The organism is Streptomyces mangrovisoli, assembly GCF_000974985.2.
Classification (GTDB): domain Bacteria; phylum Actinomycetota; class Actinomycetes; order Streptomycetales; family Streptomycetaceae; genus Streptomyces; species Streptomyces mangrovisoli.
The window spans coordinates 1-57,671 of the sequence record NZ_LAVA02000021.1; the positions used below are offsets into that span (position 1 = coordinate 1).

The 57,671-nt window shown below is 71.5% G+C and carries 41 protein-coding genes, 1 tRNA gene and 1 pseudogene (1 of these 43 running past the window's edge); 20 read left to right on the forward strand and 23 right to left on the reverse strand.

The window, feature by feature from the left end; translation table 11 throughout:
• A partial coding sequence (locus WN71_RS10680; protein ID WP_071369819.1) for a SpoIIE family protein phosphatase occupies positions 1–2,511 on the reverse strand: 2,511 nt, incomplete at its 3' end.
• Between the two features lie 328 nt (positions 2,512–2,839).
• Between WN71_RS10680 and WN71_RS10685 the strand changes: the two genes are divergently transcribed.
• Positions 2,840–4,030 (forward strand): L,D-transpeptidase, encoded by a 1,191-nt coding sequence (locus tag WN71_RS10685; protein ID WP_079177796.1) that lies wholly within the window; start codon positions 2,840–2,842, stop codon positions 4,028–4,030.
• Between the two features lie 11 nt (positions 4,031–4,041).
• Here the strand turns inward: WN71_RS10685 and WN71_RS10690 are convergent, their stop codons facing one another.
• From WN71_RS10690 to WN71_RS10700, 3 genes are all read right to left on the reverse strand, one after another.
• Positions 4,042–4,431: a hypothetical protein gene (locus WN71_RS10690; protein ID WP_046586541.1), complete on the reverse strand. Its 390-nt coding sequence runs from the start codon at positions 4,429–4,431 to the stop codon at positions 4,042–4,044.
• Entirely contained in the window at positions 4,431–6,860 is a 2,430-nt protein-coding gene (locus WN71_RS10695) for an AAA family ATPase (RefSeq protein WP_046586540.1), read from the reverse strand. Before WN71_RS10695 ends, WN71_RS10690 begins: the two co-directional genes overlap by 1 nt.
• Positions 6,861–6,951: 91 nt before the next feature.
• Positions 6,952–7,506: an ATP-binding protein gene (locus WN71_RS10700; protein WP_079177797.1), complete on the reverse strand. Its 555-nt coding sequence runs from the start codon at positions 7,504–7,506 to the stop codon at positions 6,952–6,954.
• A gap of 148 nt (positions 7,507–7,654) precedes the next feature.
• On the opposite strand from WN71_RS10700, the gene WN71_RS10705 reads away from it, so the two are divergent.
• Positions 7,655–8,593: a helix-turn-helix domain-containing protein gene (locus tag WN71_RS10705; RefSeq protein ID WP_079177798.1), complete on the forward strand. Its 939-nt coding sequence runs from the start codon at positions 7,655–7,657 to the stop codon at positions 8,591–8,593.
• Positions 8,590–8,805, forward strand: coding sequence for a DUF397 domain-containing protein (locus WN71_RS10710; RefSeq protein WP_046586539.1), 216 nt, complete (start codon positions 8,590–8,592; stop codon positions 8,803–8,805). Before WN71_RS10705 ends, WN71_RS10710 begins: the two co-directional genes overlap by 4 nt.
• A gap of 79 nt (positions 8,806–8,884) precedes the next feature.
• Here the strand turns inward: WN71_RS10710 and WN71_RS10715 are convergent, their stop codons facing one another.
• From WN71_RS10715 to WN71_RS10735, 5 genes are all read right to left on the reverse strand, one after another.
• Positions 8,885–9,661, reverse strand: coding sequence for a hypothetical protein (locus WN71_RS10715; RefSeq protein ID WP_143074827.1), 777 nt, complete (start codon positions 9,659–9,661; stop codon positions 8,885–8,887).
• A gap of 113 nt (positions 9,662–9,774) precedes the next feature.
• Positions 9,775–13,053: a type I restriction endonuclease subunit R gene (locus tag WN71_RS10720; protein WP_046586535.1), complete on the reverse strand. Its 3,279-nt coding sequence runs from the start codon at positions 13,051–13,053 to the stop codon at positions 9,775–9,777.
• Positions 13,050–14,225, reverse strand: a complete 1,176-nt coding sequence (locus WN71_RS10725) for a restriction endonuclease subunit S domain-containing protein (protein ID WP_143074828.1) — start codon at positions 14,223–14,225, stop codon at positions 13,050–13,052. Before WN71_RS10725 ends, WN71_RS10720 begins: the two co-directional genes overlap by 4 nt.
• On the reverse strand, positions 14,218–15,840 hold the full coding sequence (locus WN71_RS10730) for a class I SAM-dependent DNA methyltransferase (protein ID WP_046586533.1): 1,623 nt from the start codon (positions 15,838–15,840) through the stop codon (positions 14,218–14,220). The genes WN71_RS10725 and WN71_RS10730 overlap by 8 nt, the downstream gene beginning before the upstream one ends.
• Before the next feature lie 33 nt (positions 15,841–15,873).
• The gene (locus WN71_RS10735) at positions 15,874–18,066 is read right to left on the reverse strand and encodes a DNA methyltransferase family protein (protein ID WP_240529627.1); all 2,193 of its coding nucleotides are present in this window, start codon (positions 18,064–18,066) and stop codon (positions 15,874–15,876) included.
• 226 nt (positions 18,067–18,292) lie between these two features.
• On the opposite strand from WN71_RS10735, the gene WN71_RS10740 reads away from it, so the two are divergent.
• Both WN71_RS10740 and WN71_RS10745 read left to right on the forward strand, forming a co-directional pair.
• Positions 18,293–18,916 carry a hypothetical protein gene (locus tag WN71_RS10740; RefSeq protein ID WP_240529628.1) on the forward strand — a complete coding sequence of 208 codons (624 nt, stop codon included), beginning with the start codon at positions 18,293–18,295 and terminating at the stop codon, positions 18,914–18,916.
• Between the two features lie 368 nt (positions 18,917–19,284).
• Positions 19,285–19,962, forward strand: a complete 678-nt coding sequence (locus tag WN71_RS10745; protein ID WP_052743064.1) for a DUF6308 family protein — start codon at positions 19,285–19,287, stop codon at positions 19,960–19,962.
• Positions 19,963–20,056: 94 nt separating this feature from the next.
• On the opposite strand, the gene WN71_RS10750 is transcribed toward WN71_RS10745, so the two are convergent.
• The 4 genes from WN71_RS10750 to sucC all read right to left on the reverse strand — a co-directional run bounded on the left by WN71_RS10750 (position 20,057) and on the right by sucC (position 24,185).
• Positions 20,057–20,141, reverse strand: a tRNA-Leu gene (locus WN71_RS10750).
• A gap of 230 nt (positions 20,142–20,371) precedes the next feature.
• Complete coding sequence (locus WN71_RS10755; protein ID WP_046586531.1) at positions 20,372–21,934, reverse strand: aldehyde dehydrogenase family protein; 1,563 nt, start codon at positions 21,932–21,934, stop codon at positions 20,372–20,374.
• 184 nt (positions 21,935–22,118) lie between these two features.
• Positions 22,119–23,042: a succinate--CoA ligase subunit alpha gene (gene sucD, locus WN71_RS10760; RefSeq protein WP_046586530.1), complete on the reverse strand. Its 924-nt coding sequence runs from the start codon at positions 23,040–23,042 to the stop codon at positions 22,119–22,121.
• 12 nt (positions 23,043–23,054) lie between these two features.
• On the reverse strand, positions 23,055–24,185 hold the full coding sequence (gene sucC, locus WN71_RS10765; protein ID WP_046586529.1) for an ADP-forming succinate--CoA ligase subunit beta: 1,131 nt from the start codon (positions 24,183–24,185) through the stop codon (positions 23,055–23,057).
• 157 nt (positions 24,186–24,342) lie between these two features.
• Between sucC and WN71_RS10770 the strand changes: the two genes are divergently transcribed.
• The 5 genes from WN71_RS10770 to WN71_RS10790 all read left to right on the forward strand — a co-directional run bounded on the left by WN71_RS10770 (position 24,343) and on the right by WN71_RS10790 (position 32,344).
• The gene (locus WN71_RS10770) at positions 24,343–26,037 is read left to right on the forward strand and encodes a thiamine pyrophosphate-binding protein (RefSeq protein WP_046586560.1); all 1,695 of its coding nucleotides are present in this window, start codon (positions 24,343–24,345) and stop codon (positions 26,035–26,037) included.
• A gap of 11 nt (positions 26,038–26,048) precedes the next feature.
• A complete protein-coding gene (gene frc / locus WN71_RS10775) occupies positions 26,049–27,281 on the forward strand; it encodes a formyl-CoA transferase (protein WP_046586526.1) in 1,233 nt (410 codons plus the stop codon).
• Between the two features lie 4 nt (positions 27,282–27,285).
• A complete protein-coding gene (locus WN71_RS10780) occupies positions 27,286–29,430 on the forward strand; it encodes an acetate--CoA ligase family protein (protein ID WP_046586558.1) in 2,145 nt (714 codons plus the stop codon).
• A 123-nt stretch (positions 29,431–29,553) separates the two neighbouring features.
• On the forward strand, positions 29,554–30,930 hold the full coding sequence (locus WN71_RS10785) for an MFS transporter (RefSeq protein ID WP_046586525.1): 1,377 nt from the start codon (positions 29,554–29,556) through the stop codon (positions 30,928–30,930).
• Position 30,931: 1 nt separating this feature from the next.
• Complete coding sequence (locus WN71_RS10790) at positions 30,932–32,344, forward strand: OFA family MFS transporter (RefSeq protein WP_206300058.1); 1,413 nt, start codon at positions 30,932–30,934, stop codon at positions 32,342–32,344.
• Positions 32,345–32,445: 101 nt separating this feature from the next.
• Here the strand turns inward: WN71_RS10790 and WN71_RS10795 are convergent, their stop codons facing one another.
• From WN71_RS10795 to WN71_RS10805, 4 genes and pseudogenes are all read right to left on the reverse strand, one after another.
• Positions 32,446–33,123, reverse strand: a complete 678-nt coding sequence (locus WN71_RS10795) for a GntR family transcriptional regulator (RefSeq protein ID WP_046586523.1) — start codon at positions 33,121–33,123, stop codon at positions 32,446–32,448.
• A gap of 217 nt (positions 33,124–33,340) precedes the next feature.
• Positions 33,341–34,288: a beta-ketoacyl-ACP synthase III gene (locus WN71_RS10800; protein ID WP_046586522.1), complete on the reverse strand. Its 948-nt coding sequence runs from the start codon at positions 34,286–34,288 to the stop codon at positions 33,341–33,343.
• Between the two features lie 136 nt (positions 34,289–34,424).
• The gene (locus WN71_RS43435; protein ID WP_420856489.1) at positions 34,425–34,577 is read right to left on the reverse strand and encodes an MFS transporter small subunit; all 153 of its coding nucleotides are present in this window, start codon (positions 34,575–34,577) and stop codon (positions 34,425–34,427) included.
• A pseudogene (locus WN71_RS10805) lies at positions 34,546–35,877 on the reverse strand (OFA family MFS transporter). Before WN71_RS10805 ends, WN71_RS43435 begins: the two are co-directional and overlap by 32 nt.
• 242 nt (positions 35,878–36,119) lie before the next feature.
• Between WN71_RS10805 and WN71_RS10810 the strand changes: the two are divergent.
• The 5 genes from WN71_RS10810 to fdhD all read left to right on the forward strand — a co-directional run bounded on the left by WN71_RS10810 (position 36,120) and on the right by fdhD (position 42,964).
• Entirely contained in the window at positions 36,120–37,091 is a 972-nt protein-coding gene (locus WN71_RS10810) for a 2-dehydropantoate 2-reductase (RefSeq protein WP_046586520.1), read from the forward strand.
• The gene (locus WN71_RS10815; RefSeq protein ID WP_240529629.1) at positions 37,088–39,118 is read left to right on the forward strand and encodes a molybdopterin oxidoreductase family protein; all 2,031 of its coding nucleotides are present in this window, start codon (positions 37,088–37,090) and stop codon (positions 39,116–39,118) included. The genes WN71_RS10810 and WN71_RS10815 overlap by 4 nt, the downstream gene beginning before the upstream one ends.
• A 4-nt stretch (positions 39,119–39,122) precedes the next feature.
• A complete protein-coding gene (locus tag WN71_RS10820) occupies positions 39,123–41,192 on the forward strand; it encodes an NADH-ubiquinone oxidoreductase-F iron-sulfur binding region domain-containing protein (protein ID WP_046586518.1) in 2,070 nt (689 codons plus the stop codon).
• A 64-nt stretch (positions 41,193–41,256) separates the two neighbouring features.
• Positions 41,257–42,117 carry a 2Fe-2S iron-sulfur cluster-binding protein gene (locus WN71_RS10825; protein ID WP_046586514.1) on the forward strand — a complete coding sequence of 287 codons (861 nt, stop codon included), beginning with the start codon at positions 41,257–41,259 and terminating at the stop codon, positions 42,115–42,117.
• A 7-nt stretch (positions 42,118–42,124) separates the two neighbouring features.
• Positions 42,125–42,964 carry a formate dehydrogenase accessory sulfurtransferase FdhD gene (gene fdhD, locus WN71_RS10830; protein ID WP_046586512.1) on the forward strand — a complete coding sequence of 280 codons (840 nt, stop codon included), beginning with the start codon at positions 42,125–42,127 and terminating at the stop codon, positions 42,962–42,964.
• A 166-nt stretch (positions 42,965–43,130) separates the two neighbouring features.
• On the opposite strand, the gene WN71_RS10835 is transcribed toward fdhD, so the two are convergent.
• Complete coding sequence (locus WN71_RS10835; protein ID WP_046586511.1) at positions 43,131–43,658, reverse strand: isochorismatase family protein; 528 nt, start codon at positions 43,656–43,658, stop codon at positions 43,131–43,133.
• A gap of 340 nt (positions 43,659–43,998) precedes the next feature.
• Here WN71_RS10835 and WN71_RS10840 point away from each other — a divergent pair, with 340 nt between their 5' ends.
• Entirely contained in the window at positions 43,999–45,909 is a 1,911-nt protein-coding gene (locus WN71_RS10840; RefSeq protein WP_046586505.1) for a sialidase family protein, read from the forward strand.
• 72 nt (positions 45,910–45,981) lie between these two features.
• On the opposite strand, the gene WN71_RS10845 is transcribed toward WN71_RS10840, so the two are convergent.
• Positions 45,982–47,007: a bile acid:sodium symporter family protein gene (locus WN71_RS10845; protein WP_046586504.1), complete on the reverse strand. Its 1,026-nt coding sequence runs from the start codon at positions 47,005–47,007 to the stop codon at positions 45,982–45,984.
• A gap of 190 nt (positions 47,008–47,197) precedes the next feature.
• Here WN71_RS10845 and WN71_RS10850 point away from each other — a divergent pair, with 190 nt between their 5' ends.
• The 4 genes from WN71_RS10850 to WN71_RS10865 all read left to right on the forward strand — a co-directional run bounded on the left by WN71_RS10850 (position 47,198) and on the right by WN71_RS10865 (position 52,540).
• Positions 47,198–48,055, forward strand: a complete 858-nt coding sequence (locus WN71_RS10850) for a LysR substrate-binding domain-containing protein (RefSeq protein WP_046586554.1) — start codon at positions 47,198–47,200, stop codon at positions 48,053–48,055.
• Positions 48,056–48,845: 790 nt separating this feature from the next.
• Positions 48,846–50,672: an AMP-dependent synthetase/ligase gene (locus WN71_RS10855; protein ID WP_046586501.1), complete on the forward strand. Its 1,827-nt coding sequence runs from the start codon at positions 48,846–48,848 to the stop codon at positions 50,670–50,672.
• A gap of 144 nt (positions 50,673–50,816) precedes the next feature.
• On the forward strand, positions 50,817–51,653 hold the full coding sequence (locus WN71_RS10860; protein WP_046586498.1) for an aldo/keto reductase: 837 nt from the start codon (positions 50,817–50,819) through the stop codon (positions 51,651–51,653).
• Positions 51,654–51,844: 191 nt separating this feature from the next.
• Entirely contained in the window at positions 51,845–52,540 is a 696-nt protein-coding gene (locus WN71_RS10865; protein ID WP_046586553.1) for a glycoside hydrolase family 75 protein, read from the forward strand.
• 13 nt (positions 52,541–52,553) lie between these two features.
• On the opposite strand, the gene WN71_RS10870 is transcribed toward WN71_RS10865, so the two are convergent.
• The 4 genes from WN71_RS10870 to WN71_RS10885 form a co-directional block, all read right to left on the reverse strand.
• Positions 52,554–53,267 carry an SDR family oxidoreductase gene (locus tag WN71_RS10870; RefSeq protein WP_046586492.1) on the reverse strand — a complete coding sequence of 238 codons (714 nt, stop codon included), beginning with the start codon at positions 53,265–53,267 and terminating at the stop codon, positions 52,554–52,556.
• A gap of 161 nt (positions 53,268–53,428) precedes the next feature.
• A complete protein-coding gene (locus WN71_RS10875; protein ID WP_046586488.1) occupies positions 53,429–54,361 on the reverse strand; it encodes a class I SAM-dependent methyltransferase in 933 nt (310 codons plus the stop codon).
• Between the two features lie 152 nt (positions 54,362–54,513).
• Positions 54,514–56,238: a glycoside hydrolase family 6 protein gene (locus WN71_RS10880; protein ID WP_046586486.1), complete on the reverse strand. Its 1,725-nt coding sequence runs from the start codon at positions 56,236–56,238 to the stop codon at positions 54,514–54,516.
• A gap of 29 nt (positions 56,239–56,267) precedes the next feature.
• Positions 56,268–57,671: the 3' portion of a cellulose binding domain-containing protein gene (locus WN71_RS10885; RefSeq protein ID WP_079177800.1), read on the reverse strand. It continues 78 nt past the right edge of the window; only the last 1,404 of its 1,482 coding nucleotides appear in the window; its start codon lies off the right edge, out of view; it ends in the stop codon at positions 56,268–56,270.

The following is a 57,671-nucleotide window of genomic DNA, read 5'->3' on the forward strand; positions in this document are numbered from 1 at the left end:
GCCGTACCGGATGGCGTTCGTGACCAGCTCGCTGAGGACCAGCTCGGTGGTGAAGGCGGCCTCGCCGAGCCCCCAGGCCTCCAGCCGGCGGGTGGCCTCGGCGCGGATGCGGGAGACGGCGGCGGGATCGTCGGGCACCTCCCACTCCGCGATCTGATCCGGGTCGAGCAGCCGGGTGCGGGCCACGAGCAGGGCGACGTCGTCACTCGCCTTGGTGCGCAGCATCGCGTCGAGCACCGCCCGGCAGGTGTCGTCGGGGGTGGTGGCGTCCGTATGGGCGAGCGCGTCCCGCAGCATGTCGAGCCCGGTGTCGATGTCGCGGCCGCGGGCCTCGACCAGGCCGTCGGTGTACAGGACCAGCCTGCTGCCCGCGGCCAGCACGAGTTCGGCCGTCTCCACGGGCAGCCCCGCCCCCACGCCCAGGGGTGGGGCGACGGGGATGTCGGGGAAGGTCACGGAGCCGTCGGGCGCGACCAGCGCCGGACCGGGATGGCCGGCCCGGGCCACGACACATCGCCCGCTGACCGGGTCGTAGACCGCGTACAGGCAGGTGGCGCCGGTGATGGTCTCGGCCGCCGCGTCCTCGTCGATCCGGGTGATCAGGTCGTCCAGGTGCCCGAGGATCTCGTCCGGCGGCAGATCCAGGGCGGCGAAGTTGTGCACCGCCGTCCTCAGCCGGCCCATCGTCGCGGCCGCGTGCAGCCCGTGTCCTACGACGTCGCCGACGACCAGGGCCACCCGGGCACCCGGCAGCGGGATGACGTCGTACCAGTCGCCGCCCACCCCCGCCTGGGCGGGCAGGTACCGGTGCCCGACCTCCAGCGCGGACAGCTCGGGGAGCACGCCGGGCAGCAGGCTGCGCTGGAGGGTGACGGCCGTGATGTGCTCGCGGGTGTAGCGGCGGGCGTTGTCGATGCACACGGCTGCCCGGGCGGCCAGTTCCTCGGCCGGGGACAGGTCGTCCCGCTCGAACGGGTCCTGCTCCGAGCGCCAGAACTCCACCACCCCGAGCAGCTGTCCGCGGGCCTGGAGCGGCACCGAGATCATGGAGTGGATGCCGTGTTCGAGGATCCTCCGCGTCCGCTCCGGGTCCTGGGCCCGCCAGCCGTCGGCCGTCGCGAGGTTCTCCACCAGCACCGGCCGGCCGGTGGCCACGCCGATGGCCACGGGATGGCCGGGCACGTGCTGCAAACGCGTCCCGACCGGGGAGAGCGGCGCGTCGTCCCGGATGCCGGCCGCCGCGACGCGGTGCATCGCCGTGCTCGCCCCGGTCGGCTCCTCGCCGTGCAGCACGGGCTCCACGAGTTCGACGGTGGCGAAGTCGGCGAAGCGCGGGACCGCGACCTCGGCCAGTTCCTCGGCGGTGCGCTGCACGTCGAGGGTGGTGCCGATGCGGGTGCTGGCGTCGTAGAGCAGTTGCAGGCGCCCGCCCGCCACGTCCGCCCGGCCGGCGAGGGCGCGCAGTTCCGTGGTGTCCCGCAGGGTGGCCACGCTGCCCCCCTTGGGGCCCACCGGCCGCACATTGACCGCGAGCAGGGTGTCCCCGGCCAGGAAGACCTGGTCCGTCGCGGCCCGGCCGGAACCCAGCAGCGCGGCCAGGGCCGGGCTCAGTCCGACCGCGGTGACGGGTCTGCCCTCGGCCTCCGGCGGCAGCGCGAGCAGGCGGCGCGCCTCGTCGTTGGCCAGCAGCAGTGTTCCGTCGCCGTCCAGGATGATCACGCCTTCCCGGACCGCGTGCAGCACGGCGTCGTGGTGCTCGTACATGCGGGTCATCTCCACCGGCCCGAGGCCCGCGGTCTGGCGCCGTAGCCGCGCGCTGACGAGCGCCGACCCGCCCGCGGCCAGCAGGAGCGCGACACCGCCGGCGGTGTAGATCACCGGCAGCTGGCGCTGCACCACGCTGGCCACCTTGTCCACCGTGACCCCGACGGTGACGAGGCCGACGACGGTCCCCTTGGCGTCGAAGACGGCCACGGTCGAGTCGACCGCCTTCCCGAGGCTGCTGTCGAACGTGGTCTGGTGGGGTTTGCCGTTGAGCGCCTCGTCGTAGGAGGTGGAGACGTGCTTGCCGATCAGGTTCGGATCCGGGTGGGTCCACCGGAAGCCGTAGGGGCTCAGCGCCACGACGTAGTCGACGCCGGTCTCCTTGCGCACCGCCTCGGCACGGGGCTGGAGGACCGCGGTGGGGTTGTCGCTCTTCATCGCCGCCGCGGTGCCCGGCGCGTTGGCGAACGTCTGGGCCACCGCCAGTGACCAGTCACCGGCCTGCTTGATCGCCCGGTTGCGGTCCTGGACCACGAGCACCACCACGGCCGTGGCGACGAGCACCAGGACGATCACCAGTTGGAGCAGGAAGACCTGCCCGGCGACGCTGCGCGGGGTCAGCGCCGAGCGCACCCGTCGGCCGATCGGCGGGCGATGGGCCTCCGGGCCGGCTCCCGGCGGCTCGGACTCCGGCGGGACACCGTCCCCCCGCCGACTCGATGGGACATTTCGCCCGAGTTTGCCCATTTCCTCAGTATCAGCGAACGCCTCGGCGGGCGCGGCTCAGGCCGGGCCGATGGCGACGGACCTACGGGGCTGCAACCGCAGGCGGACGGCCACAGGCGGACGGTCGCGAGCCGGCGGCCGTGGGCCGATGACGACAGGCCGAGAGCCGCGGACCGGCGGCCGCGCACCAGGTGAGTCATGCCACAAACCCCTCCCGCAAATGGGACCAATGCACAAAAATGCTTCTTCGTAGCTGATTTTCCCCTTCAGTCGCCAGCTCCGGGGGATGCACCGACCAACGGCATGGGAGAAGAGTTTGTTCACGGCACGCAAGCGACGCACGGTACTGATGGCCACGGCCGGCGCTCTCGCGGTCACGGCGCTGGGCGGTACCAGCTACGCGGCGACCAACGACACCACGGCCCACCCGGAGACCCAGGCACAGACGGACAAGGCGGCCGCTCAGAGCACGTCCGACGCGCGAATAACGATCACGCCCGGACCGGGATCCCACGGCGTCGGCACCGCCGATCCCGTGCGCGTCACCGTCGGCGACGGCAAGCTCACCAAGGTGACCATGACCGCCGTCGCGACCGGTACCGAGGTCCGGGGCACCCTGTCCGCGGACGGCACGTCCTGGAAGGCGAACGGCACGCTGAAGCAGGCCACCCGGTACCAGATCGCCGCGGAGGCGACGGACGCGAAGGGCCGCTCCGCCACCGAGAACGCCACGATCTCCACGGTCTCCCCGGCCAACGACTTCGTCGGGCACCTCTCCCCCGAGAACGGCTCGACCGTCGGCGTGGGCATGCCGGTGAGCTTCACCTTCGACAAGGCGATCGGCGACAAGGCCGCGGTGGCCTCGAAGATCAAGGTCAGCTCCAGCAGCGGCGAGCGGGTCGTCGGCCACTGGCTCAGCAGCAGCCGACTGGACTTCCGCCCCGCGCACTACTGGAAGCCCGGCTCCACCGTCACCGTGAAGATGACCCTCGACGGCGTCGAGAAGACGTCCACGTTCAAGATCGGCCGAAGCCAGATCAGCACCGTGGACGCCAAGACGAAGCAGATGACCGTCAAGCGGAACGGCAAGACGATCCGGACCATCCCCATCTCGTCCGGCAGCCTCGAGCACCCGACGTACAACGGCCAGATGGTCATCTCCGAGAAGTACCGGCAGATCCACATGAACGGTGCGACCGTCGGCCTCACGGAGAAGAACGGCAAGCCCTCCTACGACATCGAGGCCGTGCCGCACGCCATGCGCCTGACCGACTCGGGCACGTTCATCCACGGCAACTACTGGGGCGGCGACTCGGTCTTCGGCAAGGTCAACACCAGCCACGGCTGCGTCGGCCTGAAGGACGTGCGCAACGCCGACGACGGCAAGACGCCCGCCGCGTGGTTCTTCGACAACTCGATGGTCGGTGACGTCGTGGTCGTCAAGAACTCCACGGGCAAGACCACGGTGTCCCCGGGCAACGGCCTCAGCGACTGGAACATGTCGTGGAGCAAGTGGGTCGCGGGCGGCACGGCGAGCTGACGTCACGTCCCTCACGCACGCTCGGCGAGGTCCGTGACGACCGCCTCGACGACCGTCCGCCAGGCGCCTACTTGGGCGTGGCTCGGGCCGAGTTCGTCGTGGTGGTACTTGCAGCTCGTGCTGAGTCCGCTCCACAGGGAGTTGACTCGGTGGGCCAGGTCGGGGCCGGCATAGTGGCGCAGGCAGAGCAGTTTCGCTCGCATGGTGACCTGGCGGAGCCCGGCCGCCTCGGCGGCGAGGGCCGCGTCCACGGCCGCTTCGAGGGCGATGCGCAGGGCGTAGGCCGCGCCACGGGCCTGGCCGGCCGGCGTCAGCGGGCCGCCCAGGTCCGCCACGAGGAGGCTGTCGGCGGTCGCGAGGAGCGCGGCGACGGTGTCGGCGCTCGTGCGGATGGCGCGCATCAGGCGTTCACCCCCGGCTTGCGGATCCGGTCGGCGAGGTCCTCCACCTTCCTGACGAAGGCGACCGGGTCGTGCGGGAGGAAGCCGTCGGGGTGGGCGCCGCGCTGACACTGGTTGATCAGGGCCGTGCTCTCGCCTCCGTACAGGGTGCGCAGACGGCTCCTGACCTCGTCGTCGGGGTGGACGAGACCGTCGTCGAAGAGGGCGAAGGAGGCGAGTGGGATGAGCCGTTCGGTCTCGTCGATGGCGGCCTGCAGGCGGTCGGCGGGCTGCCCGGTGCGGCTCCGACGAATCCAGGCCGCCTCGACGATCGCCATGGTCAGGGCCTCGCGGCACAGGGACGGCAGGACGTTGCGCAGTGCCGTGTCGGGGCAGCCGGTGGTGTGGGCGAGGGCCATGGCATCGTCGATGGCCTCCTTGACCGGGTCCGTCTCGGAGGTGACGTGCACGTTGGACCGCTCGCCGCGCTCCACCTTCAGTACGGTCACGGGCAGGCCCTGGCTGCGGAAGGCGTGCGGAAGTCGGGTGTCGTGGGTGAAGACGACGACCTGCCGCTCGCGGCCGAGTTCGTCGAGCACCTGGGCCAGGCCGTCGACCTTCGCCGGGTCCATGGACTGCACGGGGTCGTCGATGACGACGAAGCCGAACGGGCTGTCGGCCGTGGCCGCGCGGGGCAGGAACAGGGAGAGGGCGAGCGAGTGCAGTTCGCCCTGGCTCATGACGCCGAGCGCCGGGGCCTCGGTGTCGTCGACGGCCACATCCATGATCAGCTTGCGCACGTTGGCCCGCTCGCTGCCATGCAGACTGACGGGCTTCAGGTCGACGCTGCTCTGACGGCGGAGCTTCTCCCAGATCCGCTGCGTGTGGTCGGAGAAGGCGTTGACACGGTCGTCCCGGACCTCCGTCGTCACCTTCTTGACCCAGGTGAGGGCGGCGCCGACCTCCGTCCTGCGCGGCCTGGCGGCCTCGGCCTCGCGGAACAGCTTCGTCCACTCGGCCAGCAGGTCGACGACCCCACGCCAGCGTTCGTCCTTGGCCGCGAGTTCCTCACGCGCCTTCCTGGCCACGACCTCGCACGCATCCGCCAGGGTCACCGCGGCCCCGAGCGCGCGCTCGGCGAGTTCGGCGGGGTCGGTGATCCGCCGGCAGTCGCCCCAGGTCTGCCACGGGGCGGTCAGCACGGCCGGCACCTCCCGCGGCATGAGGACCATGTCGTGCAGGGTCCGCGTCGCCTTACGCAGGCCGGCCTCGGCCTCGCGCACCGCCTCGGCCTCGTGGTGGAGCGCGGCGATCTGCACCTCGGCGCGCGAGGCCCACTCCCGGTCGAGGACCTGTTCCGTGCCACAGACCGGACAGGCCGTGTCGTCGGCGTGGCGGTCGCTGTGGCTCAGGGCCGCCTGGAGCAGCTGGGCCCTGCTGTGGGCGTCGGCGGCCGCGGTGCCCTTCAGGTCGTCGACGTCGGCGAGGGCGTTCCGCAGCGCGTCGACGGCGACGCCGACCTGCTGGAGGTCGGGCCCCTCCGCGGCGGCCTCCAGCCGTGCCTCCCGCAGCCGGCCCTCGTCGGCCGTGGGCACACCGGCGATCAGGGCGTCGAGGACGACGTGGTCGGGTCCGCCCTTCTCGTCCATCGCGACGAGGGCCTTGAGCGCCCGGTCGTCGTGCTCCACATCCTCCAGTGCCGCGTGCAGAAGCGGCTTCTTCTCCTTCTCCGCGTTCACGACGGCGTCGAGTTCCTTCTTCGCGGCCGTCAACCGCCGCACGGCGGCGTTGAGATGGTCGAGTCCGAGGATCGCGGCGATGTTGTCGTACATCTCGGACGGCTTGCCGTTGATCAGGTTGCCCAGGTCGACGTACGACAGGAACGGCCGGTACGCCCGCGTCGCCTGCTCCCAGCCGACCTGTTCCAGCGGGACGGTGCCGTGTCCCGGCCGTCTGAGCAGTGCCTGGGAGTCGGTGAACGCCTCGCCCGTCCAGGTGCGGGTGAGGGTGCTCGGCGAGGGGTCGCCCTCGACGGTCAACTTGGCCTCGACGGTGGTCTGTTCACCCTGGTGCAGGTTGCGCCAGCGCACGGCGCGGTTCGGGTGCTGACCGGCGCAGTGGGCGTTGGTGCCGGTGAACAGGGTTTCGACGGCCTCGGCGATGCTCGACTTGCCGGAGCCGTTGCGTCCGACGACGAGGGTGACTCCCGGCTTCGGCCGCAGGTTCAGCCGCGCCTGCGAACCGACGCCGCGGAAGCCGCGGACCGTGACCTTTCCCAGGTAGACGGGACCGGCGACGGCGTGGGACTCGCCCCCGTCCTGGGAGTCGCCGAGCGCCTCGCGGATACGGTTCCTCACCCCCTCGGTGAGCTTGGGGTCCTGGGCCAACCGCGCCTCGACGAGCTGGGGCAGCGGCAGCGCGTTGCTGCCATGTGCGTGCGTCGCGTCCATCTGGTGCCTCCTGTGGCTTCCGTGTCGACGTACGGGAACCGTAGGAGTGGGGTGGTCACGTGCGGTTGCGAAGACGCGATAACCCTGGTTATCAAGGAAGTTGATTCGCTGAACTCAATTCGCTGAAGGGCTCGTACTCGGCCCACACCGTCTTTCCCGGTCCGTCCGGGCGTGGGTGCCAGCCCCAGCGGGTCGCGAGGTGCGATACGAGGACCAGCCCGCGGCCTGCCTCCTCCTCCCCGGCGGCGCCGCCGGGGAGGGCCGGGCCTCGGGGGCGGCGGGGCTGGCGTTCGGCGCGGGTGTCGGTGACCTCCACGCGCACGGTACGGCCGTCCGGTGCGGTGTGCAGGCGCAGGCGGAAGTCCCGGCCGGGGACGTGTCCGTGCCGCACGGCGTTCGCGGTGAGCTCGGCGACGATCAGCACGATCGAGTCGTGCGCGTCGGTGCCGTAGGGCATGCCCCACGCGTTCAGCCGGACCGCCGCCAGGCGACGCGCGAGGCGGGCCCCGCGGGGCGTGGACGTGAAGCACATCTCGAAGTCGCCCTCGACGAGCGGTGATTCAGCGGCAGTGCGCCGGGGGGCGGAGGGGCCGGTGGTGCGAACAGTGCCCGTGCGGGTCATGGGTTCGGTGGGTTTCGCCGTCATGCCGTCAACGGTCCCGTCGGTCGCGTAGCGTGACCAGCGGTGACGCTGTGACAGGCGCCGGTTGTACGCGCCCCGCCCGCGCGTGTACGCACCGTGAGCCGTTACGGCGTCGCTGACACGGGAGTTGGGTCCAGGAGGCGGTGAGGGCATGGCGGAGGGCATCGGCAGGGTGGGAGGAGCCAGGACGGTCCCCGGAGCACGCCAGGAAGACTCGGACGCACCGGGGGCCGTCAGCCTCGGGGACAGCTGGGAGAACGACGACGGGGCGGGGCGACGCCCCGAGGACGAGGGCGGCAAGGGTGTCGTCATGGCCTTCGGCCAGACCATGAAGACCCTGCGGCTGCGCGCGGGGCTGGAACGGGAGGAGTTCGGCAGGCGGATCGGATACTCGGCGTCCACAGTCGCGTCGTTCGAGCAGGGACGGAGGATCCCGTCGCCCCGGACGATCGAGCGGGCGGACGAGGTGCTGGCCGCGGGCGGCTTGCTGTGCCTATGGAAGGAGCAGGTGGAACGGGCGCAGTATCCGGTGTTCTTCCAGGGGATGGCGGCGTTGGAGAAGGAGGCGATCGAGCTGCTGTCGTACGACACCCTGGTGGTGAAGGGCCTGCTTCAGACCGAGGAGTACATGAGGGCGCTGCTCGGGATGCGCCGCCCTCCTCTGGACCAAGATATCGTCGAACAGCGGGTCGCCGCACGGTTGGCCCGGCAGGAAATCTTCGACCGTAAGCCCGCGCCGCTGTTGAGTTTCGTGATGGACGAGGCAGTACTGCGGCGTCGCTACGGCGGACGGATGGTGCTTCGCGGGCAGTTGGAGCAGCTTCTGCTCATCGGCCAGAAGCCCAGCGTAGAAATCCAGGTCATGCCACTGCACTCGGAAGAAAGCGCCGGCGTGGACGGACCGTTCACCGTGGTCACACAGAAGGGGGGCAAGAGGTTCGTGTACACCGAGGTGCAGGGGACTAGCGCTCTCCAGACCGACCCTGACCAAGCCTCCATGACCGCCGCCCGCTATGGGATCATCCGATCGCAGGCTCTCAGTCCGCGAGAGTCGCTGGAGTTCGTCGAAGGGTTGCTGGGAGAGCTATGAACAACGCTGAGACCTCGACCGCAGTCTCCGGCCTGGCATGGTTCAAGAGCAGCTACAGCGGAGCCGAGGGCGGTGATTGCGTGGAGGTGGCCGACGGCGCGGCAGTCGTCCACGTCCGCGACTCCAAGGCCGCTGCCGGGTCGGTCGTCACCGTCTCGCGTGAGGCGTGGGTGGGGTTCGTCCGACGTGCCTCAGTAAAGACGCACACCTGACACTCGCATTGGTCGTGAGGCTCTGCCGACCGGGGTCTCGATCGGCAGAGCCATCGACTGCTCTCTTCCCAATCTGGACTCACCGGGTTCCAAGCGAGATTTCGAACAACGTGGGATGTTCGTCCACTACACCCAGCGGGTGAGGGCTGTTTTTATACTTCTCAGAAAGCGCCACTTCATAGACCTTGTAAGCCGGTCCTGCCTCCCTGCCAGCAGCATCTATGGCCGCAAGCGTCTCGAGGGCCCCCATGACATTCCCGTTCTCGGCGCTGACCTCAAGCTCAGGACACAGTTCTTCGATGATGTACTCGCAAAGTTCCATGAGGTGCCGCCCTGCGCGGTTCGCCCGGTCTCGGATAGCCTCCGCTCGCGCGTCTTGGAGAGCATCCTCAAGGTCAGCCTCTTCACCTTCTTCGCACCAGATTCGTCGTAGGGACGCCTCCCTCTCGTTGAATCCCTTCTCGGAGTCACGCAGTAGAACTTCCAGGGTGAGAGTAGGGTGCGCCAACTCCTCGGCAGGCAACTCCGGCAACTGCTCAATCACTCCCAGGTCCGGGAGCATCCCACCGTCTCTGAGCGCTTGAAGCATGAGGGCCTGACGAAGAACAGGTAGCAGGCTGTCGCCATCAGTGGCTCCGCGGAGCTCGTATGTGGAGCGCTGGACGGCCTCGAAGTCGCAGTCCGCGATGTATCCATCCAGCTCGAACCTGATCTCAGAAACAGTGGAACAGACTTGCCGGATTTCGTCGAGCAGTTCCTCGAACGCTTCTGAGAGGCGGTCCGCGATCTGCTGAGCCTCATCTGCCTCCCTGACTTGATGCTCAAGCTTCGCAACAAGGTCCATGAGTTCACTCAAGAATCCCCCTAGGGTCAATCAGTTCCTTGACCAATCTGATTACGAGGTGTTCGCCCTCCTGCGACACACCACGAGGACTGTGCTGTCGCCTCGGGCAACCGGCTCTCCGCCGCTCAACCGTCCGACATACCGTTCATGGACCACTCGTTGGCGAAGTGTTCCATCTGGCGGAGGACCAGGTCGATAGCTTCCTTCTGCTGGTCCGGCGGGTACTTGTTGCGGGCCAGGAGCCGCTTGATCGTGCTGCGCAGGCGGGCTCGGACGGACTCGCGGGCGATCCAGTCGGGCTTGAGCTGGCGGCGGACCTCGGCGACCAGCTCTCGGGCGATGCCGGCCAGGACCTCGTCGCCCATGAGCGAGCGGGCGGTGCCGTGGTCGGCGACGGCGTCGTAGAAGGCCAGCTCGCGCCAGTTCAGCGGCGGCTCGAACTTCTCGCCGCGGCGGGCGTCGGCGGCGACCTCCTTCGCCATCTCCACAAGTTTGGCGATGAGTTCGGCGCTGGTGTACTGCTGGCGCATGTAACGCACCATCAGGTCTTGGAGGCGCTCGGAGAACGTGGTCTGCCGGACGATGTTGTGCCGGGTGACCTCGCGCATCTTCCGCTCGACGAGCCGCCGCAGCGCTTCGGCCGCCAGGTGCGGGGTGTCGCTCTGCTGGAGCTGGGCGACGAGCGCGTCACTGAGATGCGTCAGGTCGGCGGTCTCAAGTCCCGCCTCGGCGAACAGGTCCGTCACGCCGCCGGTCTCCACGACCGACGATGTCAACTGGGACAGGTACAGCTCGACGTCCCGGGCCACCGGCAGCCCGCGTGCCTCGCGGTTCATGGCGTCCAGCTTGGCCATGTAGGCGCGGACCTCGACGAAGAACTGGATGTGCCGCTTCCAGGCGGGCCGGTCGGCGAACCGGTCCCCGACATCCTTTGAGCTGCCGGCCAGCGCCCAGAAGCGCTCCAGGCGGTAGGCGTGGTCACGGAAACGGCGACCCAGGGTCTCGCGGGGGTCGTCGAGCTGGTCGGGGTTGTTGCCGGGTGAGAGCGGGTCGAGCAGGTAGTTCGCCGTGCGCAGGGCCGCGTCGACGAAGGCCCTGGGGCCCGGCTTGTCGAGCAACGGCTCCCAGGCGAAGCCGCGCAGGATGCCGGTGAGTACGTCGTACTCGTTGCGCAGTTCGTCCAGGGCGCGCTCGACGTCCTGGCCGAGGGTGCGGTCCTGCTGGTCGGCGTCGGTGTACTCGGCGATGGCCCGCTGGAGGTTCTCCGTGAGCGGGGCGTAGCCGACGAGGAGGCCGTCCTCCTTACCGCGGAACCGCCGGTTGACGCGGGCGAGAGCCTGCATCAGGTTGGCGCCCTTGAGCGGCCGGTCCAGGTACATGGTGTGGATCGGCGGCGCGTCGAAGCCGGTCAGCAGCATGTTGTTGACGATGAGCAGCTCCAGCTCGTCGTCGGGGTTCTTGGCCCGGTTGATGACCGTCTTGCGCACGCTGTCACGCAGGGCGTGGGCCAGCAGCGCCGGTGAGTCCTTGCGCGAGTCCGACGAGAAGACGATCTTCATGACGCCGGTGTCGGGCTGGTCGCTGTGCCACTCGGGCCGCAGCTCGCGCAGGGCGTCGTAGACGCGGACGCAGATCTCGCGGGTCGCGCACACCACCATGGCCTTGCCGGGCGCCCCGCCGGCCTCGGAAGCACCGACGAACGGCTTCATCCGCTCGCGCCGGGCCTCCCAGTGCTCCACGAGGTCGGCGGCCAGGTCCCTTATCCGGGCCGGGGCGCCGTACATGGCGTTCATCGTCGCGACGGCCTGCTCGACGCGGCGGCGTTCGGTGTCGTCGAGGCCGTCGGTGATGCGGTCGGCCTCCTCGTCGATGGTGGTCGGGTCGATGTCACGGTCCAGGACGAGCTGGATGACGCGGCTCTCGTGATAGACCTTCACGGTCGCGCCGTCGTCGGCGGCCCGCTTGAGGTCGTAGACGTCGATGTAGTCGCCGAACACCTCGCGGGTGTTGCGGTCAGCCTCCGAGATCGGCGTTCCGGTGAAGGCGAGCAGCGTGGCGTGCGGCAGCGCGTCGCGCAGGTGGCGGGCGAGACCGTTCAGGTCGTCGTAGTGGCTGCGGTGGGCCTCGTCGACGATCACGACGATGTTCCGCCGGTCGGAGAGCATCGGGTGGTCGACGCCCGACTCCCGCTCCTCCTTCGTCTTGCCGAACTTCTGGAGCGTGGTGAAGAGGATCCCTCCCGTCCTCTTCGCCGCCAGCTCCTCACGGAGTTCGGCGCGGGTGACGACCTGCTTCGGCGTCTCCGGGAGGATCTCGCTCTCCTGGAACGTCGTGTAGAGCTGGTCGTCGAGATCGGTGCGATCGGTGACGACCACGACCGTGGGGTTCAGGAGAGCCGGGTCCCTCATCACCAGGGTGGTGGTGAGGACCATCTCCTCCGACTTGCCGGAACCCTGGGTGTGCCAGACGACGCCGGCCTTACCGTCGCTGGCAGAGGCCGTGCGAACGGCTTCGGCGGCACGCGTGACCGCGTGGTACTGGTGCGGCTTCGCGATGCGCTTCATCCGCTTCGACGGCACGAAGTTGATGAAGGAGTGGACCAGTTGGAGGAAACGGGACTGGGTGAACAGGCCGTGGACGGCCAGGTTCTGCCCCGACTCCGCGAACCCGTCCGCCGTCAGCGGGTCGACGCGGGCGCCGAACTCGTCCGTGTTCCAAGGGGCGAAGTGCTCGTACGGGGTGAAGGGTGTGCCGTACTTGGCCGTGATGCCGTCGGAGAGAAGGACGATCGCGTTGTAGCGGAACGCGGTCGGGAACTCCTCCACGTACCGCGCCACTTGGGCGTGGGCCGTCTGGAGTGTGGCGTCCTCGTCGCCGGCCCGCTTCAGCTCGATGACGGCGAGGGGCAGGCCGTTGACGTACAGGACGACGTCGAAGCGGCGGTTCTTCTCGCCGTCGATGACGGTGACCTGGTTCAAGGCGCGGTACGTGTTCGACTCGGGGTCGGCCAGGTCGAGGAGGCGGATGGTGGGGTTGTGCTCGGCGCCGAAGTTGTCGGTGTAGGTGACCGAACGTATGCCGGAGGTGAGGAAGCGGCTCGCGGTCCGGTTCTCCTCATAGGTGTCCTGCGAGCCGGGGGTCACGGCAGCCGCCACGGCGTCCCGTACGGCGTCCGGGGGCAGCTCGGGGTTCAGCCGCTCGATCGCCTCGTGGAGGTCTGGGTAGAGGATCAGGTCGTCCCAGGACTTCCGGTGCCCGGACCCGGGCGCGAACTCGTTCCCGCCGGCCGGCAGCCAGGCCAACTCGGCGAGTTCGTCCAGCGCGAGGATCTCCCAGTCTGCCTCGGTGGGGCGGCGGTTGGCTCTGTCGTCGTCGTGCGTGTTCCCGTCGTGGGATGTGGTCACGTGGCATCCTCGACAATCTTCTCGGCGTCCTTGACACGGAGGCGACCGGACATGAGCTGAGGGAGGAGGGTGTCGCGGAGGGTGGCGAGGGCCCGGGACTCCTGCCGCGCCAGCATTGCCCTGCCGCAGAGGCTCCGGATCTGAGCCCCTGTTTCTCCGAACTGGCGGGGATCGACAACCTCAGTCGCCATCGCCTCTGCGGGCCGCACACGCTGGTGGCTCTTCGAGGTGCCAGTCACCTTGGATGCAAGGCTGTCCAAGAAGTTCCGCTGGCGCAGGACTGCCCACAATTCGTGCGATGCCAGTGGGCTATTCGGGGCCAGAACCAGGAACTCGGTCGATGCCAGAGAGGGAGCACGAGGATCTGGCTCAACGTGCCAGACTCGGGGGATTTCCGGATTCAGCTTTGACAGCAACACAACTGGTTCGCTGACGGAGAACTTCGCGCTCCGGATAGCCTCAGGAGAGACACGCTCCGGCATCTGCCCCACGTCAAAAGCAGGGAGACTGTAGTGGTCAACAGACTCCTCACTGATCTCGCGCGGGGAGACCTGCTCCTTTCGGAGAACACAGATTTCCTCGACGCGCACCCGCCGCTTCCAATGCCCTTGAGAGGCCAAGGCCAGCGCCAACTCTTCAGACCTGGCCGCGATGCGCTCGTTGACGGCAATCTTGTCATCCAGCGCCCCGAGCAACCCGCTTAGCGCCTCCTGGACAGAGAGAGGTGGCACGCTGAGCACAAGCTCCTTCGCCGACTTCACATTGAAGTGCTGTTGAACAGCCCCAACCGTGTGCGCCTTCACGAAGTCTTGCGCGGTCTCGTTAATCGCATAGCACAGGTAACGTGCGTCAACTTCCGGCCCCGGTGTAGCAATTACCAGGTCGGAGCAGTTCATCGGCCCCAAATCGTCGGGGATCACTGCCGTAGCACCAGGTTCACCGGTTCGAACGATTGCCAGATCGCCAGGCTTCAGCTGCGACTTTGCCAGCTCGGCATGAAACCCTTCGTCAATGTACTTCAACACGGAAAGATCGAGTCGGCCGCGTTTGACATTTAGCGAGCGCAGAAAAGGAATCCCACTTTCCGCGTAGCGGGATGCCATCGACCCCACATGCCCGACGGTAATACGAGTGCAGAGGTCACCGAGCCTTCGACGGTCCCACTCAGACATCGACCCTCCCCAACTGCTCGCGCACCGTCTTCTCAAGATCAGCCGACTTGTCGAACAACGCGAACAACTCCTCCGTCAACGCGCTGATCCGCTCAGCCACGGCCTCCGCGTCCTCTTCCTCAGCCTCCACGGCCCCCACGTACCGCCCCGGCGTAAGCACATACCCGTGCTCCCGCACCGTCTCCAGATCGGCCGAGTAGCAGAAGCCCGGCTCGTCCTCGTACGTCAGGCCGGCCTCGCGGGCCGAAGGCGTGCCCCGCCAGGCGTGATAGGCGTCGGCGATCTTCTTGACGTCGGCCTCGGCGAAGACGCGCTCCGTCCTGTCCGCCATCTCGCCCAGCCCCCGGGCGTCGATGAACAGGATCTCGCCCCGCCGGTCATCCAACCGCCGTGCCCCCTGCGGGGACTTGTCGCGGGACAGGAACCACAAACACGCCGGGATCTGCGTCGTACGGAACAACTGTGACGGCAGCGCCACCATGCACGCCACCAGGTCGGCCTCCACCAGCGCCGCGCGGATCTCGCCCTCGCCGCTCGACTGCGAGCTCATCGAGCCGTTGGCCAGGACGATGCCCGCCGTGCCCCGCTCCCCCAGCTTCGAGATCATGTGCTGGAGCCACGCGTAGTTGGCGTTGTTTCGCGGCGGAACCCCGTACTTCCAGCGCGGGTCCGACTCGTCCCTCGCCCAGTCCTTGATGTTGAAGGGCGGGTTGGCCATGACGAAGTCGGCCTTGAGGTCCGCGTGCTTGTCGTCGGCGAAGGTGTCGCCCCAGCGGGCGGCGAGGTTGCCGTCGATGCCGTGGATGGCCAGGTTCATCTTGCCCAGGCGCCACGTGCGCTCGTTCAACTCCTGGCCGTAGACGGAGATGTCGGCCTTGTGGCCGCGCCCCCGGTGAGCCTCGATGAACTTGGCCGCCTGCACGAACATGCCGCCCGAGCCGCACGCCGGGTCGTACACCCGGCCCTCGTACGGCTCCAGGATCTCGACGATCAGCCGGACGACGGAACTCGGCGTGTAGAACTCCCCGCCCCGCTTGCCCTCTGCCCGCGCGAAGTTGCCGAGGAAGTACTCGTACACCTCGCCGAGCAGGTCCTGCGCCGGCCGTTCCTCGTTGCCGCCGAAGCGGGCGTCGCTGATGAGGTCGACGAGTTCGCCGAGGCGCTTCTGGTCGACGCGGTCCTGGTTGAAGATCTTCGGGAGGACACCGGTGAGGGCGGCGTTCTCCCGCATGATGGCGTCCATCGCCTCGTCCAGGAGCTTGCCGACGCCCTGCGCCTTGGCGTTGGCGGCGATCCAGGACCAGCGGGCGGTCTCCGGGACCCAGAAGACGTGGGCGCCCGTGTACTCGTCGCGGTCCTCCAGGAAGTCGCCGATCTGGTCCTCGGAAATGCCGTCCTCGCCAAGCTCCTTGGCCAGCTCCTGCCTCCGCTCCTCGAAGGCGTCCGAGACGTACTTGAGGAAGATGAGACCGAGCACGAACTCCTTGTACTGCGCGGCGTCGATGGAGCCGCGCAGCTTATCGGCTGCCTTCCAGAGGATGTCCTGGATCTCCTTGGCGGTGGACGCTGTGAACAGCTCCGCCTGGTCGGCGGGCTTCTTCTGGCGTGGAGGCATCGGGTGGACCGTCTCCTTCAGTGGGCGTCGATGTCAGTCGGTGACGATGTCAGTCGTGGTGTGCGGGAGTTGCTGGATGGTGAGCGTGCCGTCGGCCATGCCGGCCGCCACCACGCGAGTCAAGTCGTCGAGTGCGGCGCTCTGCTCGCGCAACAGCTCCGCCCTGCCCTCGATCTCGGCCAGTACGGCCTCGTAGAGGTCGGCCTCGGCGCGGCTGAGGTCGGGGACGACGAGGTCCTCGATCCGCCGGGACGCGCGGACGGCACCGCTGGTGCGGGCGTGCTCGGCGGCGGCAGCACGCAGTAACGAGGCCAGCACCCGGGGCCGTACGGGCGGATCTGCGTCCGGGTGCACCCGCAGGATGCGGGCCGGGGCCGCGACCAGGGAGACGCCCTCGGTGTCGACGTACACACCGAAGTGCGGGCTGGCGGTGACGACGAGGTCGCCGGGCAAGGTGAACTGGGCGTGCTCGTAGGCGGTGAGGAGGATGCCACGGTCGATCCGGTGGTCGCCGACCCGGGCGTGGCCCAGGATCTCGTCAGGCGTGAGGACCGGGTAATGGCCAACGGCGGTGAGGTGCTCGGGGGCGAAGCGGTGGCCGGGACGGCGGCGCAGGCGTCGGGTGCGTAGCAGGCGGCCGACGGACGTACGGCGCACCGGCTGGTTCTCGGGGCGCAGCTCCGCCTGTGCGTGCAACCGGAGTTCGCCGGTACGCGAACGCTCCTGGAGCTCGCTCAGGCGGCGCTCCAGGTCGGAGATCAACGCCGGGCGCTCGACTACCGTCCGGGTGTGGCGGGACGCGAGCGTGCGGTGCTGAGGCGTGAACGCGGCGCCGGGGCGGCCGTCGAGGTCGGCACCGCGGACGATGGCGGCGTGGCGCGGTTCGTGGCGTGGGTCGGGGGTCCAGCCGGAGGTGCGCCAGATGGCGATGTCCTCGGCGAGGGTGTCGAGGACGGGCTCGGTCAGCGGCTGGGCGGAGTAGTCGGCGAGCAGGACGAGACCGGTGCGCTTGTCCTCCGGGACGCGGGCGAGCAGCCAGACCGCCGTACGGTAGCCGGGGCGGAAGGCGTACGCGCCGTCGGGCAGGCTGATCGCGGCTTTCAGAAGGCCCGGTTCGAGGAAGGAGCGGCGCAGGCGGTCCGCGGCACCGTGCCGGGCGAGCGGGCCGGTCAGGACGTCGGCGGGGCCGAGGACGACCGCGACGGAGCCGGTGTCCAGGTAGTCGGTGAGGGCGGCGACCCGGTCCAGGACCGCCTTGGGGTCGCGGGTCTCGGCGGCCTCGTAGGGGAGAGCGCAGACGAGCAGGTCCGGGTCGCCCCATTCATCGGCGGACAGTTCCTCGCCGGGGACGACGTCGAGCCGGAACTCGTACACCCCGCGCACCAGCATCCGGCGGCGTACGAGACGTACCCGGGCCGGGTCGGGGTCGGCGGCCAGGTAGGTGTGGCCGGAGTCCTCGTCGGCCTGGTCGTGCAGGGCGGCCAGGAAGTCGCCGGCGCGGGCGTACGGCACGGCGATGACCGATCCCTCGTGCAGGGTGTCGGCACCGGACAGGGCGGCGAGCGCGCGGACCACGGCCGGGGTGGGCTCGTCGGCGGTCAGATCGCGGGAGCCGAGACGGTGGCGGGCCTGGAGGATCCAGTCGAAGGCCTCGGCGGGGTTGTAGGCGGCGTCGATCAGTTCGTCGGCGAGTTCGGCGAGAGCTGGGCCGGTGTGCCCGGGGTCGGGCAGGGCACGCAGCTCGGCGAGGAGGAAACGGTCCTCGGGGTCGAGGTCGGCGGCGTCGTCCAGGAGGCGGTCCCAGGGGCGGCCGTCGGCGACGGGCGCGTCCAGCTGCTGGTGCAGGCAGACCAGCGAAGTCAGGGCATTGACCAGGACGGGCGCGGGCAGCGACGGGGTGCGCCAGGCAGCCAGGGTGTGCAGGGCCAGCTCGGCACGGAGCCGGCGGGAGTCGGTGTTGCCGCGGCCGGTCGAGGCAAGCCACTCGACGACCGCACGGGCGTCGAACAGGGGACGTCCGTCTTCGTGGGAGACGGGTGCGGGAAAGTCGGGGTGGCGGCGGGCCCAGGTGGTGGGGACAGGGCGCTTGACCTGGGCGAGGGCGGCGATCTCGGCGTATGTCATCCGCCAGGCCGGGGTTTCGGGCACGATGGAGGGCGTCTCCGAGGGGGTCTCGGACGGCGTCCCGGTCGGCGCCTGAGCAGCCGCGTGCGTGGTCATGGGCATGTCCCCCCTCTCCCCTTGAGCCCCGGGGCCGGCGTTCCCTCTCCCCGGCGCCTCGCGGTCCGCCCCTTTCGGTGGGGCAGCAGTCAGCAATCTACAACCAGTCGACCGGGTCACGGTTAACCCTCCCGATAATAGGGGTTATCAGTGCTTCTCCGATTCCATCACCGAGGCGGCTGACACCTTGAGATGACCAAGTGCCGCAACGCCTAACCGGAGGATCACTGCCATGAGTCACAAGCCCTCGACACCGCCGCCCGGCAACCCGTGGCCCTACGGCACGGGCGCCACATCGAGCTGGAGCGCGGTACCGCCGGTCACGCCGGACGGAGGCCTGCAATCCCCGGCAGCGCAGCCGGGGGCGCCGAAGCCGTCGCGTCGCAGAGCCTGGCTGACCCATGGCGTGACCGCGTTCGTCGCGCTCGTGGTCGGCGCTGCCATCGGCGGCAACGGGGACTCCGGCGGCAAGGACGACTCCGCCGCGCCCGCCCCGACCGTCACCGTCACCAGGACCGCGGGCGCAGCTGACGGCAAGCCGCAGCCGAAGGCCACGGTCACAGAGAAGGTCACCGTCAAGCCGAAGCCGACCAAGAAGCCCGGCCCGGCCACCACGGTCGAGGGTGAAGGTCAGTACCTCGTCGGGGAGGACATGCAGGCCGGCACGTACAAGACCGCGGGACCTGACGAAGACACCATCATCGAGAACTGCTACTGGGCACGCACCAAGGATGCCTCCGGAGAACTCGACGCGATCATCGCCAACGAGAACCTGCAGGGCCAAGGGCGCGTGACGGTCAACAAGGGCGAGTACTTCGAGACCAAGGGCTGCCAGAAGTGGACCAAGGTCGGCTGACCAGCCCGGCAAACGCCACCGCGCCAGTTGGGAAACGCAACAAACCCGGAGGCGGGCGGTCGCCGGACCGACCCGCCCGCCCCACGTCGGCGGACCCGTACGGCATACGCCATAAGGATGTCCATCGCCTGAGCCGCCGGGATCGCATCCCCGTGGGCTAGGTTCTCTGTTCCAGCGCGTCCGGCATCCTGGCGGTCGGGCGCCATCACCCCATAAGTTCGTGGAGCCCCGCAGGCCGTAGGACTGGTCCTGCAACCACGCGGGACGCGCAACCGACCGCCATGGACGTCCCGCTCGGGGGCTGCACCGACCGGCGCACCGCCACGCGCCGCACATATCACCGACAACAGGAGACGGAAGGATCTGCGTTGACCGGACTGGAAATCCCCGAGGTCTACTGGGACGCGGACGAGGCAGCCGGGCTGCTGGTCGAATACTTCACCCGCCTGCGCCAGGCCGGTGATCTCTTCTACTCCGGAGCCCATTTCGAGCGGCTGGGTGGCGGCGGGGACGCCGAACACGTCGCGAACCGCTTCGACAGCAACGACCTGATCGCCCTCACCATGCTGCGCGTCTCGCTCAAGCCCCACGGCTCCATCGACTTGCTGGCCGATCCCGACCGTCGGTGGACTCGCCTGCTGTCACAGATTCCTCGCGACGCCCGCCTCGAAGATCCCTTGAACGATCCGCTCGTCGCGAAGGGCGGTCCCGCGTGGGAGCTGTGGGAGCACCTGGCCGTCGCAGCGGACCACGACCGCAAGCCCGACGGCAGCGGCCCCGTGATCGCGGGCAAGCTCCTGGCCCGCAAGCGACCTCACCTGATCCCGGTCTACGACAGGCGCATCAAGCAACTCTTCCGGCGCCCGACGACGGATCATTCGTTCTGGGCTGCGCTGGCTGCGGCACTGCGGGCGGACAACGGCGCGCTGCGCGATCAGTTGATCCGTCTCCGCCAGAAGGCCGGAATCGGGGAGGACATAGGGATCCTGCGTGTCTTCGACGTCATCGCGTGGATGCACCAGGGACAGCTGGACCAGGCATCCTGAGCCGAAGGGGCATCCGGACCGGTGGCAGCCCCAGAAACGAACGAGGACCACGACCGTCAGGTCGAGGCCCTCGCTTCGGTGTGACTACGAAGAGTGTCCGAGGGGGGACTTGAACCCCCACGCCCGATAAAGGGCACTAGCACCTCAAGCTAGCGCGTCTGCCATTCCGCCACCCGGACAAGGTGTCTGCCGCCCGACCGGGGGTGCTCCCCGCGGCGACAGGCACAACAATACCAAGGTTTCGGAGTGCGTTTCACCTGCATATCCGTCCAGGTGAGAGGGGTCGGGGCAGGAAGGAAGCGCAGGTGGGAGGGGTCGTCGCGCAGGGTGAGGGAAGGTGGACCGGGTGTCAGGAGTGGGACCTGAGTCGGGTGCGGGATCTGAGTCGGGTGCGGGACCCAGCGTCAGGTCACGGCATCAGCTGGTACTCCGGGAAGTTGCCCGGCAGGCGTTCCGACGCCGGGCCCCGCGTGACCGCGCGGACCAGGAGTTCGCCGCCGACGAAGGCGCCCCGCCAGGACGCGCCGAAGCCGCCGAAGAGCTCGTCCCGGTCGCCGCGCGAGCGGGGCTTGCCGTGGCCGACCTTGAAGGCGCGGATCTGCGGGGCCAGCCTGTCGTACGCCGCCCGGTCGTCCGTGGAGAGCGTGGCGACCAGGGCGCCGTTCGACGCGTTCATCGCCGCGAGCAGCTCCGCCTCCGTGTCGACCAGGACGATCGTGTCGACCGGGCCGAACGGCTCCGCGTGGTGCAGCGGCGACGACGGCGGCGGGCCGAGCAGGGTGACCGGCTGGACGTAGGCCGAGGTGTCCTGGCCGGGCAGGAACCGGGCGTCGGACAGCCGCCCGCGATGCAGCGGTACGGCGCCCCGGTCGATCGCGTCGGCGACGTGGGCGCGCAGCTCCCGGGCCTTGGCCTCGTTGATCACGGGGCCGAAGTCCAGCTCGGGGAACGGGTCGTCGTCCTGGTGGACGGCGAGCGGGTGGCCCACCCGCAGGGTGCGGACCGCGGGCAGGTACGCCGCGAGGAACTCGTCGAACAGTTCGCGCTGGACGACGAAGCGCGGGTAGGCGGTGCAGCGCTGCTTGCCGTAGTCGAAGAGTTTGGGGACGACGGCGGTCAGGGCGTCCCAGTCGGTGAAGTTCCAGATGCCCCAGGTGTTGAGGCCCTCCTGTTCGAGGATGTGCCGCTTGCCGAGGTCCGCCACGGCTGTCGCCACCGCGGCGCCGGTGTCGCGGCCGCCGACGAAGGAGACACAGCCGATCTCGGGCGCCCGGACCAGCGCCTGCGACAGCTCGCCGCCGCTGCCGCTGACCAGGGTGACCGGGATGCCCTCGCGGTGCGCGAGCGCGCAGGCGAGGGTCAGGCAGGCCACGCCGCCGTCGGTGGGGGTCTTCGCGACGACCGCGTTGCCGGCCAGCGCCTGCACCAGCATGGCGTGCACGAGCACGCTCATCGGGTAGTTCCAGCTCGCGATGTTGGAGACGGGGCCGTCCAGCGGGGCCCGGCCGGCGATCATCGGCTCGATGCCGTCGACGTACCAGCGCACGCCGTCGATGGCCCGGTCGACGTCGGCCTGCGCGAGCCGCCACGGCTTGCCGATCTCCCAGACGAGCAGCAGGGCGAGCAGTTCGCGGTGCTCGGCCAGGGCGTCGAGCGTGGCGGCGACGCGGGCCCGGCGCTCGGCGAGCGGCACGTGGCGCCAGGCGCGGTGCTGGTCGAGGCAGGCGCGTACGGCCTGGTGGGCGGTGGCGCCGTCCAGGCGCGGCGCGCCGGCGATGGGGCCGGCGTCGACCGGGCTGGTGGCGGGCCGGGCGTGGCCGTCCGCCCGCCAGGCCGCGTTCCAGAGGTTGAGGACGCGGTCGTCGCGGAACGCCTCGGGAGCGACGGCGAGACTCCGCTGCCAGGCGTCCGTCCAGGACGTGCCGGACTTCAGGGTCAGGGTGGGGCGTGAGGTGGTGAGGGTGGGTGCCATGCGTCAGCTCCGCTCTCGGGGCACGGGCGCGAGATGGTCGGGGGATCGGGAGGATCCGAAGGGGACGGACGAGTGGCGCGAAGTGTGGCCAGGGTCGTCCGCCGCGCCGGAGCCCGCTTCGAAGCGGGCTCGGGCGGGGGCCGAGCAGGGCAGGAGCCTCAGCCGCCGGGCTCGGGCGGGAGCCTCAGCCGCCGGGCCTCTCGCCCAGCGCCTCCCGCACCAGCGCCGCCGTCTCCGACGGAGTCACCCCCACCCGTACGCCCGCCGCCTCGAGCGCCGCCTGCTTGGCGCGGGCGGTGCCGGTGGAGCCGGAGACGATCGCTCCCGCGTGGCCCATGGTGCGGCCCTCGGGCGCGGTGAAGCCGGCGACGTAGCCGACGACGGGCTTGGTGACGTGTCCGCGGATGTAGGCGGCGGCGCGTTCCTCCGCGTCGCCGCCGATCTCCCCGATGAGGACGACGAGTTCGGTCTCGGGGTCGTCCTGGAAGGCGGCCAGGCAGTCGATGTGGGTGGTGCCGATCACGGGGTCGCCGCCGATGCCGACGCAGGTGGAGAAGCCGATGTCGGCGAGTTCGTGCATGAGTTGGTAGGTGAGCGTGCCGGACTTGGAGACCAGTCCGACGCGGCCGGGCCGGGCGATGTCGGCCGGGATGATCCCGGCGTCGGACTGGCCGGGGGTGATCAGGCCGGGGCAGTTGGGGCCGATCACGCGGGTGCCGCGGGTGCGGGCGTACGACGTGAAGGCGACGGAGTCGTGGACGGGGATGCCCTCGGTGATGACGACGACGAGGCCCGTCCCGGCGTCCACGGCCTCGTGAACGGCGGCCTTCGCGAAGGGCGGTGGCACGAAGACGACGGTGACATCGGCGCCGGTCGCGGCGACGCCCTCGTGGACGCTGCCGAAGACGGGGAGCGAGATCGGCTCCCCCGCCGAGCCGTTGGCGCCGCCGGGCAGCTCGAAGTCCACGGTGCCGCCCGCCTTGCGCGGGTTCACGCCGCCGACGACGTCCGTGCCGGCCGCGAGCATCCGGCGGGTGTGCTTCCTGCCCTCGCCGCCGGTCATGCCCTGGACGAGGACCTTGCTCTCCTTGGTCAGGAAGATCGCCATGGTGTCGACTCCTCAGGCCGCGCGGGCGAGTTCGGCCGCGCGGTGCGCGGCGGCGTCCATGGTGGTGGCCTGCTCGATCAGCGGGTGCGCGTGCCGGTCGAGCAGGGCGCGGCCCGCCTCGGCGTTGTTGCCGTCGAGGCGTACGACGAGGGGCTTCGTCAGGTGTACGGCGTCCAGGGCGCCCAGGATGCCCTCGGCCACGGTGTCGCAGGCGGTGATGCCGCCGAAGACGTTGACGAGGACGGACTTCACGGCCGGGTCGGCGAGGACGACGAAGAGGGCGTCGGCCATGGTGCGGGCGGAGGCACCGCCGCCGATGTCGAGGAAGTCGGCGGGGCGGGCGCCGCGGCCGGCGATGACGTCGAGGGTGGACATGACGAGCCCGGCGCCGTTGCCGATGACACCGACCTCGCCGTCCAGCTTCACGTAGGTGAGCCCGCGGGCAGCGGCCTCGGCCTCCAGCGGGTCGGTGTGCTCGCGCGGCTCGGCGCCCCAACGGCTCTGCCGGAAGCGGGCGTTGTCGTCGAGGGTGACCTTGCCGTCGAGGGCGAGGACGCGGCCGTCGCGGGTGCGGACCAGCGGGTTGACCTCGACGAGGAGGGCGTCCTCGCGGACCAGGACCTGCCACAGGCGGATCAGGACGTCGGCGGTCCGCGCGGGCAGGCCCGCGGCGCTGGCGATATGGGCCGCGACGGCGGAGGTGACGCCCCGGGCGGGGTCGACGGGGATGCGCGCCACGGCCTCGGGCCGGGTCGCCGCGGTCTCCTCGATCTCGGTGCCGCCCTCGGCCGAGGCGATCGCGAGGAAGCCGCCGGCGGCCCGGTCGAGGACGTAGGAGACGTAGAACTCCCGCTCGACGTCGACGGGTTCGGCGAGCATGACCGTGCCGACCCGGTGGCCCCTGATGTCCGCGCCGAGCATCTGACGGGCCGTCGATTCGGCGGCCGCCGGGTCGGGGGCGAGTTTCACGCCGCCCGCCTTGCCCCGGCCGCCGGTCTTCACCTGGGCCTTGACGACGGCGCGGCCGCCGAGCCTGCGGGCGATCTCGCGGGCCTCGCGGGGCGAGTCGGTGACCTCGGCCCGTGGGACGGGGATGCCGTGCCGCTCGAAGAGTTCCCTTGCCTGGTGCTCGTACAGGTCCATTTCGGCTCCTGACTCGAAAGTGCCGCACGCCCCCTGGACACCACCCACCGGATGCGGGATAACAAGCTTCATACAGTATTCGTCGACTGTATGCAATGTACCGCGAGCGCCGCTCCCACCCCCTACGAAGGGACAGGACTCCGTCATGCCCGATGCCATGCCTGACGCCGGCCGCGACCAGAACGACGAGCTCATCTCGGGTGGACACCTCGTCGCCAAGGCACTCAAAGCGGAGGGGGTGGAGGTCATCTACACCCTGTGCGGCGGCCACATCATCGACATCTACGACGGCTGCGTCGACGAGGGCATCGCGGTCGTCGACGTACGCCACGAACAGGTCGCCGCCCACGCCGCCGACGGCCACGCGCGGCTCACCGGCACCCCCGGCTGCGCGGTGGTCACCGCCGGACCCGGCACCACCGACGCCGTCACGGGTGTCGCCAACGCCTTCCGCGCCGAGTCCCCGATGCTGCTCATCGGCGGCCAAGGAGCCCTCACCCAGCACAAGATGGGCTCGCTCCAGGACCTGCCGCACGTCGACATGATGAACCCGATCACGAAGTTCGCGGCGACCGTGCCGGACACCGCGCGCGTCGCGGACATGGTGTCCATGGCGTTCCGCGAGTGCTACCACGGCGCGCCCGGACCGTCCTTCCTGGAGATACCCCGCGACGTCCTCGACGCCAAGGTGCCGCTGTCGCGGGCGCGGGTGCCCAAGCCGGGCGCCTATCGCGCCTCGACCCGCTCGGCCGGCGACCCGGCCGCCGTCGAGCGCCTCGCCGACCTGCTGACGCACGCCGAGAAGCCGGCGATCCTGCTCGGCAGCCAGGTGTGGACGACCCGCGGCACCCGGGCCGCGATCGACCTGGTGCGCGCCCTGAACCTGCCCGCCTACATGAACGGCGCGGGACGCGGCACCCTCCCGCCGGGCGACCCGCACCACTTCCAGCTCTCCCGCCGCTACGCCTTCTCCAACGCCGACGTCATCGTGGTCGTCGGCACGCCCTTCGACTTCCGCATGGGCTACGGCAAGCGCCTCTCCCCCGCCGCGACCGTCGTGCAGATCGACCTCGACTACCGCACCGTCGGCAAGAACCGCGACATCGACCTCGGCATCGTCGGCGACGCGGGCGCGGTCCTCGCCGCCGTCACCGAGGCGGCCTCCGGACGGATCAACGGCGGCGCGGCGGGGCGCAAGGAGTGGCTGGACGAGCTGCGCGCCGCCGAACAGGCCGCGCTCGACAAGCGGTTGCCGCAGCTGCGGTCCGACGCCACCCCGATCCACCCCTACCGGCTGGTGAGCGAGATCAACGACTTCCTCACCGAGGACTCGATCTACATCGGAGACGGCGGCGACATCGTCACCTTCTCCGGACAGGTCGTCCAGCCCAAGTCGCCCGGCCACTGGATGGATCCGGGGCCGCTCGGCACCCTCGGCGTCGGCATCCCCTTCGTCCTCGCGGCCAAACGAGCCCGCCCGGACAAGGAGGTGGTCGCCCTCTTCGGCGACGGCGCCTTCTCCCTGACCGGCTGGGACTTCGAGACCCTCGTCCGCTACGACCTGCCGTTCGTCGGGATCGTCGGCAACAACTCCTCGATGAACCAGATCCGTTACGGCCAGGCCGCCAAGTACGGCAAGGAGCGCGAACGGGTCGGCAACACCCTCGGCGACGTGCCGTACGACCAGTTCGCGCGGATGCTCGGCGGCCACGGCGAGGAGGTCCGCGATCCGGCAGACATCGGCCCGGCGCTGCGCCGGGCCCGCGAGTCCGGCAAGCCGTCGCTGATCAACGTCTGGGTCGACCCGGACGCGTACGCACCCGGAACCGTGAACCAGACGATGTACAAGTGAGGTGAACGCCCATGACCACCAAGGCCCTCGACGGCATCCGCGTCCTGGACATGACCCACGTGCAGTCCGGTCCCTCCGCGACCCAGCTGCTGGCCTGGCTCGGCGCGGACGTCGTCAAGCTGGAGGCGCCCTCCGGCGACATCACGCGCCGGCAGCTGCGCGACCTCCCGGACGTCGACTCCCTCTACTTCACGATGCTCAACTGCAACAAGCGCAGCATCACCCTCAACACCAAGACCGAGCGCGGCAAGGAGCTCCTCACCGAGCTGATCCGCCGCTCGGACGTCCTGGTCGAGAACTTCGGGCCGGGCGCCGTCGACCGCATGGGCTTCACCTGGGACCGCATCCGGGAGATCAACCCGCAGCTCGTCTATGCCTCCATCAAGGGCTTCGGCCCGGGTCCGTACACCGGTTTCAAGGCGTACGAGGTCGTCGCGCAGGCGATGGGCGGGTCGATGTCGACCACCGGCTTCGAGGACGGGCCGCCGCTCGCGACCGGTGCCCAGATCGGCGACTCCGGCACCGGCGTGCACGTGGTGGCGGGCATCCTCGCCGCGCTCTACCAGCGCGAGCACACCGGGCGCGGGCAGCGGGTGAACGTGGCCATGCAGCACGCCGTGCTCAACCTGTGCCGGGTGAAGCTGCGCGACCAGCAGCGCCTCGCGCACGGCCCGCTCGCCGAGTACCCGAACGACGACTTCGGTGACGAGGTGCCGCGTTCGGGCAACGCCTCCGGCGGCGGACAGCCCGGCTGGGCGGTCAAGTGCGCGCCGGGCGGCCCCAACGACTACGTGTACGTCATCGTGCAGCCCGTCGGCTGGCGGCCGCTCTGCGAACTGATGGGCCGCCCCGAACTCGCCGAGGACCCCGAGTGGGCGACGCCCGAGGTGCGGCTGCCGAAGCTCGGCAAGATGTTCCAGCTGATCGAGGAGTGGTCCTCGCACCTGCCCAAGTGGGAGGTGCTGGAACGGCTCAACGCCCACGACGTCCCGTGCGGGCCGATCCTGTCCACCAAGGAGATCATCGAGGACGCCTCGCTGGCCGCCAACGGGATGGTCGTCACCGTGCCGCATCCGCGGCGGGGCGAGTTCGTGACCGTCGGCAGCCCCCTGAAGCTGTCCGACTCCCCGGTGGAGGTGACGGCCTCGCCGCTGCTCGGCGAGCACAACGCGGAGATCTACGTCGGCGAACTCGGCCTCGGTGACGAAGAGTTGCGCCTGCTGAAGTCGAACGGGGTGATCTGAGGTGATGTCGGAGGACCGGACGGTCACGGTACGCGCGCTGCTGGACGCGGTGCGGGGCGAGGGCCGTACCTCGCTGACCGCCCCCGAGGGCAAGGTGATCGCCGAGGCGTACGGGATCGCCGTACCCGGCGAGGAGTTGGCGCGGGACGTCGAGGAGGCGGTCGCGGCGGCGGCGCGGTTCGGCGGGCCCGTGGTCCTGAAGATCGTGTCGCCGGACATCCTGCACAAGACCGAGGCGGGCGGGGTCGTCGTCGGCGTCGAGGGCGCCACGGACGTGCGCAACGCCTTCCGCGCGATCGTCGCCAACGCCCGCGCCCACGACCCCGCCGCCCGCATCGAGGGCGTGCAGGTGCAGGAACTGCTGCCGGCCGGGCAGGAGGTGATCGTCGGCGCCGTCACCGACCCGACGTTCGGGAAGGTCGTCGCGTTCGGGCTCGGCGGGGTGCTGGTCGAGGTGCTGAAGGACGTCACCTTCCGGCTGGCGCCGGTCACCGCCGACGAGGCGCTGTCGATGCTGGACTCGATCCGTGCGGCCCAGGTGCTGCGCGGGGTGCGCGGACAGGCCGGGGTGGACCGCTGGGCGGTCGCCGAGCAGATCCGCCGGGTCTCCCAACTCGTCGCGGACTTCCCGGAGATCGCCGAGGTCGACCTCAACCCGGTGATCGCGACGCCCGAGGGCGCCCTCGCCGCCGACATCCGGGTGATCCTCGCCGAGCGGCAGCCGCCGCCCCGCCGGACGTACACCCGCGACGAGATCCTCGGCTCGATGCGCCGGCTGATGCAGCCGCGGTCGGTGGCGGTGATCGGCGCGTCGAACGAGGCCGGGAAGATCGGCAATTCGGTGATGCACAACCTCGTCGACGGCGGCTTCGCCGGGGACATCCACCCGGTGAACCCGAAGGCCGACGACATCCTCGGGCGCAAGGCGTACGCGAGCGTCGCGGACGTGCCCGGCGAGGTGGACGTGGCGGTCTTCGCGATCCCGGCGCGGCTGGTGCCCGCGGCCCTGGGGGAGGTGGGGCGCAGGCGGATACCGAACGCCGTGCTCATCCCGTCCGGGTTCGCGGAGACCGGCGAACACGCCCTCCAGGACGAGATCGTGGCCATCGCCGAGCGGCACGGCGTCCGGCTGCTCGGGCCCAACATCTACGGCTACTACTCCACTTGGCACGACCTGTGCGCCACCTTCTGCACGCCGTACGACGTCAAGGGCCCGGTGGCGCTGACCTCGCAGTCGGGCGGCATCGGCATGGCGATCCTGGGTTTCGCCCGCACGACGCGGACCGGGGTGTCGGCGATCGTCGGCCTCGGCAACAAGTCCGATCTCGACGAGGACGACCTGCTGACCTGGTTCGGCGAGGACCCGCACACCGAGTGCATCGCGATGCACCTGGAGGACCTCAAGGACGGCCGCGCGTTCGTGGCGGCGGCCCGCGCGACCGTGCCGCGCAAACCGGTGGTGGTGCTCAAGGCGGGCCGTACGGCCGCCGGGGCGCGGGCGGCCGGCTCGCACACCGGGGCGCTCGCCGGGGACGACAAGGTCTACGACGACATCCTGCGCCAGGCGGGCGTCATCCGGGCGCCCGGCCTCGCCGACATGCTGGAGTACGCCCGCGCGCTGCCCGTCCTGCCCACCCCGCGCGGCGACAACGTCGTGATCATCACCGGCGCGGGCGGCAGCGGGGTGCTGCTGTCGGACGCGGTGACGGACAACGGCCTGTCCCTGATGGAGATCCCGCCCGACCTCGACGAGGCGTTCCGCCGGTTCATCCCGCCGTTCGGGGCGGCCGGCAACCCGGTGGACATCACCGGGGGCGAGCCGCCGTCGACGTACGAGGCGACGATCCGGCTCGGCATGGAGGATCCGCGGGTCCACGCGCTGGTCCTCGGCTACTGGCACACGATCGTCACGCCTCCCATGGTGTTCGCGGAGCTCACCGCGCGCGTGGTGGCCGAGTTCCGCGAACGCGGCGTCGAGAAGCCGGTGGTGGCCTCCCTCGCCGGTGACGTGGAGGTCGAGGAGGCCTGCCAGTACCTCTTCGAACGGGGCGTCGTGGCGTACCCGTACACGACGGAACGGCCGGTGGCCGTGCTCGGCGCGAAGTACCGCTGGGCGCGCGCGGCGGGGGCCTTGGGGGGCGGTTCATGAGGTGAGAGACGCGGGGGCGGGCCGACGGTGCGCGTCGGCCGGCCCCGGGACCCGTGCGCGCACGAAAGGCAACGGACAGGGGGCGCTGGCCAGTTCTTTCGACGCAAGGGGTGCGAAGCAGTCATGACGATGACCGAGTGTCCGGGGCCCGTCGCCGCCAGGGAGGTGACGGACCGGCACGGCCGCGTGTACCGCATCGGGGAGACCGACGACGATCTCCTGGGCCGCGCACGCGGGTGGATGGCCGCCCTGCCCTGGACGGGCACGGCGGGGATCGGCGCCGCCGAGGCCGCGTTCGCCGCGGCGGCGGCTCCGCCGCACGGGACCGGGTGGTGGGGCGACGGGCGCCTGTGGTGGCCCGCGGGCGTGTGGCTGGTCTGCCGGGCGGCCGTGGCGCTGCCCGCCGGCCGGCTGCGGGAGCGCGGACGGCTCCCCGCGCGGGCGGCGGTGCCGGTCGGGGCGCTGGTGGCGCTGCTGTGCTGTCCGGCCGTGGCGTTCGCGCCGCACGCCCCCGCCGCGCGGGCCCTGTTCGCGGTGGGCGGCGGCCTCGCCGCGGGCCTGGTGCAGGCGACCTGTGTGAGCACGGCCGCCAAGTGGCATCCGGAGCGGCGGGGCGCGCGGACCGGCCTCGTGGCCGGCGGACTCACCTGCGGGGCCGCCCCGTTGGTGCTGCTCGCCGTCGCCGGACCGGACCCGGGCGGCCACCGTACGGCATGGGTCGCGGCGGGCGCCGCGCTGTGCCTGCTGGTGGCCGCGGCCGGGCGGGAGTTGCGGGACCCACCCCCGAACTGGTGGCCCGCGCACGCCGATCCGCGCCGGGTCCCGCGCGATCCGCGCGAGCGCCGGGCACGGGCGAAGAATCCGCCCGCGGTACGGCAGTTCGGCCCGCGGGAGGCGATCCGCACGCCCGCGCTGTGGCTGATGTGGTGCGTGCTGGGCACGGCCGGTGCCGGCGTCCTCGGAGCCGCCGTCCGGGTGGTGTCCGGCGCGGGCGGGGAGTTCGGCGGCCGGACCGTCGCGGCCGCGGTGTGCGGGGCGGTCCTCGCCGCGGGGCTCGGCGGCGCGCTGTTCGGACGGCTCTCCGACGGCCTCGGCCGCCGTACGGCGCTGGTGGCCGCGTGTCTGCTGCCGGCCGCGGCCGGGTTCGCCCCGGCGGCCCTCCCCCGGGGCGGCGGCACCGCGCTGTTCCTGTGCTGCGCGGCGCTGTCGGGTCTCGCCGGCGGGGCGGTGGGGCCGCTGCTGGCCGCGATGACGGCGGACTGCTTCGGCGAGAACGCCCTGGCGTCCGTGCACGGCGTCGTCCGCACCGCGGGGCTGCTCCCCGGCCTCGCCGTATGCGCCCCGGGCACGGTCGCCGGGGCAGAAGGGCACCTCGGCGTGCTCATGGGCTGTGCCGGCCTGCTCGCGGCGGCACTGGCCACCTTCCTCAGGGCGCCGGGCGGACACCGGATCCGGCGCATCGTCCCCAACCCGCATCCGCTCGGCGAGGAGATGGCGTGACATGACCGCAGAACCCATGGCAACCGGCAGCAGTTCACCGGCCGAACCCGGCGCCGCCGGCCGCACCTACCGCGAAGTGACCGACGTGCACGGGCGCGTCTACCGGGTCGGCGAGACCGACCGCGACATCCTCGGCCACTCCCGCTCCCTGATGATGTGGCTGCCCTGGCTCACCATGATGGCCATCAGCGTCTTCGAGTACGCGTACGGCTCCGCGGAGGACACCCTGTCCGACGCGCACGGCTGGACGCAGAGCAACACCTTCTGGATCCTCAGCGTCTGGGTGTTCTTCCAGGCCGGCATCGCCTTCCCCGCGGGCTGGCTGCGCGAGAAGGGCCTGCTGACGGCGCGCGCGGCGATGTTCACCGGCTCGGCGCTGTGCCTGGTCGGCTTCCTGTCCCTGTCGCATCTGCACAACGTGCTGCTGGCGATCCTCGGCTTCGGCGTGGTCGGCGGCATCGGCGCCGGGCTGATCTACGCGACCTGCATCAACATGGTCGGCAAGTGGTTCCCCGAACGGCGCGGCGCCCGCACCGGGTTCGTCAACGGCGGCTTCGCGTACGGCTCGCTGCCGTTCATCTTCATCTTCAACTACGCCTTCGACACCGGCAATTACCACACGGTGCTGGACCTGATCGGCTGCTACATCATGATCGTCGTGTTCGCCTCCGCGTTCTTCTTCAAGGACCCGCCGAAGAACTGGTGGCCCGCGGACGTCGACCCGCTGAAGTACGCCGCGGCGGCCCGCGGCACGACGGCGGCGGCTTCGAAGAACCCGCCCGCGGTACGGCAGTTCACGCCGAAGGAGGCCATCAGGACCGGGATGCTGCCACTGATGTGGGTGTCCATCGTGATGACCGCGGGCGTGTCGATCTTCGGCATATCGTTCCAGGTCGACTACGCCAAGGACGTCGGCTTCGGCCCGCTGGTGGCCGCGTCCTCGATGGGCGTCATGGCCGTCATCAACGGCGTGGGGCGCGGCGCGGTGGGCTGGCTGTCGGACCGGTGGGGCCGCAAGCCGACGCTGGTGTTCGTCATCGTCGTGCTGGGTCTCGCCCAGTTCGGGGTGATCCTCGCCGGTGAGATGAAGAGCGAGTGGCTGTTCCTGGCCTTCGCCTTCCTCTCCGGCTTCGGCGGCGGCGCGTTCTACCCGATGTTCGCGGCGCTGACGCCGGACTACTTCGGGGAGAACTACAACGCCACCAACTACGGCCTGGTGTACAGCGGAAAGCTGATCAGCGGCCTGTTCGGCGGCGGCCTCGGCTCCATGGTGGTCGCGGCCTGGGGCTACAACGGGGCCTACGCGCTGGCGGGCGGGGTCTCGATGGTCGCGGCGGCGATCGCGCTGCTGCTGCGGCAGCCGGGGCACGCCGCCGGCGCCGTACCGCCACCGCGGGCCGCCACGACGGGCTGACCGCCGCGCCTTCCCCCGCGGCCCGCACCCCTCTCTCCGCGGCCCGTACGTCCCCCCGCGGCCGGTCACCCGGCCGTGGGGGGACGGTCGTCCGGGGCGGGTCAGGACGGGTCGCGGTCCAGGTAGGAGCGGCGGGTGTGTTCGGTGTGCTCGCGCATCAGCTCGGTGGCGCGCTGCTCGTCGCGGGCCTCGATCGCCGCGATGAGCGCGCGGTGCTCGATCCACGACTGGTGGCCGCGCTGCCGGGCGACCGGGGTGTAGTACCAGCGCACCCGGCGGTCGACCTGGGCGGCCAGTTCGGCGAGGACGGCGTTGCCGGCCAGTTCCATGACGGCGGCGTGGAAGCGGGCGTTGAGGGCGACGGCGGTCTCCACGTCGTCGTCGGCGACGGCCCGCTCCCCCTGCGCGCACAGCTCGCCCAGCGCCTCGATGCCGGGGCGGCCCGCGTTCGCCGCGGCGAGGCGGGCCGCCTCGGCCTCCAGCAGGGTGCGGACGGTGAGGAGTTGGTCGGCCTCCGCCTCCGTCGGCTCGTGCACGAACGCGCCCTGCGCGGGCCGCAGATCGACCCAGCCCTCGGTGTTCAGCCGTTGCAGCGCCTCGCGCACGGGCTGCCGGGAGACCCCGAGATGCCCGGCGAGCTCGCTCTCCACGAGGTGCTGGCCGGGCCGAAGGGCGCGGGTGGTGATGAGTTCGAGCAGCGCCTCGTAGACGCGGTCGCGCAGCGGGCCGGGACGTTCGAGTCTGGGCACCGCACCCTGCGGCAGTCCGGTCGACAGCATCGGTCCCCCTCCTGGGCGACGCCGGTGGGCCGCGGCCGGGCGGCCGGTGTCGCCAAAGGCCAGTATCGATTGTCTTTCGTCTACAGTCTACGGCGCACCGGCGGGGCGGGCGGCGTCTCCCGCGTCACACTCGGGGGGCACGCCCCACGGGCTGAGGGGGCAGGCATCACGGGCCCGGGGGGCAGGCATCACGGGCCCGGGGACACACGCCACTGGCTCAGGGGCAGCGGACGACCTGGCCGGCGTACGACAGGTTGCCGCCGAAGCCGAACAGCAGCACCGGGTCGCCGGTGGAGATCTGGCCCTGCTCGACGAGCTTGGAGAAGGCGAGCGGGATGCTGGCGGCGGAGGTGTTGCCGGACTCGGTGACATCGCGGGCGACGACCGCGTTGACCGCGCCGATCTTCGTGGCGAGCGGCTCGATGATCCGCAGGTTCGCCTGGTGCAGCACGACGGCGGCGAGGTCCTCGGGCGCGAGCCCGGCCCGCTCGCAGGCGCGGCGGGCGATGGGCGGCAGCTGGGTGGTGGCCCAGCGGTAGACGCTCTGGCCCTCCTGGGCGAACCGCGGCGGGGTGCCCTCGATGCGCACGGCGTGCCCCATCTCGGGTACGGAGCCCCACAGCACCGGGCCGATGCCGGCGTCCTCGCCGGGCCGGGCGGCCTCGACCACGGCGGCGCCCGCGCCGTCGCCGACGAGGACGCAGGTGGTGCGGTCGCTCCAGTCGGTCACCTCGGACATCTTGTCGGCGCCGATGACCAGGGCGCGCGTGGCGGCACCGGCCCGCACCGTGTGGTCGGCCGTCGCGAGCGCGTGGGTGAAGCCCGCGCAGACCACGTTGATGTCCATCGCGGCGGGCTGCGGCACGCCGAGCCGGGCGGCGACCCGGGCGGCCATGTTCGGGGAGCGGTCGATGGCGGTGGAGGTGGCCACCAGCACGAGGTCGATGTCGCCGGGGGCGAGCCCGGCCGCGGCGAGCGCCTTGGCGGCGGCGTGCGCGGCCAGCTCGTCGACGGGCTCGTCCGGGCCCGCGATGTGCCGCGTGGTGATGCCGACCCGGGACCTGATCCACTCGTCGCTGGTGTCGACCATGCCCGCCAGGTCCTCGTTGGTGAGTACCTTGGCGGGCTGGTAGTGGCCGACGGCGGCGATGCGCGAGCCGTTCATGGGGGTCCCCCTCGGTGCCTTGTGTAGCGGGATCCACCAGTCTTGTCAGTGACTCGCGGGTACGGCGGCAGGTGATGCCACAGGAAACGGGCGTCCGTCTTGTCGGCTTCCGTCAGACTCTCGGACGCCCGAACATTCACCCCGTGAACAACTGTGTCGCCTTCTGTACGAGCTCGTAGACGCCGTAGACCAGCGGTGCCCCCACCCAGAGCCAGGCGAAGGCGACGAGGGGACGGCGGTCGGGGCCCGCTGCGGGCTCAGGCGGACTCGGGCTGCTGTCGGACGACATCGGCTGCCTCCCTCGGTGCGGGGACGTGATGGCGGGGGTGGACGGGCCGGACGAACTCGTTGGCGATCAGGCCGACGACGAGCAGTCCGATCATGATGCCGAACGACAGCGTGTACAGGGACGCGCCCGACCTGCCCGCGTCCTTCTGCCGGTCGGCGATCCAGTTGACGATCAGCGGGCCGAGCACGCCGGCCGTGGACCAGGCGGTGAGCAGCCGGCCGTGGATCGCGCCGACCTGGTGGGCGCCGAAGAGGTCCTTCAGATAGGCGGGCACGGTGGCGAACCCGCCGCCGTAGAACGACAGGATGACGAGCGCGCACAGCACGAACAGCGGCTTGGACGCGTCGCCGAACAGGGCGAGGACCAGGTACATGAGCGCGCCGGCGCCCAGGTAGAGCCGGTAGATGTTCTTGCGGCCGATCAGGTCGGAGGTGGAGGACCAGCCGATGCGGCCGGCCATGTTGGCCGCCGAGAGCAGGGCGACGAACCCCGCGGCGGCGGACGCGGAGACGGGGGCCGAGCTGTCCGCGAAGAAGTCCGTGATCATCGGGGCGGCCTTCTCCAGGATGCCGATGCCCGCGGTGACGTTGGTGCACAGCACGATCCACAGGCACCAGAACTGCGGGGTGCGCAGCGCGCCGGCGGCGGAGACCCGGACGCCGGTGACGGCGGCGGGCCCGTCGGCGGCGGCCTCCTGCGGCCGCGGGACGCGCACGAGCAGCACGCCGAGCGACATGAAGACGGCGTACGACAGTCCGAGGACGAGGAAGGCGAGGGCGATCCCCGAGTGGCCGGTGCCGAAGGAGGAGAGCATCTGCGCCGACCAGGGCGAGGCGATCAGGGCGCCGCCGCCGAAGCCCATGATGGCGATGCCGGTCGCCATGCCGGGACGGTCGGGGAACCACTTGATGAGGGTGGACACCGGGGAGATGTAACCGATGCCGAGGCCGATGCCGCCGACGAAGCCCTAGCCGAGGACGATCAGCCAGTACTGCTTCGTCTCGGCGCCGAGCGCGGAGATCAGGAACCCGGAGGAGAAGCAGACCAGTGCCACGGTCATCGCCCAGCGCGGGCCGTTGCGTTCGACGAGCGTGCCGCCGAACGCGGCCGACAGGCCGAGCATCACGATGGCGAGCTGGAAGGGCAGCGCGCTCTCGGTACCGGTGAGGTGCAGCGCCGATTCGAGGGGCGGCTTGAACACGCTCCAGGCGTAGGCCTGGCCGATGGCGAGATGGACGGACAGGGCGGCCGGGGGGACGAGCCAACGGCTCCATCCCGGGGGTGCGACGGGAGGGCTCATGATCCCGGACGGTAGGCAGCGGCACGGAAGTTGAGAAGCGGACCGTCGACCGTATGCGGTGAGCGGTATGCGGGCTGCGGTGAACGGTCGACAGGAAGGCGCGCGGGTCGACAGGAAGCCGCGCACGGATCGGCAGGAAGCCACGCGCGGACCCTTGCCGCCCTCACCGCCATACTGTAGACAATATTCAGTCGACAGTGTTCGGCGGTTCCTCGGTACCCTCGACCGAACGGAGCTCCGCTGTGAAAGTCGCAGTCCTCGGCGCCGGTGCGATCGGCGCCTATGTCGGCGCCGCGCTCCATCGCGCGGGCGCCGACGTGCATCTCATCGCCCGTGGACCGCACTTGGCGGCCATGCGGCGGAACGGCGTCCACGTGCGCAGCGCACGCGGCGACTTCACCGCCCGTGTGCACGCCACGGACGACCCGGCCGAGGTCGGCCCGGTCGACCATGTCTTCCTCGGCCTGAAGGCGACCTCGTACGCGGCGTGCGGGCCGCTCGTCGAGCCGCTGCTGCACGACACCACGGCGATCGTCGCCGCCCAGAACGGCATCCCCTGGTGGTACTTCCACCGGCACGGCGGCCCGCACGACGGCCGGCGCGTGGAGAGCGTCGACCCGGGGGGCCGGGTCAGCGCGGTACTGGCCCCCGAACGCGCCGTGGGCTGCGTGGTGTACGCGGCGACCGAACTCGAAGCGCCGGGCGTCGTACGGCACTTGGAGGGGACCCGGTTCTCCGTCGGCGAGCCCGGCCGCGAAGTCTCCGCGCGCTGCGAGCGGTTCGGCGAGGCCATGCGGGCGGGCGGACTCAAGTGCCCCGTAGAACCCGATCTGCGCAACGACATCTGGCTCAAGCTGCTCGGCAACATCTCGTTCAACCCGATCAGCGCCCTGGCCCGCGCGACCATGCGGCAGATGTGCCTGCACGGGGGCACCCGCCAGGTCATCGAGACGATGATGCGCGAGACGCTCGCCGTCGCCGAGGCGCTCGGCTGCGAGGTCGGCGTCTCGATCGAACGGCGGCTCGCGGGGGCGGAGAAGGTCGGCGACCACCGCACCTCCACGCTCCAGGACCTGGAGCGCGGCAGGCCGCTGGAGCTGGACGTCCTGCTCGCGGCCGTCGTCGAACTCGCGGAGATCACCGGCGTCGAGGTGCCCACCCTGCGCACCGTGCACGCCATCTCGGACCTGCTGGCACTGGGGAGCGCGGCATGAAGGAACCACGGACGGACGGGCGGACGGGCGCGGGACGGACCCCGCGCACGGACGTACCGGCCGGCACAGGGCAGACCCCTCGCACGGACGGGCGGACCGGTCGGCGGGGGCGGGGCCGTGCCCCGCAGCCGTACACCCGGCTCACCCACCCCCTGGTGCGGGACGCCCGCGACGAGCCCTTCCGGCGGGCCGGCTGGGACGAGGCCCTCGACCGGGTGGCCCGCGAACTGGCCCGCGCCCGCGGCGCGTTCGGGATGTTCTCGTGCGCCCGCGCCACCAACGAGATGAACTACGTGGCGCAGAAGTTCGCCCGGGTCGTGATGGGCACCAACAACGTCGACTCCTGCAACCGGACCTGCCACGCGCCCAGCGTCGCCGGGCTGTCCGCGGCCTTCGGCTCCGGCGGCGGCACGTCGTCGTACGAGGAGATCGAGCACACCGACGTCATCCTCATGTGGGGCTCCAACGCCCGCTTCGCGCACCCGATCTTCTTCCAGCACGTGCTGAAGGGCATCCGGGGCGGGGCCCGGATGTACGCCGTCGACCCGCGGCGCACCTCCACCGCCGAGTGGGCGGAGAGCTGGCTCGGCCTCGACGTCGGCACGGACATCCCGCTGGCGCACGCCATCGGGCGGGAGATCATCCACGCGGGCCTGGTCAACGAGGCGTTCGTCGCGCGGGCGACGTCCGGGTTCGAGGAGTACCGCGCGCTGGTGGAGCCGTGGACCCTGTCCCTCGCGCAGAAGGTGACCGGTGTACCGGCGCGCGCCATCCGGGAGTTGGCGCACGCCTACGCCCGCGCCGAACGGGCCCAGCTGTGCTGGACGCTCGGCATCACCGAGCACCACAACGGCACCGACAACGTGCGCGCGCTGATCAACCTGTCGCTGCTGACCGGTCATGTCGGGCGCTACGGCGCCGGGTTGCAGCCGCTGCGCGGGCAGAACAACGTGCAGGGCGGCGGCGACATGGGCGCGATACCCAACCGGCTGCCGGGCTTCCAGGACATCCTCGACCCGGTCGCCCGCGAGAAGTTCGAGTCGGCGTGGGGCGCCCCCGTCGAGCCGCACTACGGCCTGAACCTGACCGAGATGTTCGAGGCGATGGAGGAGGGCACGCTGCGGGCCGTGTACTGCATCGGGGAGAACCCGGCGCAGTCCGAGGCCGACAGCGAACAGGCCCTGCGGCGGCTGCGGGCGCTGGACTTCCTCGTGGTCCAGGACATCTTCCTGACCCTGACGGCGGAGCAGGCGCACGTGGTGCTGCCCGCGACGGCGGGCTGGGCGGAGACCGAGGGGACCACCACCAACAGCGAGCGGCGGGTGCAGCGGGTGCGGCGGGCGGTCGTCCCGCCCGGCGAGGCCCGCGAGGACATCGACATCCTCTGCGACCTGGCGGCCCGGCTCGGCCACCAGTGGAAGTACGCGGACGCCGAGGCCGTCTGGAACGAACTGCGGTCCCTGTCGCCGGACCACCACGGGATGACGTACGCCCGTCTGGAGGAGCACCAGGGCATCCAGTGGCCGTGCCCGAGCCCGGACCGGCTCGAACCGGGCTTCCTGCACGGCCGGTTGTGGGAGAGCGACCCCGGGCTGCGGGGCAGGCGCGCGCCGTTCGGGATCGTGCGGCACGATCCGCCGGTCGATCTCACCGACGACGCCTACCCGATCCGGCTGACCACCGGGCGCCGCCTCGACTCCTACAACACCGGGGTGCAGAGCGGCGGTTTCGCCTCCCCGCTGCGGCGCGGCGAGTACATCGAGCTGAGCCCGGAGGACGCCGAGCGGTACGGCGTCGTGGTCGGCGAGCGGGTCCAGGTGGCCTCGCGGCGGGGCGCGGTGGTGGCGCCGGTGTGGGTCGATCCGGCGCTGCGGCCCGGACTGGCCTTCATGACCATGCACTTCCCCGACGAGGTGGACACCAACCAGCTCACGATCGAGGCCAACTGCCCGATCGCGGGCACGGCGGAGTTCAAGGCGTCGGCGATCCGGATCGACAAGCTGCCCGTTGCCACCGTCGTGAGGTGAGGTCGTGGATCTGCGTTTCGGGGACAGCAAGCCGACGGACGAGGAACGGGACGCCGTGGACGCCCTGTTGGGGCCGCCCGAGTCGTCCTGGGAGGGCGGCGGGGACCGCGCGGGCGATCTGCGGTGGGCGCGTGGCGGGCGCGAGGCGCGCGAGCGGCGCGATCTGCTGCTGCCGGGGCTGCACGCGATCAACGACCGGATCGGCTGGATCAGCGAGGGCGCCCTCGCCTATCTGTGCCGCCGCCTGACCGTGCCGCCCGCGGAGGCGTACGGGGTGGCGACCTTCTACTCCCTGTTCGCGGTCCGGCCCCGGCCCACGACGGTGCTGCACGTCTGCACGGACCTGGCGTGCCTGACGGCAGGCAGCGCGGGGCACGGCCGGGCGGGCGAACCGGCCGGCACGGGGCACGGCGGCACCGACGGACCGGGCCACGCGACGCACGACGGCACCGACGGACCCGGCCACGCGACGCACGACGGCACCGACGGACCGGGCAACACGGCGCACCACGGCACCCACGGACCCGGCGACACAGCGCACCACGGCGCCCACGGACCCGGCCACACCCCGCCGCACCCCGTCGCCCCGGGGCGAGAGCTCCGCGGCGGCGAGGAGCTGTGCGTCGCCCTGCGTGACCGGCTCGGCCCCGGCAGCGGCGTCGACGTGCGGCCCAGCCCCTGTCTCGGCCTGTGCGAGCGCGCCCCCGCCGTGCTGGCGGTCCGGGCCGGGGACCCGGTGCGCACGGCGGTGGCGGCGCCCGCCGGCGTCGACGCGGCCGTGCTCGCCGCGACCTCCCCCGGCGCCGCGCCCGAGGAGCCGCCCGCCGCGCGGGCCGTGCCCCAGGCCGGGCAGGACTCGCTCGTGCTGCTGCGCCGGGTCGGCGTCGTCGACCCGGCCTCCCTCGACGACTACCGCGCGCACGGCGGCTACGCGGCGCTGCGCCGCGCCTTCGCGCTCGGCCCCGCCGGGGTGATCCGCGAGGTCACCGAGTCGGGTCTGGTCGGCCGCGGCGGCGCCGCGTTCCCCACCGGCCGCAAGTGGCAGGCGACGGCGGCCCGGCCCGAGCGCCCGCACCACCTGGTGTGCAACGCCGACGAGTCCGAGCCGGGCACTTTCAAGGACCGCGTCCTGATGGAGGGCGACCCGTACGCGCTGATCGAGGCCATGACGATCGCCGGGTACGCCGTCGGCGCGCACCACGGCTGGCTCTATCTGCGCGGCGAGTACCCGCGCGCGCTGCGCCGCCTGGAGCACGCCCTGACGCAGGCACGGGCGCGCGGCTTCCTCGGCGACGACGTGCTCGGCCAGGGCTACGCCTTCGACATCGAGATCCGGCGCGGCGCGGGGGCGTACATCTGCGGCGAGGAGACGGCGCTGTTCAACTCCATCGAGGGCCGACGGGGCGAGCCGCGCGCCAAGCCGCCGTTCCCCGTGGAGCAGGGCCTGTTCGGCAGGCCGACCGCCGCGAACAACGTCGAGACGCTGGTCAACGTCCTGTCGGTGCTGACCATGGGCGCCCAGCGGTACGCGGCGATCGGCACCGGCCGCTCCACCGGGCCGAAGCTGTTCTGCGTGTCGGGCAGCGTGGCGCGGCCGGGCGTGTACGAGCTGCCGTTCGGGGCGACACTCGGGGAGCTGCTCGCGCTCGCGGGCGTGCGCGACGGGTTGCGCGCGGTGCTGCTCGGGGGCGCGGCAGGCGGCTTCGTACGACCGGACGAGCTGGACCTGCCGCTGACGTTCGAGGGCACCCGGGAGGCGGGCACCACGCTCGGCTCGGGGGTGGTGATGGCCTTCGACGACCGCGTGCCGCTGCCCCGGCTGCTGCTGCGGGTCGCGGCGTTCTTCCGCGAGGAGTCGTGCGGGCAGTGCGTGCCCTGCCGGGTCGGCACGGTCCGCCAGGAGGAGGCGCTGCGCCGGCTCGCGGACCGCGCGGGCGGCGCGTCGGCCGAGGGCGACATCACGCTGCTCAGGGAGGTGGGCCGGGCGATGCGGGACGCCTCGATCTGCGGTCTGGGCCAGACCGCGTGGAACGCCGTGGAGTCCGCTCTCGACCGGCTGGGGGTGTACGCGTGAGCGCCGTGCCGCCGTACGTGAGTGCCGTGGAGCCGTATGGGCCACGAGGACCGGAGGTGTCCGTATGACCGCCGTACCGCTGGGGATTCCGCGCCGTCTGGTCGAGGTGTCGCTCGACGGGCGGCCGGTGCGGGTGCCCGAGGGGGCGACGCTGCTCGACGCGTGCCGGGCCGCGGGCAAGGACGTGCCGACGCTGTGCCAGGGCGACACGCTGCGGCCGAAGAACGCCTGCCGGGTGTGCGTGGTGGAGGTCGAGGGGTCCCGGACGCTGGTGCCGGCCTGCTCGCGCCGCGCGGAGCCGGGCATGGAGGTGCGGACCGACGGCGAGCGGGTGCGGCACAGCCGCCGGCTGGTCCTGGAGCTGCTCGCCTCCTCCGTCGACCTGTCGACGACACCGGGGGCGGCCGGGTGGATCGAGGAGTACGGCGCCCGCCCCGACCGCTTCGGCCCGGACGCCGCCCGCGTGACGGAGGAGCCCCGCGTCGACAACGAGCTGTACGTGCGCGACTACGCCAAGTGCATCCTGTGCTACAAGTGCGTCGACGCCTGCGGCGAGCAGTGGCAGAACACCTTCGCAATCTCTGTTTGCGGCCGCGGCTTCGACGCCCGGATCGCCGTGGAGCACGACGCGCCGCTGCCCGAGTCGGCCTGCGTGTACTGCGGCAATTGCGTGGAGGTGTGCCCCACCGGGGCGTTGGCGTTCCGCTCGGAGTTCGACATGCGCGCCGCGGGTACCTGGGACGAAACGGCACAGACCGTGACGACCACCGTGTGCGCCTACTGCGGTGTGGGCTGCAACCTCACGCTCCATGTGCAGGACAATGAGATCGTGAAGGTCACCTCACCGCACGACAATCCGGTGACCCACGGAAATCTCTGCATCAAGGGCCGCTTCGGCTACCAGCACGTACAGAACCGGGATTGATCAGGACATGGGACGAGTCACGGAACGACGCAAGGTGATCCGTATCCGCGACGGCGTGGTCTCCAGCCGCCCGGACACCCTGGTCGCGGAGGAGCCGCTGGAGATCCGCCTGAACGGCAAGCCGCTCGCGATCACCATGCGCACCCCGGGCGACGACTTCGCGCTCGCGGCGGGCTTCCTGGTGAGCGAGGGCGTGCTCGGCGGGGCCGCGGACCTCCAGAACATCGTCTACTGCGCGGGCGCGACCGTGGACGGCTCCAACACCTACAACGTGGTGGACGTGCGCACCGCGCCGGACGTCGTGCTGCCGGACATCACCCTCGAACGCAACGTCTATACGACGTCGTCGTGCGGGCTGTGCGGGAAGGCGAGCCTGGACGCCGTCCGCACGACGGCCCGCTGGCCGATCGCCGACACTCCCCCGGTCCGGATCGGGGCCGAGCTGCTCGCGAGCCTCCCCGACCGGTTGCGGGCGGCGCAGCGGGTCTTCGACCGGACCGGGGGTCTGCACGCGGCGGCGCTGTTCTCCGAGGACGGCGAGCTGCTGGACATCCGCGAGGACGTCGGCCGGCACAACGCGGTCGACAAGCTGGTCGGACGCGCGCTCCAGAACGACGGCCTGCCGCTGTCCCGGGTGGTGCTGCTGGTCTCCGGGCGGGCCTCCTTCGAGCTGGCGCAGAAGGCCGTGATGGCCGGGATACCGGTGCTCGCGGCGGTGTCGGCGCCGTCCTCGCTGGCGGTCGACCTGGCCGCGGAGACCGGGCTGACCCTGGTGGGCTTTCTGCGGGGCAGCTCCATGAACGTGTACGCCGGCGAGGAGCGCATCGCCCTGCGGACCGCGGTCTAGGGCCGGTGGGACCTGGGGCCCGCGGCTCGCCGCGCGGCACGGCGGCGGGGCCCGCACGGGCGGGGAGCGCCCCCTGCGCCCGGGGGCCCCGCCGCAGCCCGACTCCGTTCCTGCGCAAGGCACTTCACCCCACCGCGAACGCCACCTCCGGGACGCGCGAGGCACTTCACCCCGCCGCGAACGCCACCTCCGACGCCCGCACCACCGTCCCGAGGCGGGGGAAGTCCAGCCGGACCGACGCCTCGTGCTCGGCCTCGGTGAGCGCCGCCATCGCGTCCTCGGCGAACAGCAGCCCGTAGCCGAGGTCGGCGGCGGCGCGGGCGGTGGACTCCACGCCCATGTTGGTCGCGATGCCCCCGAACAGCAGCGTGCGCACGCCCCGCCGGCGCAGCCGCTCGTCGAGCGGGGTGCCGTGGAACGCGCCGACGGTCCGCTTCACGATCTCGATGTCGCCCTCCCGCCGCAGCCCCTGGACGAACCCGCTGCCGGGCGGCTGCTCCGCGACGCCGGGCCGCTCCACCCGGATCAGGACGACCGGCGCCCCGGCCGCACGGAACGCGGCCGCCAGCCCCTCGGCGGCGAAGAGGACGTCGGTGCCCTTGCGGGGCTCCAGGGGCAGCGCGACGATCCGCTCCATCAGGTCGACGAGGACCAGGGCGGTACGCGCGGGATCGAGTTCCGAGGCTGCGGTCATGACGGAACGTTAGCCGCCGTGAGCCCTCCGTACCCGTATTCCGGATCAACAGGCCCACAAACCGGCCACGTTCGGCCGACCGGGGCAGCCGAGTGCGCACACCTGCGGACTGACACACCGTCACACCCGAGTGGCGCACGCTTCTTGTGAGGCACACAGGACGGCAACTAACGTCTGTGCCGCGCACGTTGGACGTGGGATGTCCGAATGTCAGGCGCGCCGTCGTCGCACGACCGGCGCCGAGCGGACTCCCCGCACCGGAACAGAGCACCGGTACAGAGAACCGGCACAGAGAACCGGTACACGGACGCCTCCGGACGCATGAAGGGCAGGTCGCACCATGCCGTCACCGAGTCTTCGCACCCGTCTCAGATCCCTCCTGACCGCCGTCGCCGCGCTGCTGGCGACGGCCGCGCTGCCGGGCGTCGCGCACGCCGGCACCGCGGGCGACCGGGCCGCCGCCGCGCAGGCCGCGGCCGCCACCGACGCGTCCCCCTTCGAGCAGCAGGTGCTCTTCAAGGCCTCGCAGGACCCCGGCTACGCCTGCTTCCGCATCCCCGCCGTCGTCCGCACCACCGAGGGCACGCTGCTCGCCTTCGCCGAGGGCCGGGTGCTCAACTGCGGCGACGCCGCCGACATCGACATCGTCGTCAAGCGCTCCACCGACGACGGCCGCACCTGGAGCCCGTTGCGGGTGGTCACCCAGGGCGACGGCAACACCCACGGCAACCCGGCGCCGATCGTGGACCGCCGGACCGGACGCGTCCTGCTGGCGGAGACGTACAACACGGGCCGTACGGACGGCGCCAGTTGCTCGGTGCCGTGCGACCGCACCCCGCACCTCCAGTACAGCGACGACGACGGGCTGACCTGGTCCGCGCCGCGCGATCTGAGCGACGAGATCCTGCCCGCCGACTGGAACTCCTGGTACGCCACCGGGCCGGTGCACGGGCTCCAGCTGACCCGCGGGCGGCACGCCGGACGGCTGGTGTTCGGCGTCAACACCGAGACCTGGGACGGCACCCGGGTCACCGCCAACCACGCCGCGCTCATCGTCAGCGACGACCACGGCGCCACCTGGCACGCGGGCGCCACCGACACCTGGCCCATCGCCGACGACGGCACCTGGCGGCAGAAGCCGTCCGAACTGACCCTCACCGAGCGGACCGACGGCTCCCTGCTGGTCAGCGGGCGCGAGCAGGACGGCACCGACCTCGGGCACCGCACCCAGGCGGTCAGCCGCGACGGCGGCGGCAGCTTCACCGCGCCCTTCCGCGACCTGCCCGACCTGTACGCACCCCAGGTCCAGTGCGCGACCCTCGGCATGGACCGGCGCATCCTGCTGTCCTGCCCGGCCGACCCCGACCGCCGCCGCACCATGATGATCCGCTCGTCCTACGACGGCGGGCGCACGTGGGACAGCGTGGACCGCGGCACGGTCGTCACGGCCGACTGGTCCGGCTACTCGGACATGGTGCGGGTGGACCACGACACGGTGGGCCTGGAGTACGAGGCCGGGGCGGTGGCCGCCACCGACGAGATCCGCTTCGCGCGGTTCACCGAGGACTGGCTGCAGGCGCGGCGCGGCCCCGACCCGACGACCGCCGACCGCGCCGCGCACGCCGAGCCGGCGGCGGTGCTCGGCGGGGCCGAGGAGACCGACGGCGTACGCGACGGGGCGCTGGAGTTCGACGGGACCGACGACGCGGTCCGGCTGCCGTACAGCGGCCGGCTGCCGCTCGGCACGAAGGACTTCACGGTGTCGCTGTGGTTCCGCTACTCGGCCACCACCGGGGAGCAGCCGTTCCTGTGGATGGGCGGCATCGGCAGCACCCAGCCGCAGGTGTGGATGCGCGGCGAGCCCGACAGCAAGCGGGTGCGGACGCTGATGACCGTGCGGGACGGGGCCTCCGCCGTGCGGACGGCGTCCGCGGTCACCGCGCTGCCGTACAACGACGGCGAGTGGCACCATCTCGTGGTGCGGCGCGGCGGCGGCCGGTTCAGCCTGTCCGTGGACGGCACGGAGACGTCGGTGGCCGACGTGGCCGGGTCCGTCAGCCGCAACTCGCCGTTCGGCGTGCACATCGCGCAGCGCATGGACAGCCGCGCCTTCCTCACCGGCGCGATCGACGACGTGCACGTCTTCGACCGGGCGCTGACCGACGACGAACTGGCCGACCCGAAGGTGCTGGACTCCCGCGCGGACACGGTGCTGTGGCTGCCGCTGGACCGGGTGCGGGGCGGCGACTGAGGCCGCGGGAGGCCCGTGTCGGCGCGGTCGCGGCGGACCCACCCATGTCGGCGCGGTCGCGGCGGGCCCGTGTCAGCGCGGTCGCGGGCCCGTGACCACCGCCGCGCGGGACGCCTCGGACGGGGCCTCGCCCGTGACCGGGCCGTCCGGCGACGGCAGCGGGTCGCGGGCACGGCGCTTCGCGATGACCGCGCACACCATGAGCTGCATCTGATGGAAGAGCATCAGCGGCAGCACCGCGAGCGAGGCGTGCGCGCCGAACAGCACGCCCGCCATGGGCAGCCCGGAGGCCAGGGACTTCTTGGAACCGGCGAACTGGATGGCGATGCGGTCCTCGCGGCCGAAGCGCAGCGCCTTCGCGCCGTACCAGGTCAGGGTGAGCATCACGCCGAGCAGCAACGCCTCCACGAGGAGCAGGGCGCCGAGCCGGGCCGGGCTGACCCGGTGCCAGATGCCCTGGACCATGCCCTCGCTGAAGGCCGTGTAGACGACGAGCAGGATGGACCCGCGGTCGACGTACCCGAGCACCTTCTTGTGCCGGGTGACGAAGGGGCCGACGAAGCGGCGCAGCAGCTGCCCGGCGGCGAACGGCACCAGCAGCTGGAGCACGATCTTCACGAGCGCGTCGGTCGAGAAGCCGCCGCCGTCCCCGCCGATCAGCACCGCCGCGAGCAGCGGGGTGACGACGATCCCGACCAGCGAGGAGAAGGAGCCCGCGCAGATCGCCGCGGGCACGTTGCCGCGGGCCATCGAGGTGAACGCGATCGACGACTGCACGGTGGAGGGGACCACGGTCAGGAAGAGCAGACCGGTGTAGAGGTCGTGGCTGAGCAGCGCGGGGACCAGGCCGCGGGCGGCGAGGCCGAGCAGCGGGAAGACCAGGAAGGTGCAGGCGAGCACCGTGCCGTGCAGCCGCCAGTGCCGCAGCCCGTCCAGCGCCTCGCGGGTGGAGAGCCGGGCGCCGTAGAGGAAGAACAGCAGGGCGATCGCCACCGTGGAGGCGGCGGAGGCCACGTCGGCACCGGTGCCGCGGGCGGGCAGCAGCGCGGCGAGGCCCACCGTCCCGAGCAGCAGCAGGATGTACGGGTCGATCGGCATCCGACGCGGGCGGCGCAGGCGTATCACGGTGCTCCACTTGCTCGTTCGGCGGTTCCGTCGGGGCGCCCCGCGGACCCGCTCCGGGTCAGGGACGCCCCCGTCCATCCTGCTCCTCCTTTCGGCGATCGGGAATCCGTCATACCGCTCTGACTGTCATCGCCGTTCGCGATGAGCGCCTATCGTGGTGGAGATGTACGACCCCTCTCACCTGCGCACCTTCCTCACGGTCTCGCAGACGCTGAGCTTCACGCAGGCGGCCCGGCGGCTGGGGCTGCGCCAGTCGACGGTGAGCCAGCACGTGCGGCGACTGGAGGACGCGGCCGGGCGCCAGCTGTTCTCGCGGGACACCCACTCGGTGGAGCTGACCGAGGACGGCGAGGCGATGCTCGGGTTCGCCCGCCGCATCCTGGAGGTGCACGAGCAGGCATCGGCGTTCTTCACGGGCACGCGGCTGCGCGGCCGGCTGCGGTTCGGGGCGTCCGAGGACTTCGTGCTGACCCGGTTGCCGGAGATCCTCGAGTCCTTCCGTCACGACCACCCCGAGGTGGACCTCGAACTGACCGTGGAGCTGTCCGGCACCCTGCACGAGCAGCTGGCCGCCGGGAAGCTGGACCTGGTACTGGCCAAGCGGCGCCCGGAGGACCCGCGGGGCGAGCCGGTGTGGCAGGACGACCTGGTGTGGATCGGCGCGGAGCGGCTGCGCCTGGACCCCGACCGGCCGGTGCCGCTGATCGTCTATCCGCCGCCGGGCATCACCCGGGCCCTCGCCATGGAGGCGCTGGAGCGGCAGGGCCGGGCCTGGCGGGTCGCGTGCACCAGCGGCAGCCTGAACGGGCTGATCGCGGCGGCCCGTGCGGGGCTGGGCGTGATGGCGCACTCCCGGGGCATGGTGCCGCCGGGCCTGACACGGGTCCCCGACCGGGCGGGTCTGCCGGAACTGGGCCGGGTCGACTTCGTGCTCGTCCACGGCCGACGCCGCCCCTCGGCCCAGGAGGCGGCGGACGCGCTGGCAGCGGCGATCCTGACCCGCGGCGACCGCCTGCGCTAGCCCTGGCCGGGCGGGGTCGCGATCATCTCCGTCACCCCGGGCCGGTGGGGACCATTTCGCGCAGTTCCCCGCGCCCCTGACAGGGCGCCTCGGCCCACGCACCCCAGGGGCGCGAGGAACGGCGCGCTCAGCCACGACGGACCCCCACGGGGCCCCACCCCAGACACCCGTCCGCGGCCCGTCGAGGGCTGGTCGCGCCGTTCCCCGCGCCCCTGACGGGGCGCCCCCGACCGCCACCCCCCAAGGGGCGCGGGGAACTGCGCGACCAGCCCCCACCGGGCCCGCACGGGGGCACCACGCCCGACACCCGACCGCGGCCCGGCGGGGAGCCGAGCGCGCCGTTCCCCGCGCCCCTGACGGGGCGCCCCCGACCGCCACCCCCCAAGGGGCGCGGGGAACTGCGCGACCAGCCACGACCGGGCCGCACGGGGGCACCACGCCCGACACCCGACCGCGGCCCGCAGATCGCGCGACAACGCCCGGTCCCGGGACGCCGCGCACGCGATGACCCGCACGTCGGACGGGCCCCGCCACCCCTCCCGAACCCCCGGAGGGAACCCGTAAGCGCCCCGGGCAGATTCCGTGGAGATTGCGGTTCCGGTACTTACTCGACCGTAAGTAATCTGTCCCCCGCTTTCCCCTGTGCGTGCATTTTCCCGGCCCCGCCCCATCCTTACGTGAGCATCGTTCCCTTTCGTACCCCCTCCCGCCCCGCCAAGAGGTGGGGTAGCTTTCACGGCGCTGTGCGGAGCCACAGGCTCACCGGACGCTGAGGAGGCGGGAGCGGGGTTTGCGCGAGTTCACCAATCCTCCGTTGGCGTCGGCACCGCCCGTGGGCGGTCTGGCCGATGCCGTGTTCCAGTACGCCCAGGAGGACCCGCTCTTCGTGGCGCTCGGCCGCAAGGACGACGGCGGCCAGTGGCGGGACGTGACCGCGGCCGAGTTCCGCGACGAGGTGCTGGCCCTGGCCAAGGGCCTGCTCGCGCGCGGCATCCGCTTCGGCGACCGCGTCGCGATCATGTGCCGCACCCGCTACGAGTGGACCCTGTTCGACTTCGCGCTGTGGTCGATCGGCGCCCAGGTCGTGCCGATCTACCCGACGTCGTCGGCGGAGCAGTGTTTCTGGATGCTGCACGACGCCCAGGTCTCGGCGGCGATGGTGGAGCACGAGGACCACGCGATGACCATCGCCACCGTCATCGACCGGCTGCCGATGCTGCACCAGCTGTGGCAGCTCGACACCGGTGCCGTGCAGGAGCTGTACGACGCCGGCGCGCACCTGGACGACGCGCTGGTGCACCGGCACCGCGAGGCGGTCACCCCCGAGTCGGTCGCCACGATCATCTACACCTCGGGCACCACGGGCCGCCCCAAGGGCTGCGTGCTGACGCACGGCAACTTCATGTTCGAGGCGGACACCGTCATCGCGCGCTGGGAGCCGGTGTTCCACTCGAAGAAGGGCGACGAGGCGGCCACCCTGCTGTTCCTGCCGCTCGCGCACGTCTTCGGCCGGATGGTGCAGATCGCCGCGTTCCGCGGCCGGGTCCGCTTCGGCCACCAGCCGCAGCTGCACGCGGCCGCCCTGCTGCCGGACCTGGCCGCGTTCCGGCCGACGTTCTTCCTCGCGGTGCCGTACATCTTCGAGAAGGTCTTCAACGCGGCGCGCCGCAAGGCGGAGCGGGAGGGCAAGGAGGGCCCGTTCGAGAAGGCGGTGGACGTGGCGGTGAAGTACGCCGACGCGGTGGAGGCCAAGGCGTGGGGCACCGGCCCCGGCCCGTCGGCCGCGCTGCGCGTGCAGCACCAGCTCTTCGACAAGCTCGTCTACTCCAAGGTCCGCGCCGCGATGGGCGGCAGGGTGCGGCACGCGATGTCCGGCGGCTCCGCGATGGACCGGCGGCTCGGCCTGTTCTTCGCCGGGGCGGGCGTGCAGATCTACGAGGGCTACGGCCTCACCGAGTCGACGGCGGCGGCCACCGCGAACCCGCCGGAGCGCACCCGCTACGGCACCGTCGGGCAGCCGATCCCGGGGGTCTCCGTGCACATCGCGGACGACGGGGAGGTCTGGATCAACGGCGGCAACGTCTTCCAGGGCTATCTGAACAACCAGAAGGCCACCGACGGCACCCTGCACGACGGCTGGCTCGCCACCGGCGACCTCGGCTCGCTCGACGAGGACGGCTACCTCACGATCACCGGCCGCAAGAAGGAGATCCTGGTGACCTCCGGCGGCAAGAGCGTCTCGCCCGGCGTGCTGGAGGAACGGGTCCGCGACCATCCGCTGGTCCACCAGTGCATCGTCGTCGGCAACGACCGTCCGTACGTGGCCGCGCTGGTCACCCTCGACCAGGAGGCGGTGGAGCACTGGCTCCAGATGCGCGGCAAGCCGGCGCTCGCCGGGCCGCAGCTGGTGCACGACGGCGATCTGGAGACGGAGGTGCGGCGCGCGGTGGTCGCCGCCAACACCCTGGTCTCGCAGGCCGAGTCGATCCGCACCTTCCGCATCCTCGCGCAGCCCTTCACCGAGGAACACGGCCTGCTGACACCGTCGTTGAAGCTGAAGCGCAAGGCGATCGAGAACGCGTACGCCAACGAGGTCGAGGCGCTGTACCGGGCCTGAGCGACCCGCCGTACGCCGCGCGGCGCGCGCCGGGCGTGATCCCCGCCATGTTTCCGGCCGAGTCCCGCGGTCAGGAATGCATCACGGCGCGTGATCGTTGACGATGGGAGTACCACCTGACGACAACCTAAGGATCAAGAGCTCGTGAGCAGCAAGGTCCCCCCGATCATCCTCAACAACGGCGTCGAGATGCCCCAGCTGGGCTTCGGCGTGTGGCAGGTGCCGGACGACGAGGCCGAGCAGGCGGTCGCCACCGCACTGGAGGCCGGGTACCGCAGCATCGACACGGCGGCGATCTACGGCAACGAGGCGGGCACCGGCCGGGCGATCGCCAAGGCGGGCCTGGCCCGCGAGGACGTGTTCGTCACCACCAAGCTGTGGAACAGCGACCAGGGGTACGACGCCACCCTGCGCGCCTTCGACACCTCCCTCGACAAGCTCGGCCTCGACTACGTCGACCTGTATCTGATCCACTGGCCGACCCCCGCCCGCGACACCTACGTCGACTCCTACAAGGCGTTCGAGAAGCTGCTGGCCGACGGCCGGGTCCGCGCCATCGGCGTCTCCAACTTCCTCACCGAGCACCTGAAGCGGCTGATCGAGGAGACCTCGGTCATCCCGGCGGTCGACCAGATCGAGCTGCACCCGCACCTCCAGCAGCACGCGGCGCGCGCGTACCTCGCCGAGCAGGGCATCGCCACCGAGGCCTGGTCGCCGCTCGGTTCCGGCAAGGGCCTGCTGGAGGTCCCGGCGATCGTCGCGATCGCGCAGAAGCACGGCCGCACCCCGGCCCAGGTGGTGCTGCGCTGGCATCTCCAGCTGGGCACCATCGTGATCCCCAAGTCCGTGACGCCGTCGCGGATCAAGGAGAACATCGAGGTGTTCGACTTCAGTCTGGACACCGAGGACCTCGCGGCGATCTCCGCGCTGAACGAGGACCGCCGGCTGGGCCCGGACCCGGCCACGTTCGACGTCGGCTGACCTTCCCGGCCGGGGACGCGCACCGGGGCCGCTCGCCGCAGGCGGGCGGCCCCTTCCCTTGCCCGTCCGCAACAGGTCCGGACCAAAGGGTTGACGCGGCCATGCAAACGGCGCCACGGTGTACGGCACTCGGTAAGGAAACTTTCCTAACAGAAGGGTCCCCCACAGTGCCCCCCACCAAGCCCCCCACCGTGCGCTTACGCACCCTCGCCCTCGCCGCGGCCTCCGCGGCCGCGCTGCTCGCCGCCGGAATCCTCCCGGCGCACGCCGCCGGCGCCCAGGCCCCGGCCTCCGCCCAGGAGGGCTCCGTCACCGCGGCGAGCCTGCTCGCCAAGGTGACGTCCTGCGCGCAGCTGTCCAACGGCAAGTACCGCACCGACGAGGAGACCTCGGCCACCGTGCCGGTGTGCGGCAAGAACGGCGCGGTCTTCTGGAAGGCCGACATGGACATCGACTGCGACGGGCAGCGCACCACGAACTGCAACGAGGACCGCGACCCCTGGTACCAGGACGACACGGCCTTCCACCAGTCCGACGGCAAGCCGCTGAAGGCCGAGTCGCTGCCGTACGTCGTCGTCCCGAGCTCCAGCAGCATCTGGAACTACACCGGCGCCGGCATCAAGGGCGGCGGCGTGGTCGCCGTGATCTACAACAACAAGGTGGAGTACGCCGTCGTCGGCGACACCGGCCCCACCCAGATCATCGGCGAGGCCTCGTACGCCACCGCGAACGCGCTCGGCATCGACCCCGATCCGGCGACCGGCGGGGCCGACTCCGGCGTGACGTACATCCTGTTCAAGAACTCGAAGGTCTCCCCCATCGAGAGCCACAGCGCGGCGGTGACGCTCGGCAATCAGCTGGCGCAGCAGTTCCTCGCGAACAACTGATGCCCAGGTGAGGTCAGTTGGGCTGTCCGAGCGGCCGTACGACGACGGTGTTGACGTCGACGCCGTCGGGCTGCCGGACAGCCCACACGACCGAGTCCGCGATCTGGTCGGCGGTCAGCAGCGTGCCCGGGGGCAGGCTGCCCATCCCGTCCCAGAACGGGGTCTCCACCCGGCCCGGGGCGATCAGGGTCACGCCGACGCCCCACTCGGTCACCTGGCGGCGGGTGTTCTCGGCGAGGCCGGTGACCGCCCACTTGGTGGCGCCGTAGATGTTGCCGGGCGTGTGCACAAACCCGGCGACGCTGCCGACGAGCACGATCCGGCCGCGCGTCGCCTTCAGCGCGTCGATCGACGCGCGGATCAGCAGGGCGGGGCCGAGCACGTTGGTCAGCACCATGTCGGTCCACTTCGCCGGGTCGCCCTCGGCGACCGAATCGTGGCTGGCGGAACCGGCGTTGGCGACGACCGTGTCGATCCGCCCGAACTCCTTGAGTGTCACGGCGACGGCCTCTTGGACGTCGTCGTAGTCGGCCGCGTTCCCGGTGATCGTCAACAGGCGGTCCGGGTCGCCCAGTTCGGCGGCGAAGTCGGACAGCCGGCGTTCCGTGCGGCCGGTGACCGCGACCCGGTGGCCCGCGTCGAGCAGCCGCCGGGCCACCGCCGCGCCGATGCCGCTGCCGCCGCCGGTGATGAGCGCGACCGGAGAGTCGGTCGTGGTGCCGGTCATGGTGCCTACCCCCTGTGAGGCCGGCCGCCCCGCTGGCGCCCGGCTGGTTCGAGAGGGAGTCCATCACTTCAAGCGCTCTCGAAGTCAAGCGCGCCGAGGGCCGGTCGACCGTCCACCCGGCGCGTAGCCGGTCGACCGCCTACCCGGCGCGTACCGCCCGCCTACCCGGCGCGTACCGCCGTGTGCACCGTGTGTGCCGCGAGGACGAACACGTCCGCGCGCCGGTGCACGCTCGCCGGGTCCTCGGGGTCGAGCAGCCGGTCCAGGGTCGCCCGGTCCGCCGCGTCCAGGGACTCGCCCAGGCCCTCGCGCATCCGGCCCAGGGTGGCGGCAACGTAGGAGCGGGCCCGGTCGGTGGCCGGTGCGGGCAGGTCGAGCAGGAACGTGCGGGTGCGGGTGTGCTTGAGGCCCGCGGAGGCCAGCAGCGCCGCCCAGTCCTCGGTGACGGCCACGGAGTCCGGCAGCCCGTCCCGCATCCGCGCGAACCACTCCTGCTCCAGCACGTCGATACGGGCCTGGAGGCCGGGGCGCCCGATGCCGATGTCACGCGGCAGGAACCGGGCGGGCAGCCCGCCCTCCATGAGGGCCAGGGTGCCGCCGGGCGCGAGCCGGTCGGCGAACGCGGCGAGCGCGGCCCGCTGGTCGCCGAGGTGGTGCAGGCTGCGGCTGGCCCAGAGCAGATCCGCCGGATAGTCCAGTTCGTCGAGGACGGAGGGCAGCTCGCCCGCGAGGGTGCCGAACCGGTCGGCGACGCCGTGCCGGGCGGCGCGGTCCGCGGCCCGCTCCAGCAGGGGCCCGGCCGCGTCCACGGCGACCACCCGGGCGCCCGGGAACGTCTCGGCGAACAGGACGGACACGACTCCCGGGCCGCTGCCCGCGTCGACGATCAGCCCCGGTTCGGTCACCTCCTTGCCCAGCCAGGCGAGGGTCCGCTCGTACAGCGGGGTGAACAGCTCCGCCTGGTCCTCCAGCAGCGGACCCATCTCGGCCCAGTCGACATCGCCGTGGTCGTGGTGGTGGTCGTGCTCGGGCCGGCCGCCGGATGCCTGTTCGTGGTCGTGGTGCCGGTGATCGTGGTCGTGCTGGTGCGCCATGGGGCAAGCCTCTCGTCCGGATGCCGCCCAGGGTGCGCCGACCCACCGCGCAAAAGCCAGCGGTGTTGCCGATACGGCAAACACATTCCCTCGTACGGCAAGGCCCGGCCGGGGCCCGCGCGCCTGCGGGCCCCGGCCTGCCCCTCACCCCGCTAGGACAGCGGCGGGTAGGCGTTCTGCATCAGCTGCTGGAACTGCGCCGAGAACCAGTGCCCGGACAGCGGCGCGTTCGGCAGCGCGCCGGAGAGGTTGTTGCCGTTGCGGGCGTTGCCCGTGTAGGTCGGGTCGCACATGCGGTCGAAGCCCTTGCCCTCGTCGTTGGCGATGGCGGTGCTGGAGCCGTCCGACTCACCCGGAGGCTTCATCCAGACGTAGGCGTCGATACCGGCGGCCGGGGCCGCCTGCGGGCGCTCGCCGAGGCCGGCTCCGGACTGGTTGCACCAGTTGCCGATGTGGATGCGCCGGTCGTAGCGGCCGCCGTCCACATAGGTGTCCACGCTGGTGGTGGCGCCGGGGCCGGTGGGCCGGGCGGTGCCGCCCCAGCCGTTGCGGGAGGTGTCGATCAGCATGCCGATGTTCGCGTTGAAGCCGACCGAGACCAGCTCGGTGCGGAAGGCCTGCGCGAAGGACTGCTCGTCGACGTAGCGGTTCCAGTCGACCCACTTGGACTGGCGCACCGAGGTGCCGTTCACCGTGTCGTTCACGGTGAAGTTGTTCTCCTTCAGGGCGCTGTAGTTGGCCGTGTTGGTGATGAATCCGGCCACGTCGTCGACGGTCGCGCCCTCGCTGGTCGCGGCCTGCTTGAACACGTTCGCGGCCGGTGCGAAGTTGTCGTCCCAGCCGAGCCAGCCGTGGTGGCCGGCGTCGAGGTAGTTGTAGACGTTGGGGATCGCGCCCAGCTTGGCGAGCGCGTAGCCGACGCCCTTCACGTAGTTGCCGTTGGCGAGCATGGTGTCGCAGTTGGCGGTGGCGGTGGCGCGGCTGCCGGTGTTGGTGACCAGGTTGGGCAGCGAGTCGATCTCGATGGTGGTGACGATCCGGAGCGAGGCGTACTTGGGGTCGGCGAGGATCGTCGCGATCGGGTCGATGAACTGGGTCTTGTACTTGTCGATCTCCGTCGGGCCGAGTTCGCCGTTGGAGGCGAGGGCGGCGCAGTCGCGGCCCGGCAGGTCGTAGACGACCAGCTGGACGACCTCCTCGTTGCCGCCCTTCTGGGCGAGGGCGGCGTCGAGGTGGTCGCGCAGGCCCATGCCGCCGTTCACGCCGTCGATCGCGGCGATCCGGTCGAGCCAGACACCGGTGGGCTGGTTGGAGACCCGGCTGCCGCCCGGCTCCGCGGCGGCCTTCGCGGACCACTCGGGGTTCACGTAGACCTGGGCGCCCTCGTAGGGGTTGTCGACCCGGCCGTCGCTGCCGCCGCCCCCGCCGGTGCCGCCTCCGCCACCCCCGCCGCTGCCGTCGTCGACGTTGCAGGTCACACCGTCGAGGGTGAACGCGGTCGGGACGGCGTTGGTGCCGCTGTAGGAGCCGTTGAACCCGAAGCTGACCGAACCACCGGTGGCGATCGTGCCGTTGTAGGACTCGTTGTTCGCGGTCACGGCCGTACCGCTCTGGGTGATCTTGGAGTTCCAGTAGCTGGTGACCTTCTGGTTGCCGGCGTACGACCACTTCACCGACCAACTGCTCTTCGCCGCGGCGTTGTTGGTGATGGTGACGGCGGCGGTGAAGCCGGTGTCCCACTGGTTCTGCACCGTGTAGTCCACGGTGCACGGGATCGACGCGGCCGCGGCGGCCGCCGGGAGTGCCGTGTACGCGGTCCCGGTGGCCCCGGCGACCAGCGCCAGGGCGGCGAGTATCGCTGTTCTGGTACGACTCATGAGGGGGGATTCCTTCTGGGTGGGGGGAGTTACGGGTTGACGGCGCGCAGATGGTCGCGCACCCCGATGCCGTACGCGGTGGGCGTCCCGTCGTAGGCGGAGATCAACGACGGGCCCGAGGAGCAGTCCCAGGTGTTCCAGGTCCAGCCGAGGTAGGACAGCCCCCGGTCGTCGAACCACTTCATGGCCTGGTCGACGAATCCGTGCGAGCAGGTGTTCTCGCCGATCTCACCGGCCACCAGCGGCACCTGGGCCGCGACCGGGGCGAGGGTGGAGTTCCAGCAGCTCTCGCCGGCACAGGAGTTGAAGTTGTACCCGTGGTACGCGGCGGCGAGGTTGCCGGTCGGATCGCTGGGCCGGTAGGTGAGCCACTGGCTCAGGTCGTTGGAGTAGGCGAGCCCGCCGGCCAGGACGACGTTGTGGGCTCCGGTTCCCCGGACGGCGTCGACGAGGTCCTGCATTCCGGCGACCTCGTAGGAGATGCCGGGGCAGGTGCCGCCGTCGCGCCAGCACTGCCACGCCTGGGTGGTGGTGGAGGTCGCCCGGTCCGGGTAGGGCTCGTTGAACAGGTCGAACACGACCGCCTGGTCGCCCTTGAAGGTACTGGCGACCGACGACCAGAAGGACGGGGAGTACTGCGCGTCCGGCATCGGTTTCTGGCAGGTGGCGTGGACGTCGGAGCAGCCCGCCGAGTTGCCGGTGTACTGCCCGTGGGTCCAGTGCAGGTCGAGCACCGGGGTCATGCCGTGCGCCTCGATACGTGCCACCAACTCCTGCACCGCGGAGGTGTAGTTGGCTCCCGAGTACTCGGGTTTGACGTTGGACAGGCCGAGCCAGCACTCCTCGTTGAGCGGGATGCGCACGGCATCGGCGTGCCAGTCGGCGATCGCCTGGATCGCCGCGTCGTCGACCGGGCCGTCCCAGATGCCGTAGCCCTGCACGCAGTCGAACTCGCCGCCGGAGCGGTTGACGCCGAGCAGCCGCCTGGTCGCGCCGGACGCGTCCACCAGCCTGTTCCCCGTGACGTGCAGCGCCGGGGCGGTGCCGTCCGAGGGCGGTGGCGTGGTGTCCGACGGGGGTGGCGACGAGGGCTCGGAGTCCACGTTGCAGGTGGTGCCGTCGAGCTTGAACGCGGTGGGCACGGTGTTGCGCCCCGACCACGAGCCGATGAAGCCGGCCGTCACGCTCGCGCCCGTGGCGAGCGTGCCGTTCCAGGTCTCGTTGGCCGCGGTCACCGCCGTGCCGGACTGGGACCATTGCGCGTTCCAGCCCTGGGTGACCTTCTGGCCGTCCGCGAAGCCGAAGGCGAGGCTCCAACTGCTCCGCGCGGCGGCGTTGTTGGTGATCGTCACCGACCCCTGGAACCCGGTGTCCCACTGGTTGGTGACGGAGTAGTCCACGGTGCAGGCCGGCGTTGCTCCGGACGCCGACAC

Excerpts from the sequence above, each read along its gene's own strand:
- WN71_RS10685 (WP_079177796.1), top strand. The coding sequence starts at position 2,840 with ATGGCCACGGCCGGCGCTCTCGCGGTCACGGCGCTGGGCGGTACCAGC.
- WN71_RS10690 (WP_046586541.1), bottom strand. The coding sequence starts at position 4,431 with ATGCGCGCCATCCGCACGAGCGCCGACACCGTCGCCGCGCTCCTCGCG.
- WN71_RS10695 (WP_046586540.1), bottom strand. The coding sequence starts at position 6,860 with ATGGACGCGACGCACGCACATGGCAGCAACGCGCTGCCGCTGCCCCAG.
- WN71_RS10700 (WP_079177797.1), bottom strand. The coding sequence starts at position 7,506 with ATGACGGCGAAACCCACCGAACCCATGACCCGCACGGGCACTGTTCGC.
- WN71_RS10705 (WP_079177798.1), top strand. The coding sequence starts at position 7,655 with ATGGCGGAGGGCATCGGCAGGGTGGGAGGAGCCAGGACGGTCCCCGGA.
- WN71_RS10710 (WP_046586539.1), top strand. The coding sequence starts at position 8,590 with ATGAACAACGCTGAGACCTCGACCGCAGTCTCCGGCCTGGCATGGTTC.
- WN71_RS10725 (WP_143074828.1), bottom strand. The coding sequence starts at position 14,225 with ATGTCTGAGTGGGACCGTCGAAGGCTCGGTGACCTCTGCACTCGTATT.
- WN71_RS10730 (WP_046586533.1), bottom strand. The coding sequence starts at position 15,840 with ATGCCTCCACGCCAGAAGAAGCCCGCCGACCAGGCGGAGCTGTTCACA.
- WN71_RS10735 (WP_240529627.1), bottom strand. The coding sequence starts at position 18,066 with ATGCCCATGACCACGCACGCGGCTGCTCAGGCGCCGACCGGGACGCCG.
- WN71_RS10740 (WP_240529628.1), top strand. The coding sequence starts at position 18,293 with ATGAGTCACAAGCCCTCGACACCGCCGCCCGGCAACCCGTGGCCCTAC.
- WN71_RS10755 (WP_046586531.1), bottom strand. The coding sequence starts at position 21,934 with ATGGCACCCACCCTCACCACCTCACGCCCCACCCTGACCCTGAAGTCC.
- sucD (WP_046586530.1), bottom strand. The coding sequence starts at position 23,042 with ATGGCGATCTTCCTGACCAAGGAGAGCAAGGTCCTCGTCCAGGGCATG.
- sucC (WP_046586529.1), bottom strand. The coding sequence starts at position 24,185 with ATGGACCTGTACGAGCACCAGGCAAGGGAACTCTTCGAGCGGCACGGC.
- WN71_RS10770 (WP_046586560.1), top strand. The coding sequence starts at position 24,343 with ATGCCTGACGCCGGCCGCGACCAGAACGACGAGCTCATCTCGGGTGGA.
- frc (WP_046586526.1), top strand. The coding sequence starts at position 26,049 with ATGACCACCAAGGCCCTCGACGGCATCCGCGTCCTGGACATGACCCAC.
- WN71_RS10780 (WP_046586558.1), top strand. The coding sequence starts at position 27,286 with ATGTCGGAGGACCGGACGGTCACGGTACGCGCGCTGCTGGACGCGGTG.
- WN71_RS10785 (WP_046586525.1), top strand. The coding sequence starts at position 29,554 with ATGACGATGACCGAGTGTCCGGGGCCCGTCGCCGCCAGGGAGGTGACG.
- WN71_RS10790 (WP_206300058.1), top strand. The coding sequence starts at position 30,932 with ATGACCGCAGAACCCATGGCAACCGGCAGCAGTTCACCGGCCGAACCC.
- WN71_RS10795 (WP_046586523.1), bottom strand. The coding sequence starts at position 33,123 with ATGCTGTCGACCGGACTGCCGCAGGGTGCGGTGCCCAGACTCGAACGT.
- WN71_RS10800 (WP_046586522.1), bottom strand. The coding sequence starts at position 34,288 with ATGAACGGCTCGCGCATCGCCGCCGTCGGCCACTACCAGCCCGCCAAG.
- WN71_RS43435 (WP_420856489.1), bottom strand. The coding sequence starts at position 34,577 with ATGTCGTCCGACAGCAGCCCGAGTCCGCCTGAGCCCGCAGCGGGCCCC.
- WN71_RS10815 (WP_240529629.1), top strand. The coding sequence starts at position 37,088 with ATGAAGGAACCACGGACGGACGGGCGGACGGGCGCGGGACGGACCCCG.
- WN71_RS10825 (WP_046586514.1), top strand. The coding sequence starts at position 41,257 with ATGACCGCCGTACCGCTGGGGATTCCGCGCCGTCTGGTCGAGGTGTCG.
- fdhD (WP_046586512.1), top strand. The coding sequence starts at position 42,125 with ATGGGACGAGTCACGGAACGACGCAAGGTGATCCGTATCCGCGACGGC.
- WN71_RS10835 (WP_046586511.1), bottom strand. The coding sequence starts at position 43,658 with ATGACCGCAGCCTCGGAACTCGATCCCGCGCGTACCGCCCTGGTCCTC.
- WN71_RS10840 (WP_046586505.1), top strand. The coding sequence starts at position 43,999 with ATGCCGTCACCGAGTCTTCGCACCCGTCTCAGATCCCTCCTGACCGCC.
- WN71_RS10845 (WP_046586504.1), bottom strand. The coding sequence starts at position 47,007 with ATGCCGATCGACCCGTACATCCTGCTGCTGCTCGGGACGGTGGGCCTC.
- WN71_RS10850 (WP_046586554.1), top strand. The coding sequence starts at position 47,198 with ATGTACGACCCCTCTCACCTGCGCACCTTCCTCACGGTCTCGCAGACG.
- WN71_RS10870 (WP_046586492.1), bottom strand. The coding sequence starts at position 53,267 with ATGACCGGCACCACGACCGACTCTCCGGTCGCGCTCATCACCGGCGGC.
- WN71_RS10875 (WP_046586488.1), bottom strand. The coding sequence starts at position 54,361 with ATGGCGCACCAGCACGACCACGATCACCGGCACCACGACCACGAACAG.
- WN71_RS10880 (WP_046586486.1), bottom strand. The coding sequence starts at position 56,238 with ATGAGTCGTACCAGAACAGCGATACTCGCCGCCCTGGCGCTGGTCGCC.